We start from the raw sequence: 57,407 nt of genomic DNA on the forward strand, positions 1-57,407 counted from the left end.
GCCTTGAGCGTCTGGCAGGTGAAATATTTATAGGTTTTGGCTTGAAGCGAGCCCCTTCGAGGTATTAGCAGAGACGGCAGCTTTGTGCCGTTAGACGTAGCCCCGCTTAGCGGTCAAACACGACCCATAAGAGACATTCGTAGAGAGACTCTAATTGGTGTATAGCGTTTTTCTTGGGAAGAAGGTGCTTGATAGTATTGAATATTAGAATTATCTAATATAAAGTATCCGCAGTTGTGAAGTTCTAGCGATTAAGCGGTATATTGCTTGTACATTCGCAGAAACATTATTTGAAATCTTTATAAAGATGAGAAGGCGCTATGGTTAAGCAACAAGATTCGGATCTGCCCCTACAAATCAATTACCCAGAAAATGCCCCTAAAACTCCAAAGATGAGTTTTAAAATGAAATATTTAATCATTCTGATTCTCCCTTTATTTATGTTTTTAGGTGCTGTCTTAGGAATGTATTTCCAGCCACCAGGGCTTCAAAAATTTTACATTTTGACAGGCTTAGAGCCTGGTGCAGGATCTAAGTCACCAATTGCAATTCCTCCAGAAATCAACCTTCCTAAAGAAATGGAACTAACCTTACTTCCCAGTGATGTGGTTGGTTTAGCTAAAATCATACCTCAAGGTGATATTGCGATAGTTGCATCTCCATACGGTGCAGGTGATGCACGAGTTGCAAAAATTAATGTCTCGATTGGTGATGAAGTATCTAAGGATGATCCCTTAGCATATCTCGATAATAGAGATACTCTTGAAAGTGCAGTATTACTTGCTGAAGCTGGACTGGCTGTTCGGGAAGCTTCAGTTATACAAACTAAACACGCTGTTCAAGCCAGTAGAGATGAAGCTCAAGCGAGCTTAGATCTGGCTAGGGCTTCAGCTATAGATGCTCAAGCCAATTTTGAACGTACACAGGCATTAAAAGATAAAGGCTTAACAACCGCTGCCGCACTTGATTCTGCTAAATCTCGCCAGCTTGAAACACTGCAATCAGTCACTCGTGCGGAGGCCACATTGGCTAGATTTTCATCGATAGACATTGAAGAGCAACCTGATGTAGTGGTTGCAAAACGAAATTTTGAATCTGCAAAAGCTGAATTGGCACGAGCTAAACTAGATCTAAATCGTTCCGTTGTTCGAGCGCCTATAGAAGGTACCATTCTGGATATTCATGTAACTCCAGGTCAGCGCCCGCCTGTCGATGGGATAATGGAAATGGGGAACACGAGACAAATGATGGCTGAAGTTGAGATTTGGCAAGATCGTATTGTTGAGGTAAAGGTTGGACAGCCTGTGGAGCTGACTGCAAATTCTTTAAAAGAAAAATTACTAGGAACAGTCCAACAGATTGGTATAACTGTTGGACGACAGGGACTTATATCAGATGACGCTGCCGCCAACTCTGATGCCAGAGTGTTTACAGTGTTGGTTAAGCTTGACCAAGCATCTTCTAAAATAGCTTCCCGTTATACCAACCTTGAGGCTATAGCTCGTATTGATAGCGGAGCAAGTATTAGGTTGGATAAATGAGTAGCTTACTTCAGCGAATACTTGGTCGACTACCTGTAGGGTGGTTACAGCTAACTTATAAGCGTAGCCGATTTGCTTCAGCACTAGCTGGTGTGGCCTTCGCAAATGTTCTGGTGTTCGTCCAACTAGGCATTATGAATTCTGTGGAGATTGCCACATTAAGACCTTATGAGTTTTTTCAAGCGGACATTATGATTTCTGCTGTTGATGCAAATTCACTAACTGAAGGTGGAAATGTCGCTCGTCAATGGATGCTGAAAGCCTTATCAGATTCTGATGTAGTAGGCGCTACAGGATTGTTTGTCGGCAATGTTCCTTGGGATAGGCGAGAAAAATCAATTTCACTGACTACGTTTGGTGTTGACCCTCTTAAACCCGATTTTATTTCAGATGATGTTTCTAAAGATTTAAGGTTGCTTCAGATTCAAAATTCAGGAGTTTTGGATCGATTGGCGAGAGGGTTGTCTTCTGAAGAGGCAGCTGCAATCAGACCGCAAACACCACTTAATTTTGAAACTCTTAATAAAACACTTACGGCTATTGATACATTTTCAGGGGGTGGTGGATTTGGTGGTGATGGTTATATGTTTGTATCTGACCAGACGTTCCTATCCCTTTTTTCATCTCGGAGTTCGTCAGCGCCCGATCACATCTTACTGAAACTTCGCGCAGGAGCTGATACCGAAGTAGTTGTAGGTCGATTAAAAACTCTAATCTCAGATAAATCCCTCAGATTGCGTAGTTACTCAGAAGCCTCAAATGAGGATGTTCAATACCAGCAGACTCAGAAGCCTACAGGTCTGATCTTTGGCTTTGGTGTTTTGATAGGTGTGTTGGTTGGAATAGTGATTGTTTATCAGGTTCTATCCGCTGATGTTGCAGACCACTTGAGAGAGTATGCAACGTTTAAAGCGATGGGCTATGGTAATAAGTTCTTCCAAAGCATTATTGTTGAAGAGGCAGTAATTCTAGGTCTTTTTGGTTTTGTGCCAGGGTTAATTGTAGGGACTTTCATTTTAACTTTCATGGGGAAAATGACGAATCTACCATTGACCATGACGCCTCTAATGGCGGTATCAGTGTTTATTGGTACTGTAATTTTCTCAATTTTTTCTGGTTTGATCGCCACTAGGCGTCTAGCAGCTGCTGATCCAGCCGACTTATTTTAAGGGGAAATCATTGTGGATAAGCCAGTCGTTGCTGTTAAAGATCTGAACTTTTGGTTCGGGAGTGGTGAGGCAAGTAAGCAAGCTCTCTTTGATATTAATTTAGAGTTACCAAGGGGAAGCTTAACTGTATTGATGGGGCCATCAGGCTCAGGAAAAACAACGTTATTGACATTGATAGGTTGTTTGAGATCAATTCATGAGGGATCAATTAACTTACTTGATCAAGAGTTAAATGGAGCTTCCCATGAAAAACTAACTTCAATTCGTCAGCGTTTAGGTTTTATTTTTCAGGCTCATAACCTGCATGAAAGTTTAACAGCGATCCAAAATGTTGTTATGGGTGTTCAAGTTCGTTCGGGCGTGTCTGATGAATTAGCATACAAAGCCGCTGAACAAGCGTTACATTTGGTAGGTTTATCAAGTCGGTTACATTATCTCCCTGCCAATCTTTCAGGTGGACAAAAGCAAAGAGTGGCTGTGGCAAGAGCATTGGTAGGGAATCCTACATTGGTACTTGCAGACGAGCCTACTGCGGCATTGGATAAAGATAGCGCATCAGATGTGGTTGACCTTCTTAAGCGGCTTGGTGCAGCTAGAGGAACAACAACACTTCTAGTTACACACGATGATAGGATTTTGGATCGTGCAGATCGAATCCTTAAGTTAGAAGATGGAAAAATCGTAGATATAGTATGAGCTGATGCTATGTGCCGATAACCGAAGCCTAGCTGAGTAGTCAAAGACGACCCTTATCGGTCATCTTGAAATACTGATAAACTCTTAACGCCTTCCGTTATGAGAGAGTCCCGATGTCTTTTGTATCTCCAGTTGTGTTGAAAGGAGCGAACGTGCTCTTAGAACCGCTGTCACCAAATCATCTCGATGAATTAATTGATGCTGTTTCTGACGGGGAGCTATGGAAACTCTGGTTTACAACGATTCCAAGCCCAGACGGAATGGCAACCGAGATAGAAAGACGGTTAAAACTTCAGAACGAAGGATCAATGCTGCCGTTTGTCGTCCGTTTTATCGAAAATGGGAAGCTATGCGGTATGACAACTTTTATGAATATCGATGGGGCCAACAAAAGAATGGAAATCGGTTCGACTTGGTATTCTAAAAGCGTCCAGAGAACCAGCGTGAACACTGAGTGTAAGCTTTTGATGCTTACACATGCGTTTGAGCATCTGGAGTGCATAGCTGTGGAGTTTCGCACTCATTTTATGAATCAGAGATCCCGTAACGCGATCACCAGACTAGGCGCTAAGCAAGATGGAATTCTCAGGAATCATCAGCAGCTGGCAGATGGATCGTACAGAGACACAGTGGTTTACTCGATTATCGCTCAAGAGTGGTTAGCGGTGAAAAATCATTTGACCGGTAAACTCAAGCTCTAGAGGCGAACGGCGACTTTGTGCCTTTCGGAGAAGGAGTACGTTTCGGCAGAAACCGACCCTTTTGAGACCTTAAGTATTCTCTAATGCAACTACGTGCCGGATATTTCACTCAATGGCTTTGGGAGGATTACACTATGGTTTCCTTCTTGATGGATTCGCTGGGGTGGTTATATTGTATTTATGCAACGCGTAACTTCATTGCTGGCTTACGTTTAGTCTCTGCTGCATCGGCCATCGCATCAAGACTTGCTCTAGCCACGTTCATACGCGCGTTCCACCTCTGCGGGCGATTAAAATATCCGCATACGGCTGTTCAGATCTTTTTTTTTTTTATAATTTGTACTTCTTGCAGTTAAACGAGTTTCCGAGCAGAGGGTTATGGTGTACTTACGCTATACAGTGTTATTGCTGGTGATGATTCTGAGTGGTTGTGCTTCCACTGTTGTGATTCAAAACGAAGCACAAGAGCTTACGCTGTCTGAGTCGAGTTACTCATTAAAAGAGGTCTACGGTCAACGAGAAGATACCGGCGTCAGTATCATCCTCGCGTTTTCCGGAGGGGGTACAAGAGCGGCCGCGCTTTCGTACGGTGTACTCTTGGAGCTCCGCGATACTGTTTCCAGTGCGGGTAATGGCCAGCGTCAACTGCTCGATGATGTGAAAGTGATCAGCGCTGTATCGGGTGGCAGTTTTACGGCCGCTTACTATGGTCTTTACGGTAATCAGATCTTTACCGATTTCGAATCGAAGTTTCTATACCGTAACATCGAAAAAGAGATCACAGACCGGCTGCTGAGCATAAATCGCGTGCTTTCGCCTCAAAGTCGTGGCGAAACAGCCAGAAATGTCTATCGAGAGTTTGTGTTTGGTGATTCAACCTATGCCGATATGCGTCGCGTCAATGCACCGATGATCTTGATCAATGCGTCGGATCTTAGCACTGGCGCACGCGTCTCATTCGTTCAGGATTTCTTCAATCTGCTCTGCTCGAATTTGAATTCCATGCCTGTTGCAAATGCGGTTGCGGCATCGGCGGGTGTACCTGTTCTCTTTGAGCCTGTCGTTGTAGAGAATTACGATACCTGTGACATATCGCCGCTAGTCAAAACAATGGAGCGTGCAAAGGATAACGTCGATAACCAGGAGATCAGTCAGGCTCTATCCGGTATCGTAAAACTGGCACAAGACAAAGAACATTATCGTTATCTTCACCTCGTCGACGGTGGGATCACCGACAACCTTGGATTGAGGTCGTTATATGAAGTGGTTGAGCTTCATGGTGGTATAAAATCGTTTTTCAAAGAGATGGGCCGGCGCAGCGACTCTAAATCGGTTTTGATATCAGTGGATGCGTCGACTGATGCGACGTACGGCATTGGGTTGTCAGAAAAAGAGCCAAACCTTCAGCAGACGTTAAATGCGTTGACCGATATCCAATTGCATCGCTACAACGCCTCTACCATTGAGTTGATTCGAAAACTCTTTAAGTCGTGGAACGACGCGTTATCGACGCGCGATCATAGAGTCGATAGCTATTTTGTAACGGTGGCGTTAGCTGATATTGAAGATATGGAGGATCGGGCTTTCTTCAACCAGATTCCAACCAGCCTGAACCTGATGCCAGAGGAGGTCGATAGACTTATAAAAGCGGGCAGATCTCTTTTGCGAAACAACGCTGAGTTCCAACGATTGGTTAAATCCTTATAGGACGCGATTCTTTGTGATAGGAGCATCCTTTGGCCATCAGGTTTAAACCTTGTACCTATAAAGGGGGCTCAGCCTGTTCTGACTACATTTAAGAAAATGTTTGTTCTGTGTCGTTGAACGAAGTGCCCCAAGCGGAGCAGAACAGACCCAAGTGATCAAGTCTATATTTCTATATTAAACCTTGTTGAATGCAATCTATATTAGTCTCCAATAGAATTCTAGAGGAATTGCGTTTGTTTAGGGACTCTTTCAGTTTATGCATTATGATTGCAGTCGGTTTGGCGCCTATTATTGGTCTTTTGTTAAACGCATCTATCGTTGATTACTACGAAAAATACCTACTGTTATGTGTCGCTGTGACTGCATTTGCAACGGTGGATCAGCTCTATCTACTTCATCGAGATAGTCACAATGAACGCGATTAGATAGACTTGGGACGTCAATTTAACCGTTATCTATCAAGTTAGAACTGCTGCTTTGTGCCGGTAACAGCCTCTCATTGTTACTGGTACATACTCCAAAACTAGCCCTCCTGAATTACCTACACGACCATACACCTAGTTCTCACGTATTCCTCCAAGAACCTTTACATACAAACCTCTACACAGAACGTGTTTTGACGTACATGAACGTACAGATAAGTTCATGTTTGTGAGTTCTTGTAACTAGGCGCTTGGGTAGAGTTCGGACGGATAATCAAAAACCTGGTGATACTTAATCCGTCCGCTTTAAATTAAGGTTTGGCGGCTGTTCACGCCCCACAAGAGACACTGGGTTAGGAACGAAAAACGGCACAAAGCAGCCCTTAATTGTACTAGAATCAAATTAATAACGTTTCTAGGAAGTGATTATGGAATCAAAACGATGATAGACCTGCTTTACACAGCCATCAAAAAACTGCTCATGATGTTTTTACTTCAGCTTGTAGCTGTTTTGACTGTGCCTGTTTATGCGGAGGACAATCCAGCGCCTGACGATTTCGTCGGAGTGCACGCACTAGAAAAATTCTACGGGTATCCAGAAAAACTTCTGCCTGACACTTTATCCAATGTCATTGATCAACCAATCTACCGTGCTAAGTGGGACAGTTTGTTTGAAGGTGAGACGGGCGTAGAAACCTGGTTGGCTGAATACTTGGATAAGGGTGCAGAAGAAAATCCAGTTGAGCTCGTACGGGAAGGCGATTTCGAATTTGAAATTTACAGTCTGTGTGATCCTAACAACTGTCAGGGCAGCCAATTTCATTTTGTCGTCTCTAAAGCCTGCCCTAAGGCTTTCGGGTTGATGACTAGTTTCGACGAAGCCACCCGGCAGTTTGGCGTGAAGCTGAAGCTATATGATGGGGATAAGCCATTGTATATTCTGACTGAGTTGGCTTCGCACTGTTCTTGGGACCACTGGATCGACGAAGTAGGAAAACATGAAGGGCCTGACTATTTAACCGATGTCATCGATAAACCAGATTACCGGTTGAAGTGGAATAGTTTGTTTGAAGGCGAAGTAGAAGTAGAGCAGTGGTTGGCTGAATACGTGCACAACGGAGCTGTGGAGCATCCTGTTGAGCGCGTAGAGGAAGGCGGTTTCGTTTTTGAAATTTATAGTATATGTGAGCCTCACAACTGTTGGGGCAGCCACTTTTATTGGTTCGACTCCAAAACGTGCCCTCTTGCCCACGGAGTGATGACTAGTTTCAACGAAGTCACGCGTCAGTTTGGCGTGAAACTCAAGCTCTATGATGGGGATAAACCATTGTATGTTCTGACTCAGTTTGCTGACCTATGCAGAGCCAAACTTGAAGAAGATCTGGCTGATCAGGGTTCATAAAAAAGCTTCGCTGGGCCTGCAAAGTTAACGTGATCATTCAATGACACCTATGTGCCGAATACAGCCACTGAACTAGCCATCTCTCAATCGATGTTTGCCACTCCTAACGGAGTGGCATCATCTCTTATCCTTCGCGCTTATGGAGTGGCGTAGCTCCGTGTCGCTTCGCTAACTTCGCTACTGCTCCAGCGCTAAGCAACGAGATGAACAGTATTGACTGCTAGTTCTGAAGTTTAGTTTTGTTTTAATTTTTTATTATAGAAAAATGGAACGATTTTGCCTGGCAGGTCATGTTGGGCTGTTATCAAAACTAGGGGGTATACCCTGGGACATACCCGCTTACCATTACTCCCTAGTTCCTCTTCAGTGCCAATCATTACCGCCATATTTGGTATTACTTATATCTTTACTCTTATATAGGGGTTCACCACTTTTGGACGAGCTTGCTCAGCAAAAGATCAGACCAGACCAGACTAGCCATACGTAAAACCCCTCGCGTTTGGTGAGAGGGTTTTACTTACTTACACAACTTACTGATCACACATACCCCCCCCTAGTTGTATTTATCCAAGGGGCTCATTTCCCGAAGTCTGATTCTTGTGGGTGGAATCTAACAACTAGGGGATAAGCCCATGACTAAATTTACAAACCAAGAGCAGCAGGTCATCAATGCTGCGCTTAAGATCATCCAGAACAAGCTCAGCGAAGAGAATGGCCTGGCATTACCAGTAGAGATACAGAACTATCTGCGGATAAGACTGGCATGTGACAAAGACGAATGGCTATGCGCCATGTTCATGAATAACCAGTACAGGATGATCAGCTTCCAGAGGCTCTTTAGAGGCCCTGTGAGCGTATCTAGCATTATGCTGAGGATAATTGCTCGTAAGGCTCTAGAACTCAATGCTGGGGCTGTAGTGCTGTGTCAGAATCATTTAGAGGGTGACGTAGTACCTAGGGATGAAGATCGGGTGTTAACAGGCAAGGTTAGAGATGCACTGGCGTTGTTTGGCATACAACTGCTAGATCACATCTTCGTATCTAAGAAGGATTCGTACTCGCTGGCTGAGCATGAGTTGTTGTGATTGATGTGTTTTTGGTAGAGCGTAATTAAACAATTTGGGTTGTTTTGGTAGTACAAAAAGTGGTACAAAATAGTTGTTTGTTACGTAATATTGAGTAAAAAGTAAACCCCACTCGGAGCAAGACCAAATAGGGACCTGTTAGGCGTGGCCCACGCTAGGTCCGGGTAGGTCGCTGGAGGTTAGGAGTGATCCTAATCCTAGATGAATGACTGTCCACGACAGAACCCGGCTTATCGAAAGACTCACCCAATACCAAAAAGGCCGCTCTCAAATAGAGCGGCCTTTTTATTGGTCACTACCGCCTAATCTTTATATTTTTTATGGCACTCTATGCACTGGTTTCTAAGGCTGTGCAGTGTGTCTTGAAAACGCTTCAGATCGTTTGGAGTCTCTTCTGAAAGTTTCTCGGTGGTTGCAACAAACTCCGCCATCATCGATTGAAATTCAGAACCCTCGCTCCAGATCGATGCATTAGCATCACCCCAGGGGGCTTTAGGTTCAAACTGGGAAGCTAAGGGCTGTGTCGCTTTGACTAGATTGGCCGAATACTTCTTGATCAGCTCTGGCTGAAAAGAGATTCGCTCTTTGGCCATATCGTCCAGTGGTGAAAAATTACGCCGTACCTCCTTAAAGCTGTCAGTACGAAGCGAATGCCACTCTCTAAAATACTTCCCATCGGTCTCTTGGGTGTAGTGTTGGTAACCCAAAACGGATAAACCGATCATTGCCAGTAAACCGATCGTGATGATGGATATTTTTCTGTTCATGTCATTTGCCTGAATTGAGCTCTATTCATAGATTACAAATTTCGCTAGGGTAGCAACCCGTTTAGCTTTTGTGCCGTATACGATACCTCATGCGTAGCCGTTCAGGCAGATAATTTAACAATAGGTGTTAGGGTTTTGGTTAACGTTGGTTTTTTGGATGGTGGTGTAGGTCAGGAGATCTTTCAGCGTGCGGGCAAGCCACGTCACGCTCTCTGGTCTGTCGAAGTTATGATGAACCAGCCTGATATTGTTCGTCAGGTGCACTCGGATTATCTTAATGCTGGTGCGAGAACACTCTGTCTAAATACCTACACCGCGACCCCAACTCGTCTCAAGCGAGCGGGTGTCACTCATCCTATTGAGTCCATCTACAGCTTGGGCAGCAAAACGCTTGAATCCATTCGTGAATCCTCTGACACTCATTTTGATATTGCAGGTGTGTTGGCTCCGATTGAGGGGAGCTATTTACCCAATCCGCCACGCAGCTACCAAAGCCTGTTAGATGAGTTTCGATTGATCTGTGCGCTGCAGCCAGAGGTTGATCTGTTAATGATCGAAACGATGAGCAACTCCACTGAAGCGCGTGCTGCATGCCGGGCGGCACAAGAGACCGGTAAGCCTTTTACTCTTGGTATCCGTGTTGAACCCAATGGTCTGTTGAGATCAGGGGGGTCGATAGAAGATCTCTTAACCGCTGTGAAAGAGTTTGATCCCAATGGGTACTGGATCAACTGCTCTGCACCCGAGGAGGTGCCTGCAGCATTGAAACAGATCGCTGACCATCACAAACCCTTTGGTGCCTACGCTAATGGCTTCTCATCTGTTGAGCCCCTGGCTGCTGGTAACTCGGTCGCCGAGTTGATGGAGCGTAAAGATCTTACCCCGCATCAGTATGCCGAACTGGCGCTGGATTGGTTTGAAACGGGTGCTCGGTTAATCGGTGGTTGTTGCGCGATCTCTCCCAAGCACATGCAGCAGACGGCCGAGTTGCTCTCTCTTCAGGGTGCGCAGTTGGTGCCGGTCTCACAGATCCTGAAACCCTAATCGCTACTAAGCCACTAGGCGGTCGTTAGGTGTGCACCATCATGGTGCATAACTCTGCCCATTGACTGTGCATTTTTGGTGCGTACTCTCAATCTGTTTATATTTTATCCTATAAAAACAAAGGTTTATAATTTCTGGTACCCTGTTTGCAGTAGCTTCATAACGAATACTTAGATGAACTGTTATGAGTCGACTACTGCTCTCTACCGATCTGGATGGAACCCTTCTAGATCACTACACCTATAGTGCCGCGCCCGCGGACACACTCTTTCCGCTATTAAATCGGCTGAATATCCCTTGGATTTTCAATACCAGTAAAACAGCACCTGAGTTGATTGCGCTGCGAAGCCAGTTGGCCAACTCACACCCCTTCAGTGTCGAGAACGGTGGAGCTATTTATCTGCCCAAGGGGAGTCAGTTAGCAGCTGATTGGGAGATGCAAGAGCACCTCGGGTTTAACGTCATCAATCTTGGCCTGACACGCTCTGAAATTTTGTCACGAGTTGAGCCTTTCAGATCGCAGTTCAACTTCTATGGTCTGTCGGAGGTCTCTGCTGATGAGATGGCTGCTTTGACCGGGCTCTCGCTTGAACGGGCTCAGTTAGCTCTGGATAGGAACTTCAGCGAACCCCTGGTCTGGAGAGACTCTGAAGAGCAGCTTCAACGTTTTGCGCTATCTCTAGCGAAGGTGGGTATCCAAGTCGTTAAAGGGGGGCGTTTTGTCCACCTGCAAGGTGAAGTATCAAAAGCGCTCTCTCTTGCGTGGTTGATCGATCAGTATAAAACGCTTTGGAACAGTAGTGTCGAGAGTGTTGCGCTGGGTGATGGTGAGAACGATCGCGCGATGCTTGAGATGGCGGATATTGCCATACAGGTTCGATCTCCCGTTCATAGCTTTCCAGTTATTAATGCCTCAGGTGAGGTGATTCAAACAGATCTTTGCGGGCCAGAGGGTTGGTATCAAGCGGTTAAGGCCTTGATCACTGATCGATTCCCCGATGCATTTTAATTTAGGAGTATTTCATGGGCGATTTTTATCAAAACGGTATCATTACAACGCTGCATAATTTGTCAGATAGACCGGTTGAAGCGCTTGAATCAGAGTTGATGGAGTTCTCTAAGCAGCGGCCAATGGGGTTGATCCTACCCTGTCTCTACTCGGAGTTGGAGACCGAAGCGATGCCCAATATTCTTGAGCATCTAAAGCAGGTCCCCTACCTGTCACAGATCGTGATCGGTCTAGATAGGGCCGATGAACAGCAGTACCGTGATGCCTTAAAATTTTTCTCCGATCTTCCACAAAATACCAAAGTGCTCTGGAATGATGGCCCACGTCTGCGTGCCGTTGATGAGATTTTGCAAAGTCATCAGCTATCCCCCGATCAACCCGGTAAGGGGCGGAATGTTTGGTTCTGCATGGGTTATGTATTGGCATCGGGTGTTGCCGAGTCTGTGGCAATGCACGACTGTGATATTTTGACCTACGATCGTTCTCTGCTGGCGCGACTTATCTACCCGGTTGCCAACCCCAACTTCAACTACGAGTTCTGTAAGGGGTTCTATGCGCGGGTGGCTGACGGCAAGATTAATGGTCGTGTCAGTCGATTGTTGGTTACCCCGCTGTTAAGAGCACTGAAGAAAGTGTGTGGGCCTCTCGATTATCTGGAGTATCTAGACAGTTATCGCTACCCCTTGGCGGGCGAGTTTTCGTTCAGACGCGATGTGATGAATGATATTCGTATCCCATCCGATTGGGGTCTGGAGATTGGCGTATTAAGTGAGATGACTCGCAACTACTCCAACAACCGCCTCTGTCAGGTTGATATTGCCGACATCTACGATCATAAACATCAGGACATCTCGCTCGATAATGAGAATGCCGGACTCTCTAAAATGTCGATCGACATTACCAAAGCGGTGTTCAGAAAGTTGGCGACCAATGGCATTGTCTTTAATCAAGAGACCTTCCGAACCATTAAGGCAACCTACTTCCGGATTGCTCTCGATTTTGTGGAGACCTACCGCAATGACGCACTGATCAACGGTTTGAAGTTAGACGTTCACCATGAGGAGCAGGCTGTTGAGCTGTTCGCTCAAAACATTATGAAGGCGGGAACTCACTTCTTGGATCATCCAATGGAGACCCCCTTTGTACCAAGCTGGAACCGCGTGATCAGTGCCTGCCCAGATGTGCAGCAGATGATTTTAGATGCGGTCGAAGCGGATATGAGCGAATTTGGGGAGGGTTGATCATGACGACACTAAACCACACTCCGCTTGAGCAACGCGTAGCCGCACATCTAACGGCTCTCTACCCTGATAGGGATATTCACGAACTGACCCGGCAGTGTCTGGAAGTTATGCGGGTCTCAGTGGATACCCCCTCTCCTGAACCACATCGAAATATATGGGATCAGTCTGATGTCATGCTGATCACTTATGCTGACTCGCTTAGGAAAGAGGCTGAAGTGCCCCTTAAGACATTGAATGACTTTGTAAAGAGTCGTCTTTCAGAGAGCATCTCGGTGGTTCATCTGCTGCCATTCTTTCCATTCAGTTCCGATGATGGCTTCAGTGTTATGGACTACACCACGGTCAATCCCAGCTGTGGAGATTGGTCTGATATCCGTTCCATGACCCAATCTTTTAAGGTTATGGGTGACCTGGTCATTAATCACTGCTCAAGTCGCAGCCTCTGGTTTGAGAACTACAAAAAAGGGATCGATCCAGGGGCGGGTTACTTTTTTGAAGCCGAGCCTGAATGGGATCTGTCGCAGGTGGTTCGCCCCAGAACTTCGCCTCTTCTTAAAGAGGTACGTACTGTGAATGGCGAGAAGCACGTTTGGTGCACATTCAGTCATGATCAGGTCGATCTAGATTTTACTAATCCAGATCTGCTGCTAGAGATTCTCTCGATCATACATCTCTATCTGGAGCAGGGGATACGTTGGTTCCGCCTCGATGCGGTGGCTTTTTTGTGGAAGGTGCCTGGCACCAGCAGTATCAACTTGCCAGAGACTCATGAGGTGATACGGCTGCTACGACTGCTCATAGAGCACCACTCACCGGACGCCGTCATCATTACCGAGACCAATATTCCCAACTCGGAAAACCTCACCTACTTTGGTAACGCTAATGAAGCGCATCTGATTTATAACTTTTCCCTCCCTCCGTTACTGATTAATACCCTGGTGACAGGTGATTGCACTCATTTGAAGCAGTGGTTGATGACTATGCCTCCTGCCCAATATGGCACAACCTATCTCAACTTTATCGCGTCACATGATGGTGTTGGCTTGCGACCGACTGAAGGGCTGCTGAGCGAATGGGAGATCGACAACCTAATTGGCACCATGCAGAGGTTTGGTGGTCGAGTCAGTTGTCGAACGGACGCCGAAGGAAACTCCAAGCCTTATGAGATCAATATTAGCCTTTGGAATGCTATGGCTGGCACGCATCAGTCGGGTCCTGATGGGCTTCAGTTTGCACGCTTTATCTGTGCAGCAGCAGTAATGATGGCGCTCGAGGGTGTTCCGGCTTTCTACATTCATTCATTGTTAGCGACAGAAAATGATGTCGAACGCATCGAGCACACGGGTAGCTTTAGGTCGATCAATCGTCATGTGTGGGATGCTGATCGATTGGAACAACAGCTCTCTGCAGAGACCCATCACAAAAAGGTGTTCGAAGCGATGCAGGCTCTGCTGAAGGTTCGTCGCAAGCAGCCGGCCTTTCACCCCAACGCGACCATGTACACCTTGCACACAGGGGAATCGCTGTTTGCATTCTGGCGTCAAAGTATCAATCGCTCCCAGAGTATTTTTGCCGTCTATAACATCACCAATGAGCCGCAGACCTTTAATTTGTCGCAGTTGAACCTGGTGATCACCGATGAGTGGACAGATCTCGTTAGTGGAGAGGTGTTTGATGACCGGCTGGCACAAGTGACACTGCGCCCCTATCAATATCTTTGGTTGACCAATAAACCAGCCTAATTCTTTCAGTTATTTGGCACATCGCATAAGCTTGACCTATTAGGGGTTGAGTAGAGCGATGGTGCCAATGAAAGCCATAGTGTTTAGTGCTAGAAAAGATGAGAAGAGTTACCTGATCGACGCCTTTGAGGCTTCAGGTCATGAGGTGATGTTTGAAGAGGTACACCTTAATCGAAAAACTGCCGAGTTGGCGGCCGGTTTCGATGCTGTTGTCGTGTTCGTCAATGATCAGTTGGATGAGTCTTGTCTTGAGAGGCTGGCAGAGCTCAGCGTTAAAACAGTGGCGCTTCGTTGCGCGGGTTATAACAACGTCAATTTAGATGCTGCTAAACGGCTTGGTTTATCGGTTGTACGAGTGCCGGCCTATTCGCCATATGCGGTAGCCGAGCATGCTTTAACGCTTCTGATGACACTCAATCGACACGTTCACAAAGCCTACAATAGAGTGCGAGAGGGTAACTTTTTGCTGGATGGCTTGGTGGGGCGTGATATTCATCGCAAGACGGTTGGGGTAGTCGGCACCGGTAATATTGGTTCAGTCTTCTGCCAAATTATGAGGGGCTTTGACTGTCGTCTGTTAGCCTATGATCCTAATCCCTCTCAAGATCTAATCGAGCAGGGCGTTGAGTACGTAGAGCTTGATAGCTTGCTGGAACAATCAGATTTTATATCCTTGCACTGTCCGCTCACGGCTCAGACGCATCATCTGATTAGTGAGCGTGCATTGGCACTGATGAAACCTAAGGCTATGTTGATCAATACCTCTCGTGGAGGTCTGGTCGATACCAAGGCGGTTATCAATGCACTTAAACAGGGTGGGTTGTCGGGTCTAGCTATCGATGTTTATGAAGAGGAGGCGGATCTCTTCTTTGAAGATCAGTCTAATCGGGTCATTGCGGATGACGATCTGATGCGCTTGATGACCTTTCCCAATGTAATAGTAACCGGGCATCAGGCCTTTTTGACCGAAGAGGCATTAACTAACATTGCTCAGACAACGGCGAACAATCTAACCTGTCTGGAGCAAAAAGCCTCTTGTGAGAACCAGCTTGTTTAAAGGTAACCCATGATAAAAACCATTTTTCTTGATCGATCAACGCTTGGTCCGACGGTCTCAATAACCAAGCCAAGTTTTGAACATGATTGGATTGAGTACGATCGCACCGCTCAGTCTGAAGTGGTCGAGCGTCTGCGTGGCGCCCAGATTGCGATCTCTAATAAGGTGCCTATTCGTGCCGAGGCTTTTGAGCAACTGCCTGACTTGAAGTTGATTGCCGTTGCCGCGACAGGTTATGACGTGATTGATGTGGGAGCTGCTCGTGCCCATGGGGTCAGTGTAGTAAATGTCCGTGGCTATGCGACTAATACCGTCCCTGAGCATGTGTTAGCCCTTATGTTTGCACTGCGTCGTTCCATTGTTGGTTATCGCCAAGATGTTATTGATGGTGAGTGGCAGAGAGCTCAGCAGTTCTGCTTTTTTAACCACCCGATCAAAGACCTTGCTGGAACAACCATGGGAATCGTCGGTCGGGGTGCGTTGGGTAGTGCTCTAGGGCGTCTCTGCTCGGCACTCGGAATGAAGGTTCTCTATGCTGGACGTAAAGGTGAACAGAACCCGCCCGAAGGTTATATCCCCTTCGATCAATTTCTAGCTCAAAGTGATGTGATCTCACTTCACTGCCCGCTGACCCCGGAAACGCGCGGATTGATTGGTGCGGATGAGTTTGCGCAGATGTCTCGACAACCTATTCTGATCAATGCTGGTCGGGGTGGTTTGGTGGATGAACAGGCGTTAGTTGAAGCGATAAACAGTCAGCAGATTGCAGCAGCGGGCTTCGACTGCTTAACCTCTGAGCCAATCAACGACGACCACCCGTTTCACGCTATCCTCACCAGGCCAAATGTCATAGTGACACCTCATGTTGCCTGGGCAAGTGAAGAGGCGATGCAGACTTTATGGGATCAGTTGATCGGTCATATCGATAATTTTCACAAAGGTGAGCCAAGCAATTTGGTGAACTGATTCTCCTCTCTGGAAGATGTTCTCATGGCGGATGTCAGGCTGAAGGCCTGACACCGTCACTCCGTAGTTATTTTCTTGCACCGGCGACTGGCTTTAGCCTGTCACCCGCTCTCTTATTACGCGCGATATTTCTACTACCGCCCCGCTTTTACACCCCTAATAGATGAATTTATATCCACTTTTTTGAAGTTGCATTGCAGCTTGTGTGGGGCTATAGTGGCGTGGAGTGGTAAAAAGTGGGTTAAAGTGGGTCATAGTGGAGAAATGGTGGAGAAATGGTGGGGGAGCCGGCTCTTCGCGTGAGTGGCGATTTAAGTCGCAACTCAAGAGATTCACAGATAGGAGTGGTAACGAATGTTCCGTGGGGTCAACAAAATCAATTTGGATGCGAAGGGGCGCATGGCATTGCCTGCGCGCTATCGCGACCAAATTGCAGACTGCTGCGAGAACCAGTTAGTAGTTACCATCGATACAGAAACTCGCTGTCTACTTCTCTATCCGTTACCGGAGTGGGAAACCATTGAGAAGAAGATTGAGTCTCTACCAAGCTTTAACCCCGCGGCCCGCCGCATCCAGCGTCTGTTGATAGGTCATGCTACTGATCTTGAGCTGGATGCGAACGGCCGTTTTCTATTACCACAACCCCTTCGTGAATATGCGCAGATGGACAAGAAGTTGGTACTTCTTGGTCAGGGCCGCAAATTTGAGATCTGGAGCGAGGACCAGTGGTTAGACGCTCGAGATCAATACCTGGCTGAGACCGATGAGTCGAGTGCTCTGCCAGATGATCTTCAAACGCTTTCGCTTTAGGGGGTGGCTCAATGAGTGACTCTTTCAAGCACATCACAGTCCTTCTAAACGAAGCGGTCGACGCGCTGGTGCAAGATCCAGCTGGTATCTATGTCGATTGCACCTTTGGTCGTGGCGGCCACAGTGCGTTGGTGTTAGAGAGATTGAATGAAGAGGGTCGTTTAATTGCTATCGATAAAGACCCTGAAGCGATCGCTTTTGCTCATCAACGTTTTGCCGATGAGCCGCGTTTCTCAATTGAGCATGGCTCCTTCTCACAACTTCAATCCTTTATCGAAGCGCGTGGCTTAACGGGCAAGATTTCTGGCGTGTTGATGGATCTGGGTGTTAGCTCACCGCAGCTGGACGATCCCAAGCGTGGCTTCAGCTTCCAGAATGATGGTCCATTAGATATGCGGATGGATACAACGTCTGGCGAGAGTGCCGCGGACTGGATCAATCGTGCCTCTGAAAAAGAGATCGCCGATGTTCTATTTACCTATGGCGAAGAGAAGTTTGGTCGTCGCATGGCGGCGGCGGTTGTTCGTGAGCGAGAGATAGAGCCTATAACCACAACGGCTCGTTTGTCCTCGATCATTGCAGAAGCTAACCCTAAATGGGAGAAAGGCAAGAACCCAGCGACTCGTGCCTTTCAGGGGATTCGAATTCATATCAATAAAGAGCTTGAAGATGTTGAGCAGGTTCTTGATCAATCCCTAGAGGTGCTTGCTGTTGGTGGGCGTCTTGCAGTCATCAGTTTCCACTCGTTAGAAGATCGAATTGTTAAGCGCTTTATTCGTACTTATGTGAAAGGGGATGAGCATCTTCCTGCAGGTATACCGGTTACGCAGGATATGTTGAATCAACGGCTGAAGGCGATCGGTAAGGCGGTCAAAGCGGGTAAGGATGAGGTGTCTGATAATCCACGATCCCGAAGTGCGGTGATGAGAATAGCGGAGAAACTCAAATGATCCCATTCTCTATACCCTTCAAGGATAGGCTGGCCATAAAGCAGAAGCCTAAGCAACAAACTAAAGAGCTGCCCATGTTAGAACTTGGTCAGCTTTTTGCACCTCTGGTCTCTGGCTTTTTATTGATTGCTTTCATCTTTATCTCTGCCTTGGCGGTGATCTACACCGCTTACGACTACCGTCGTCTGTTCAATCAGCATCAGGTCCTGGTGCGTCAAAGTGACGAGCTGCGCATTGAGTGGGGGCAGCTGTTGCTAGAGCAGTCGGCTTGGGGTGCAAACAACCGAGTTGAAGTGTTGGCAGAGCAACGCTTAGGCATGAAGATGCCTAAAGCTAATGAGATTAGGCTGGCGATCGATGAGTAACGAAGAGGTGGTACAGACTCAAGCGGCAAAAGGCTGGCGGCTGTGGCTGGTCTTCATTGCACTCGTGCTTATCTCTGGTGTGATTGTCGCTAAGATGGTGTCGCTCTATACGGCGGAGCAGGCGTTTCTTCAGAAGCAGGGTGATGCTCGATCGCTTCGCACTCGCTTAACGCCTGCGCATCGCGGCTTGATTACCGATCGCCATGGTGACCCCTTGGCGGTCAGTGCACCGGTGGCGACCATTTGGGCTGACCCTAAAGAGACTGATCTACAAAATTCAAACTTGCCTCAGTTGGCTCGTCTGTTGAGTCTTAACCCGCAATCACTACTCAACTCGCTAAAAGAGAATCCATCACGTCGCTTCATGTACCTTAAACGACAGGTAACGCCTGAATTGGCAGAGCATGTGAATGATCTCAATATTCGTGGTATCCATGTCGATCAAACTTTCCGTCGTTTCTACCCGACCGGCGAAGTGTCAACTCACTTAGTTGGGTTCACAAATGTGGACGGAAAAGGGCAAGAGGGCTTTGAGTTGGCCTTTGATGAGATGCTGCATGGCGAACCTGGCCGAGCGCTGGTTCTCCAGGATCGCAAGGGACGCACCATCAAACACCTAAAATCTCTGCAGGAGGCAGATCCAGGTGAAGATTTAGCGCTCAGTATCGATCTGCGTTTACAGTATTTAGCCTACCGTGAGCTCAAAGACGCGGTTCAGACGCATAAGGCCGATTCGGCATCGGCAGTTATTCTTGATGCTCGTACTGGTGAGGTATTGGCCTTAGTTAATCAGCCCTCTTACAACCCGAACGATCGCCGAAATTTGAACCCTAACGGGCTGCGTAATCGTGCAGTTACCGATATTTTTGAACCGGGCTCAACCATGAAGCCGATCACGGTTGCCGCCGCCTTGATGAGTGGCGATTACCAGTTTGAGGATGTGATCGATACTTCGCCAGGTTATATCCGAGTTCGAGGTTCATCCATTCGTGATCACCGTAACTACGGTGAACTGGATATGACAGGCATCATCACCAAATCGAGTAACGTCGGTGTCGTTAAGCTGGCGCTATCGATGGAGACTGACGCGGTTCGTAACCTGATGTTTAACATGGGACTGGGTCAGCCCACCAATACCGGTTTCCCAGGTGAGCGTTCAGGCGTGCTGCCTTTCCTAAGTGAACGTCAAGAGGTAGAACGTGCGACCTTGTCCTACGGATATGGTCTATCGGTGACGCCGCTGCAGTTAGCTCAATCGTACATTCCCTTCGCGAATCAGGGCGTTAAATTACCCGTATCACTCTACAAATTGGACGAAAAACCTAAGGGTGAGCGTGTGATGCCAGCCGAGGTGGCTACCCAGGTGCTTGGCATGATGGAAACGGTTGTCACGCCAATTGGAACGGCTAAACAGGCCGCGGTGACCGGCTACCGTGTTGGGGGTAAAACGGGTACAGCTCACAAAGCCGTTGCTGGCGGTTACGCAGAAGATGCCTATGTCTCAGTATTTGCCGGCATCGCACCGATCAGTGATCCTCGAATTGTCATGGTGGTGATGGTCGATAACCCTAAAGGCCAAGAGTATTACGGTGGTGCGGTGGCTGCGCCCGTCTTTTCACGAGTGATGGGCGGTGTGCTGCGCTTAATGAATATCCCACCCGATAATTGGGAAGAGGCCAGTATGCAGGTGGCTTCAAAATGACCCAGTTATCACTGCAGTGGAATCTTAATGAACTCCTAATGCCATTTGGCCTAAGGAGCTCTGAGGTTTCTGTTACGCGACTATCGCAAGACAGTCGTGAAGATCAGTCCGGCTCACTGTTTGTGGCGCGTTCGGGTGCCAACTACAGTGCATGCGATTTCGCTGAGCAGGCCGTTACCAAAGGGGCTAAAGCGGTTCTGTTGCAGGGTACGGTAGCCGATGCATCACAATTAGCTGAAAAACTGAATGTTGAGGTGATTGCTTGGCAGCCTGAGATCTGCTCTTTGGCTCAGCTAGCGGATCGTTTTTACCGCTCACCCTCTCGTTCGATGACGCTGGTCGGTATTACCGGTACCAACGGTAAAACTTCCTGTGCTCACTTCCTTGTTCAACTGCTCTCACTATTGGGCCGTCGTGCCGCTATGTTGGGCACGATCGGTATTGGCTTTTTAGACGATCTTAAGGTCTCTAGTCATACCACGCTGGATCCGATAGCGTTGCAAAGAACTCTGGCAGAGTTGCTTAAAGCGGGCGCTGACAGCGTAGTGATGGAGGTGTCGAGCCACGCCATTGATCAGGGGCGAATCGATCAGCTAGCCTTTGATTTAGTGGCCTACACCAACCTGTCACGTGACCACCTGGACTACCACGGTTCGATGGAAGCTTATGCCGCCGCCAAAGCGAAGTTGTTTGACGCCTATGGGGCACCGCTGCAATTAATTAATGCCGATGATGAGTACGCGGTAACATTGTTAAATAAGCCAACCGACGCAAGTCGCTTAAGCTTCTCTACGACATCGAAATCAGCGGATGTCGCTTCGTACGATCCTAAGTTTAGTGCCAAAGGACTCTCATTTACGCTAGAGATGATGGATCAAACCATTAGGGTAGACGCACCACTGATGGGTAGCTTTAACCTCTCCAATCTGACCCTGGTGATCGGTGCAGCGGCGATGCTGGGTTATGACCTAAGTGATGTCGAGCGATCTGTCTCTAAAGTTCAGCCGGTGCCGGGTCGTATGGAAGTAGTCTCTAACGCAACCGAGCCTTGTGTCATCGTCGATTATGCCCACACGCCGGATGCGTTAGAGAAAGCGCTAACCGCCTGTCGAGAGCATTTGGCCGGTGGCGAATTGCTGACTCTGTTTGGCTGCGGCGGTGACCGTGATCGTGGAAAACGCCCAATGATGGCAGCCATTGCCGAGCAGTTGGCTGATCGGATTTGGGTGACCAGTGACAACCCTCGCACCGAAAACCCTCAAGCGATTATTGAGGAAGTGATGCAAGGTTTTGCTGGCGATAAGCCTGTCCTTGAAGTGATCGGTCGTGCCGATGCGATTGATCAGATTATTGCTCAGGCATCGGTTAACGACATCGTTTTGATCGCCGGTAAAGGTCACGAAGATTATCAAGAGATCAATGGCGAACGCCTGCCCTTCTCAGATCAAAAACAGGCTCTATCAGCATTGAGAGGAGGTGTCACACTATGATGCGCGACTACTCTCTGATAGAGCTTGCGGCCGAATTAAACGCTGAGCTTAAAGGTTCAGATACTAAGATTGAACGAGTGATTACTGACAGTCGCAAAGCCTGTTCGGGTGATCTCTTCGTCGCTCTAAAAGGAGAGCGATTTGATGCTCATGCGTTCGTTGAGCAAGTTAGCCAGCAAGGTGCATCGGCCGCTGTTGTCGATCATCCACTCGAGCTGCCTATTGCTCAGCTAGTCGTAGCCGATACCCGAATAGCATTGGGACAACTGGGTGCACTGAATCGTCAGCAATTTTCTGGTCAGCTGGTTGCTGTGACAGGAAGTGCCGGTAAAACCAGTGTTAAAGAGATGTTGGCAATGATGTTCTCCTCGCTGGCGCCCACTTTGGCTACTCAGGGCAATTTGAATAATGACATCGGTGCGCCTCTGACCCTGCTTGAGCTCTCACCCGAGCATCAGTTTGCAGTGATTGAATTGGGTGCTAGCGCAGTCGGTGAGATCGATTACACCGCTGCACTGACTCAGCCAAATATCGCCATTCTTAACAATGCAATGGAAGCCCATGTAGAGGGGTTCGGTAGCCTTGAGAGTATCGTTCAGGCTAAGTCAGAGATCTATGACGGCCTCGTTGAGAGTGGAGTCGGAATCGTCAATTTAGATGATCCGCATGCCCAGGTTTGGACAGATAAACTGGATCGTTTGAATAAGCGCTGGATCGGTTTTGGTTTGAACGAATCAGCAGAGTTATCCGCAACGAATCTGAGAGTGAATGACCACGGCTGCTTTGGATTTACTCTGACATATCAAGGCAATCAATACGCTGTTCAGCTCTCTGTTATGGGGCGTCACATGGTCTTCAATGCGCTTGCAGCCCTTGCTGCTTGGGTCGCTTCGGGTCAGCCCATTGCCAGCGCAATCAAACCGCTGCAAAACTACACAGGGTTCAAGGGGCGCCTGCAGGTTCATTCACTCAAGCCCTCTCTTGCATTGATTGATGACTCCTACAACGCTAGCCCTTCCGCCGTTAAAGCCGCCATCGATACTCTGATGACTCTGGATGGCGAGCACCTGCTTGTCCTCGGAGATATGGCCGAGTTGGGTGCTGACGCGGAGGCGCTTCATTCAGAGATCGGTCGTTATGCCAAGCAGCAGGGGGTTGATCGTCTGATGGCAACGGGTCCTCTGATGGCCAATGCGGTGTCAGCTTTCGGCGAAGGGGCGAGTCATTTCGCTTCGCGTGATGAATTGATTACTGAGTTAACACATAACCTGCCTAAAGAGGGTGCTCTGCTGGTTAAAGGTTCACGAAGTGCAGCGATGGATCGTGTCGTCGATGCACTAATAGAGATGGAAAAATAGTATGTTGGTCTACTTAGCAGATTACCTTTCTCAGTTTTATAGCGGCTTCAATGTCTTCAAGTACATTACGCTGCGCGGCATTATGGGTGTGTTAACGGCCCTCGCCATGGCGCTTTGGATGGGACCTCACCTGATTAGAAAGCTTCAGATAAAACAGATAGGACAGGCTGTTCGCAACGATGGGCCAGAGTCACACCTAAGCAAAGCTGGCACACCGACTATGGGCGGTGCGCTGATTATTCTAGCGATTATCACCAGTACCTTACTCTGGTCAGACTTAACGAACCCCTATGTTTGGGTGACGCTGTTTGTACTGGTGGTGTTTGGTGCTGTTGGCTGGGTGGATGACTGGCGCAAAGTCATTGAAAAAGACTCACGAGGTCTGCCTGCAAAGTGGAAATACCTGTGGCAATCTGTGGGCGGTGCCGCGGCCGCTGTGGCGCTCTTTTGGTTGGCCGAAACACCCGCTGAAACCGATCTCTTGATTCCGTTCTTCAAAGATACCGCGCTGTCACTGGGTCTGCTTTTTATACCCTTCGCCTATTTTGTCATTGTCGGAAGTTCCAACGCAGTCAACCTAACCGATGGTTTGGACGGCTTAGCCATTCTTCCGACGGTTATGGTGGCCGGTGCACTGGCGGTTTTTGCCTACCTGACGGGTCACGTTAAGTTTGCAGAGTACCTCAATATCCCTTACATCCCTGGCGCCGGTGAGTTGATCATTCTGCTCGGCGCCATTATTGGTGCCGGTTTAGGATTCCTCTGGTTTAACACCTACCCAGCGATGGTCTTTATGGGCGATGTAGGTGCACTCGCGCTAGGCGCTGTATTGGGTGTGGTCGCGGTTATTGTTCGCCAAGAGCTGGTACTTCTCATTATGGGCGGAATTTTTGTGCTGGAAACGGTCTCAGTCATTCTGCAAGTGGCGTCGTTCAAATTGACGGGGCGTCGCATCTTTAGAATGGCTCCAATCCATCACCACTTTGAGTTGAAGGGTTGGCCTGAGCCACGAGTCATCGTCCGTTTCTGGATCATCAGTTTTGTACTGGTGTTGATCGGCTTAGCCTCATTGAAAATACGATAGGAAATAACGTGTCACTGATTACCAGCGATAAGCGCAGAATCATTATTGGCCTAGGTCAAACTGGCCAGAGCATCGCACGCTTCTTTGCAAGTCGTGGTCTGCCGTTTGCCGCTTGTGATACACGTGAGACAGCTGCTGCAATTGATGCATTCCGTCATCAGTACCCTGAAGTTGAGCTACAAACCGGTCCACTCAATGGTGAATGGCTGAGTCAGGCAGATGAGCTAGTGATCAGTCCAGGTGTCGCAAAAGATCAGCCTGCGATTCAGGCAGCCATTGCATCGGGTGCTAAATTGATCGGTGATATTGATCTATTTGCACGCGAGGTAACGGCTCCGATCATTGCGATTACCGGTTCCAATGGTAAAAGTACCGTTACGACGCTAGTTTGGCAGATGGCCGTCGATGCCGGGTGTCGTGCAGAGATTGGCGGCAATATTGGTATTCCGGTTCTGGATCTATTAGCCAAGCCGGCTGCCGATCTCTATGTTTTAGAGCTCTCCAGTTTTCAGCTTGAAACCACGCATGATCTCAAAGCATCAGCAGCGACCGTATTGAACATGTCGGCTGATCATATGGATCGTTATGACGGTATGCAGGGGTATCATGCAGCGAAACACCGCATCTATCGCCACTGTCAGCAGGCGATTTTTAATCGTGAAGATGCTCTTTCAAGACCTCTAGTACCGAACAGCACTAAACAGACCTCCTTTGGTTTGGGAGCGCCCGACCTTAATCAGTATGGCCGATTGATGGTTGAGGGTAAGCCTTGGTTAGCAAAAGGTGCTGAGGCCCTTATGCCTGTTGCCGATATGAAGATGCGTGGCGAACACAATGAGTTGAATGCATTGGCGGCTCTGGCTCTGTGCGAATCTCAGGGGCTGGAACTATCGTCCCTTTTAAAGACCCTGTCTCAATTCCCGGGACTCGAACACCGCTGTCAGTGGATTGCAGAGCGAGAGGGTGTCAGCTGGTTCAACGACTCTAAAGGTACCAATCTTGGCGCTACACTGGCTGCCGTTGTGGGTCTTGGAGAGACGCAAGAACGCACACACTCATTAATCTTGATCGCGGGTGGACAAGCGAAAGGTCAGGATTTTTCGGGCCTAAAACTACCTAGCCAACGCTACTTAAAATCACTCATTCTGATTGGGGAAGATCGCCAACAGATGGCCGATGAGATCGGTTTTGAAGCAACCTGTTTTGCTGATTCATTGATGGACGCAGTGCGTTTGGCTGAGTCTCAAGCAGAGTCGGGTGATGCGGTTCTGTTATCCCCAGCTTGTGCAAGTTTCGATATGTTCACAGGGTTTGAAGATCGTGGTCATCAGTTTGTGGCGGCCGTGAGAGAGGTGTTGTCATGCGATTAACGCTTCCCCATTTTAGTAAGCTTTGGAATTTTAAATTGCCTGCGGAGCTGCGTGTTCCTCAGGGCACTTTACCTTTCGATCCACTGTTGATGATGAGTATGCTAGCACTGATGCTGACAGGCCTTGTCATGATCTCTTCAGCCTCTATGGATGTTGCAGCGGCTAAATTTGGTGGGCCATTCTTCTTCATTTTTAGGCACGGCCTATTTGTTGTGGCAGCGCTGTTAGTGGTTGCACTGCTGGTGAGAATTCCCATTACTGTTTGGGAGCGTTTCTCAGTCTGGCTGCTCTTCTTGGGACTGTTGTTGCTGTTGATTGTTTTAGTGCCTGGCATCGGCCGCGAGGTCAATGGTAGTCAGCGTTGGATAGGACTGGGTAGCTTCAATCTACAGGCCTCAGAGGTCGCTAAGGTCTGTATGGTGATGTTTATTGCGGGCTATCTGGTGCGCCGTCTACACGAGGTTCGATCGACTTGGAAAGGGGTTGTTAAACCTGCTATTCCACTGGCGTTCTACGTTTTTGCACTCTACCTAGAGCCGGATTACGGTGCCATCGTTGTTACAACTGCAACGGTTATGGGCATGATCTTCCTGGGTGGAATGCGACTGTTACAGTTAGTTACTGTTGTTGGCGTTGTCGGAGTGTTGGTCGGTGCGATGGCGTTGACTCAAACTTACCGTTTGAAACGTCTGCAGTCTTTCTCGGATCCTTGGGCGGATCCATACGGTGCTGGCTATCAGCTCTCTCAAGCGCAGATCGCTTTTGGTCGCGGAGAGTGGTTTGGAACCGGTCTTGGTAACAGCGTACAAAAACTCTTCTACCTACCCGAAGCCCATACAGACTTTGTCTATTCAGTTCTCGCGGAAGAGCTCGGTCTGATCGGTGCCATGGCGGTTGTTGTTCTCTATGTGGTTTTAATCGCTCGAATCTTCTTGATCGGTCGCCAGGCTGAGAAGCAGCAACGCTTTTTTATGAGCTACATCTCCTACGGTTTCGGCTTCATTCTTGCGGGTCAGGCGATGATCAATATCGGTGTGAACGTGGGCGCCTTGCCAACCAAAGGTCTGACACTGCCGCTGATGAGTTACGGTGGTTCATCACTGATTATCTGTGCGGCGATGATCGCCATCGTGCAGCGCGTCGATTATGAACTGAAACGTGAGCGCCTCGGTATGAAGCCCGTTGAGAGCCGTTGGAGTCGATTCTGGTCACGCTGGACACAGGAGGCCTCTCATGAGTCAGTCTAAACGCCTACTCATTATGGCCGGCGGTACCGGCGGGCATGTCTACCCAGCACTTGCCGTGGCTGATCTGTTGCGTGCTGAGGGTCACCAGGTGGAGTGGTTAGGTTCTGTTCGTGGCATTGAAAATCGAGTGGTCCCTGAAGCGGGCATTAGGTTGCATGCCATTAATGTCTCAGGCCTAAGAGGGAAAGGCAAACTGAGCCTTATTGCTGCGCCTTTCAAATTAATTAAGGCGCTATGGCAAGCCTGTAAGGTAGTAAAACAGGTTCAGCCAGATGCCGTTCTGGGTATGGGTGGTTTTGCGTCGGGGCCTGGAGCCCTGGCCGCTTGGCTACTCAATAAGCCTCTAGTGATTCATGAGCAAAATGCGGTCGCTGGATTGACCAATACACAGTCTCGTCGATTTGCTAAACGTGTACTCCAAGCCTTTCCCAACGCCTTTAAATCGGGCGCACAAGGTGAAGTGGTCGGCAATCCTATTCGTGGCCCTATCTTGGATGTTGCAGCACCTTCTGAACGGTTTGCAGGGCGAAGCGGGGCCATTAATTGCCTAGTAGTGGGGGGCAGTCTTGGGGCATTAGCGATCAACGACTTGGTACCTCAAGCTGTGGCTAGGTTGTCATCGCAAGAGCGTCCCAATCTGTGGCATCAATCTGGACCGACGCACATTGAACGTTGCCAACAGGCTTATGCAGATGCCGGTGTTGAAGCTGAGGTCGTGCCCTACATTGAATCCATGGATGAGGCTTATGCCTGGGCTGATCTGGTGATCTGCCGAGCGGGGGCATTAACCGTCTCTGAAATTGCGATAGCCGGTGTGCCTGCTCTGTTTATTCCCTTCCCTCATGCGGTTGATGACCATCAAACAGCAAACGCTCAGTATTTGGTTGACGCAAAGGGTGCAGACCTAATTGCACAAAAGAATTTAACAGCCGAGGGACTCTCTCTATGGCTGAAACAACATCAATCTCGAACCGATCTGTTGGCCATGGCTAACGCTTCGCGTTCTCAGGCGAAACCAGACGCAACCCGTCAGGTCGCTGATATCTGTTTGGAGGTGGCCCTATGAGCCCAAAAGCCGGACATCGTAAAGAGTATGAAGTGCCAGAGATGCGCCGTATTAACCGAATCCACTTTGTGGGCATCGGAGGTGTGGGTATGTGTGGCATCGCCGAAGTGTTATTGAACCAGGGTTATGCTATCTCCGGTTCTGATATCCGTGAGTCGGCAGTGACCAATCGACTTAAGTCACTCGGCGCGACCATTTTTATTGGCCATGCGGCTGAGAATGTCGAGGGGATAGATGTCCTAGTCACCTCAACAGCGGTCGATCAAACCAATCCAGAAGTTGCCCGCGCCAAAGAGCAGTTAATACCGGTTGTTCGTCGTGCTGAAATGTTGGCCGAGTTGATGCGCTACCGCCATGGGATTGCAGTGGCAGGCACACACGGTAAAACAACGACGACCAGTTTGGTTGCTTCTATTCTCGCAGAAGCGCAACAGTCACCCACCTTTGTGATCGGCGGTCGTCTAACCAGTGCAGGCACCAATGCTCAGCTTGGGCGCAGTCGTTACTTAGTCGCTGAAGCGGATGAGTCTGATGCCTCATTCCTGCACCTGCAGCCGATGGTGGCGATTGTCACCAACATCGATGCCGATCATATGGATACCTACGACGGTGACTTCGGCAAGTTGAAGCAGACCTTTATCCGTTTTCTGCAGAATCTCCCATTTTACGGACTGGCCGTTATGTGTATCGATGATCCCGTCGTGCGCGAATTGATGCCAGAGGTTGGGCGCCCCATGCTCAGTTATGGCTTCTCTGAAGATGCAGACTTCCAAGCTTATGACCTAGAGCAGAATGGACTGCAGAGCCGTTTTAAGGTGAGACGTCCAGGTGGACTAAGTGATCTTTCGGTCTGTCTAAATATGCCAGGACGCCACAACGTATTGAACGCACTCGCTGCAATTGCCGTTGCAACGGATGAAGAGATCGACGATGCGGCGATCTGTCGTGCATTGGAGAAGTTCGAAGGCGTCGGACGTCGGTTCCAAGTATTGGGTGAGCTGCCACTGGAGAGCGGAAGCGTGACACTGGTCGATGATTACGGTCATCACCCACGTGAGGTTCAAGCGGTGATCAGTGCGGTTGAAGAGGGCTGGCCGGGTCGTCGCTTAGTGATGGTCTATCAGCCTCACCGCTACACACGTACGCGTGATCTCTATGAAGATTTTGTTCAGGTGTTGCAACGTCCCGATCAGCTACTGCTGCTTGAGGTCTATGCAGCCGGTGAGGAGGCGATTCCAGGCGCGGACACACGTTCCCTCTGCCGTTCTCTGCGTCAACGTGGCAAAGAGCCCATTTTTGTTGAATCAAATGAGCACATAGCCGAGATGTTGAAAGAGGTTCTGCAACCGGGTGATCTGCTTCTGACTCAGGGTGCAGGGAACATCACAACGCTGGCTCACCAGCTACGTGAACACTGGGGTGAGGTCTAAGTCTGATGGCTGAATCGATTACTAAATACTCCAAACAAGAGCTGCAAAGCCTAGGTCGTGTCGCCGTTATCATGGGTGGCAATGCGTCAGAACGTCAGGTATCTCTGAACAGTGGTAATGCGGTATTAGCGGCGCTGCAGAGTGCCGGTGTCGATGCGTTCGCACTGGATTTGACAGGTAATGGACAGAACCCATTAACTCAATTAGTCGAAACCGAATTTGATCGCGCGTTTCTGATTGTCCACGGGCCTGGTGGAGAAGATGGCCAGCTACAAGGCGCTCTTGAACTGATTAATAAGCCTTACACCGGCAGCGGCGTCGCAGCCTCTGCGGTGGGAATGGATAAGATGCGCACCAAGCAGCTCTGGTTAGGTGCCGGTCTACCCACTCCAGCCTATGCGTCGCTTTGCCCAAGCAGTGACTTTGATCAGATCGTTGAGGATCTCGGACTGCCTCTGATGGTGAAACCCGCTAATGAGGGGTCGAGTATTGGCATGAGTCGTGTCAGCAGCGCTCAAGAGTTACGTGATGCTTATGCTGTGGCGGCTCAGTTTGATAGCCGAGTGATCGCCGAACAGTGGGTCAATGGTCCTGAGTTCACCGTCGCAATTCTAAATGGCCGTGCACTGCCCATTATTCGCCTTGTGACACCCCATGAGTTTTACGACTTCGATGCTAAGTACCAAGCGAATGACACTCAATACCTGTTTGATACCGGTTTGGATAACGAGCAGATCGAAGAGATGCAAGGTCTGGTTGAGCAGGCTTTCCATGTAGTCGGTTGTAGTGGTTGGGGGCGCGTGGATTTGATGATGGATCAAGCGGGTCAGTTTCAGTTGTTAGAGGTAAATACCACACCGGGTATGACCGATCACAGTCTGGTGCCTATGGCGGCAAAACAGGCCGGAATTAGTTTTAGTGAACTCTGTGTCGAAATTGTGATGGAGGCTCGATAGTCGTGGCCTTCAGCCTACCTTGGAAAAAAACGATCCCCACTCAAGTGGCTGAGATCGTTGAGACTCAACAGTCAGCTGCGCAAGAGGCGGAGATCCTCTTTGAGCGAGCTGATCGTTTGGTTGAGTCCGAGGTGGCAAATGAGTCGGATTGGATCTGGAAGCCGGTGTTGGTACTGACCATCTGCGGGATTTTGCTGTCACTGATATTCACAGCGGTTCGCGAGTATACCCAGTGGTTGAATCGTCCTGTAGAGACCGTTGTTGTCGATGGAGCAACCCGTCACATCGATAAAACTGTCATCGCGAATCAGGTAGCAGCGGGTATCAATGGACGCATTTTGGAGCTCGACCTTGGCGCCATTCAAGAGCGACTTGTTGAGGAGCCATGGATCAATGAAGTTGAGGTGCGCCGAGCTTGGCCACCGGCTTTACAAGTGAAGTTGATTGAAGAGGTTCCTGTTGCACGTTGGGGAAATCGAGGCTTATTGAATCACCAGGGTGACATCTTCTGGCCAGAGAGGGTCGATGCTTATCAAGCCCTGCCCGAGTTGTCAGGACCGTCCCACGAGACGGTTCGAATTATGCAGCAGTTTAGGGATCTAAACTCACTGTTTATTCGATCGGGTATTACCTTGGCTGGACTGGAGTTGGAGTCTCGAGGTGCTTGGACACTGCATCTCAATAATGGAATCAAAGTGGTCGCAGGTCGAGATGACCTGATGCCCAGACTAAGGCGCTTCATACAGGTCTATGAAACGCAGCTGGTTAAGCAGCAAGAGTCAATTGAAGAGGTTGATATCCGTTACACCAATGGTGTGGCGGTTAAATGGAAAAAGGGTTCAGGAACCAAGCGTTCCTAAAACAGGTTTTCACGACTCAATCAGCAGAATTTGAGCGAGGGTATTTAAATGCTTCATCTCTATTGGGGAATAGAGTTGAAAGGGGGAGAGAAGATGTTTCAGTTAATTGATCAGGCTGCAGAAGGCGCAAAGATCAAAGTGGTCGGCATCGGGGGTGGCGGCGGTAACGCGGTTGCTCATATGCGTACACAAGCCATGGATGGGGTTCAGTTTATCTGTGTGAATACTGATGCCCAGGCGTTGAGTGATATTACTTTGAGTGAGGCGCTGCACATTGGTCGCGAAACGACCAATGGTCTTGGCGCAGGTGCTAATCCAGAGGTTGGGCGTGCCGCGGCTCAAGAGAGTCGAGCTGCGATTGCTGAACAGTTGGCGGGTGCCGATATGGTGTTCATTACGGCCGGCATGGGCGGTGGTACAGGTACCGGGGCAGCGCCAGTGGTTGCCGAGGTTGCACGTGAATTGGGTGCGCTGACGGTTGCGGTCGTGACTAAGCCGTTTAAGTTTGAAGGCAAGAGCAGAATGCGCATTGCGGATCAGGGTATCTCTGAGCTTAAAGAGGCGGTTGACTCGTTGATTATAATTCCCAACGAGAAGTTGATGAGCGCGCTTGGTAGTAAGGTGACGTTGATCAAAGCCTTTGCGGAAGCCAATAATGTTCTTAAAGGGGCGGTCGAGGGCATCTCTGATCTGATCACTCGTCCTGGTATGATCAATGTCGACTTTGCCGATGTACGTACTGTGATGACAGAGATGGGCATGTCGATGATGGGCACTGGCAGAGCATTAGGTGATGAGCGTGCTCGAATTGCGACAGAGCAGGCGGTTCAAAGTCCTCTTTTAGAAGGGGTTGATCTTAAAGGGGCTAAGGGTGTCTTGGTCAATGTAGCGGCAGGCAAAGATCTAAGCCTGGGTGAGTTTTCGGAAGTGGGTGATCTGGTTGCAGAGTACGCCGCTGAAGATGCCACTATCGTGGTCGGCACGGTAGTCGATGAAACTCTGGGAGACGAGATTAAGGTTACGGTTGTAGCAACAGGGTTAAGTTCTACTCAGCAGAGCGTTATACCGGAACCTGTGTTGGTTGTTGAAAACAGAGAGCCTAAAGCGAAATTGGACATCAATACGTTCGAGCTTCCGGAGATTCTGAAGCGAACTAATCTTGAAGCTCTGCTGGATAAGCCGGAGCCTGAAGATCCCTACGCGGATCTCGATTACTTAGATGTTCCGACCTATCTTCGTCGCTGAACGGAACCTGAATATTTTTTGAGTAAACGCTAGGAAGCGGGGTGGCTTTCCTTTATGATGTGCTGTTAATACGTCATAACTGGATTGGTTGCCCCCGCGGATGATTAAACAGCGCACACTCAAAAACAGCATTAAAGCGACAGGTATCGGCCTGCATTCAGGTCAAAAAGTCTACCTGACCTTGCGCCCAGCCCCTGTTAATACGGGTATTATCTTCCGTCGTGTGGATCTTGATCCCGTGGTTGAAATCCCTGCTGTTGCGCACAATGTCTCTGACACCACGCTGTCTACCAACATCTCTATGGGCGGCGCTCGTGTCGCGACGATTGAGCACCTTCTATCTGCTCTGGCGGGACTTGGTATCGATAATGCCTACATCGAGTTGAGTGCTGAAGAAGTCCCTATTATGGATGGCAGTGCCGCTCCTTTTGTTTTCTTGGTTCAGTCTGCCGGTATTGAAGAGCAGAACGCGCCTAAACAGTTCATCCGTATCCTTAAAGAGGTTCAGGTTGAACACGAAGGTAAGATTGCTAAATTCCTTCCGTTCAATGGATTTAAAGTCGGCTTTCAGATTGAGTTCGATCACCCAGTATTTGAAAACCGTACTCAGCATGCTGCCCTCGATTTTTCGAGCACCTCCTTTGTTAAAGAGGTGGCACGTGCGCGTACTTTTGGTTTTATGCGTGATATCGAATACCTACGTTCTCAAAACTTGGCGTTGGGTGGCAGCTTTGATAACGCAATCGTTGTTGATGACTACCGTATCCTCAATGAAGATGGCCTTCGTTACGAAGATGAGTTCGTTAAGCACAAGATTCTTGATGCAGTCGGTGATCTCTACCTACTCGGTAAGAGCTTGATCGGTGAGTTCTACGGCGATAAATCAGGTCACTTCCTGAATAACCGTCTGCTTCGTACGCTTCTAGAAGATGAATCTGCATGGGAAGTGGTGACCTTCGAAACTGACGATCACAAAGCCCCCATTTCATATCAGCGTCCAGCAGCTGCTGTCTGATTGAACAAAACATGTTATAAAACAGGGCCGACTTAGATCGGCCCTATTTTTTTGCAAAATAGCTAAGGGTTTACTCAGTAAAAGGTTGTTTTTAGGCTGAGTGCCCCCATAAAAAACTTAATTAATAATGACTCACTAGTTGACCCAATCATGCTTACCTCTTTCCTCTCTAAAATTTTCGGCAGTAAAAACGATCGTGAACTTAAACGTATGGGCCGCATCGTTAAACAAATTAACGAACTAGAACCCGAGTTTGAATCACTCAGTGACGAGGGGATCAAAGAGAAAACGGCTCAATTTAGAGAGCGACTCGAACAGGGAGAGTCTCTAGATAAGCTCCTACCTGAAGCCTTTGCCAACTGTCGAGAAGCGTCAAAACGCGTGATGGGTATGCGCCACTTCGACGTTCAGTTGATCGGTGGTATGACACTGCATGATGGCAAAGTGGCTGAGATGCGCACCGGTGAAGGTAAAACTCTGGTCGCTACGCTTGCGGTCTATCTAAACGCAATCTCTGCCAAAGGTGTTCACGTCGTAACCGTCAACGACTATCTTGCAAGTCGTGATGCAGAGTGGATGCGTCCACTCTACGAAGCACTGGGTCTATCAGTGGGTGTTGTTGTGTCAGGTCAGGATGGTGAAACCAAACGCGCTGCCTATGCCTGTGATATTACCTACGGTACCAATAACGAATTTGGTTTTGACTACCTGCGCGACAACATGGCGTTCAATCTGACCGATAAGGTTCAGCGTGATTTCAACTTTGCCGTGGTCGATGAGGTGGACTCGATTCTGATCGATGAAGCACGTACCCCGTTGATCATCTCAGGTCCTGCTGAAGACAGTTCAGAAACCTACAAAGCGATCAACACACTGATTCCACATCTGACTCAATTTGAAGGTGAGATTGATGTCAAAGATGAGACGCAGGTGATCAATGAAGATTTCCACGTCGATGAGAAGAACCGTACCGTTGAGTTGACCGAAGCGGGTCATGAAAAAGTTGAAGGCATGTTGATCGAAGCGGGTCTTCTTGCGGAAGGCGATAGTCTCTATGCTCCGCAGAACCTAACCCTGCTGCACCATGTCCTAGCGGCACTTCGCGCACACCACCTGTTTGTTAAAGATCGTGACTACATCGTTCAGGGTGGTCAGGTTGTCATCGTCGATGAGCATACCGGTCGTATCATGGCGGGCCGTCGTTGGTCAGAAGGTCTTCACCAAGCTGTTGAAGCGAAAGAGGGTGTTGAGATCCAGATGGAGAGCCAAACCCTAGCGTCGACCACCTTCCAGAACTACTTCCGTCTCTACAACAAGCTATCGGGTATGACCGGTACAGCGGATACGGAAGCGTTCGAGCTACGTCAAATTTATGGTCTGGACGTAGTGGTAATACCTACTAACCGTCCGATTCAACGTATCGATTACAACGATCTGGTCTACTTGTCGATCGAGGATAAGTTCGAAGCGATCGTTAAAGAGGTTAAGCACTGCCAAGAGCAGCAACGCCCAATTCTAGTGGGTACTGCGTCAGTCAGCTCTTCTGAACTTCTTTCGCAGATGCTTGATAAAGCAGGCATCAAACATAACGTACTGAACGCCAAGCAACACGACCGAGAAGCGGGTGTCATCGCTGAAGCGGGTCGTCCAGGTGCAGTCACCATTGCAACCAATATGGCCGGTCGTGGTACCGATATCATGCTTGGCGGTAAGCTTGAAGTTGAACTTGTAGCCCTAGGTGAAAATGCTACAGAAGAGCAGATCGAAGCCGCTAAAGCGGATTGGTCTAAGCGTCATGAAGCGGTGCTTGAAGCGGGTGGTCTGCACATCATCGGTACTGAGCGTCACGAGTCTCGTCGTATCGATAACCAGTTGCGTGGTCGTGCTGGCCGCCAAGGTGATCCAGGTTCGTCACGTTTCTTCCTGTCACTTGAAGATGACTTGATGCGTATCTTCGCTTCCGATCGTGTTCGTAACATGATGAAAGCGCTAGGTATGGAGAAAGGTGAAGCGATTGAGCATAAGATGGTCTCCAATGCCATTGAGAAAGCTCAGCGCAAAGTGGAAGGCCGAAACTTCGATATTCGTAAGCAGCTTCTTGAGTATGATGATGTTGCTAACGACCAGCGTACCGTCATCTACGATCAGCGCAATGAGTTGATGTCGAGCGATGATATTTCTGAAACCATCGATGCGATCCGTGAAGAGGTGGTTAACGACACCATCAGCACCTTTATTCCACCTGAGTCACTCTCTGAACAGTGGGATATCCCGGGTCTGGAAGAGGAGATCAAAACACGCTTTGCCGTTGAGATGCCGATTCAGCAGTGGCTAGATGAGGACGATAACCTCTACGAAGAGACACTGCGCACACGCATTCTTGATCAGATCGTTGAAGTGTATCGCCAGAAAGAGGCGTTGGTCGGAACCGAATCCTTCCGTAATTTCGAGAAGCAAGTGATGCTTCAAGTGCTGGACCAGCTTTGGAAAGAGCACCTGCAGACGATGGATCTACTTCGTCGTGGCATCCACCTACGTGGTTATGCTCAGAAAAACCCGAAACAGGAGTACAAACGTGAGTCGTTTGAACTGTTCCAGGGGCTTCTAGAGAACATCAAAGCCGACGTTGTTCGTATCATCAGCCACGTTCAAGTGCGTGCTCCTGAAGATGTTGAAGAGATGGAGCGTCAGCGTCGTGAAGCGGCTGAGAAACAGGCCATGGACTTCAAACACGATGCTGCGACGGGAATGCAGGGTGAAGAGACTGATAGCGGTATTGAAGGCGAAGAACAACCAGCAACCTTCAAACGTGATGATCGTAAAGTAGGGCGTAACGAACCTTGTCCTTGTGGATCAGGCAAGAAATACAAAGCCTGTCACGGTAAGATCTCTTAAGCAAAATCGATCATTAAAGGCTGCTCATTGAGCGGCCTTTTTTGTGCGCGTTACTTTCGATCGGTTATTTTCTAGCCGTTATTTTGAAGGGTTAAGCAGAGAGAGTCGACAATCTCTCAATCTGTCTGCGACGCAACTCAGATCCTAGCTCGGCACCCGAGAATCCATCAGCCATCACCTGTTTTGGCTGAACAGCTGCGACTGACTCAACGGCTGTCGCTAAGTCAGCAGAGTTGAATCGGTTATCCTGCTGCAGTGCGTCGTGAATATGGATCAGAGGCTCAGCGGCGGTGGGTTGCTTGATCAATTTAAGATCGTTGATTAACTGAAGTTTTTGTTCGGCATCAGCTGTTGGGAAATTCGACAGAGTCGCTGAGTGTCTAGAGAAGGCAATCGCTAGCGATTTGAAACGGTTGGGGACTTTGAGTTTGAGCGCTAAGGCGTCAACCTCCTCGGTGCTCAGATTCGCAAGGTGGCACAACAGAGCAAATCGCTCCTCAGCCGCTTCAAGGAGTGGACTATCGACGCTATGCAAATCCTGCAACGCAATCCTGTCCAGTGGTGCCAGCAGGTAGTTGGCATGACTCTTTGCTAAGGTAGTTAAGAACTGACTGGGTGTCTTAGTATTTAGCGCTCGCTCAAACTCCTGCCAAACCCGCTCTGTGGTCAGATGGTCCAGCTCACCCGAGGCGCTCATACCCTGCATTAATGCTAGGGTCTCAGGTGCGACTTTGAAACCAAGGTGGGCAAAACGCGCATGGAAACGGGCCACACGAAGTACGCGGAGGGGATCCTCTAAAAAGGCGTCAGAGACGTGCCTGAGTAGGCGAGCATTTAGATCTTTTTGGCCGTTGAATGGGTCGGTAATGACGCCAGTATCACTCTTGGCCATCGCATTAATCGTCAGGTCTCTCCTGAGTAGATCCTCATCCAGGGTGACGCTTGGATCAGTATGGAAGGTGAACCCTTTGTAGCCGCGGCCACTTTTGCGTTCGGTTCTGGCTAAGGCATACTCTTCGTGCGTTTCAGGATGGAGGAAGACGGGAAAGTCACTGCCAACCGGCCTATAACCCGCTTCAAGCATCGCTTCTGGTGTGGCACCGACGACGACCCAATCTCGGTCTTTAACCTCAAGACCGAGTAGTTCGTCACGCACAGCACCACCCACCAGATAGATCTGCATGGTTAACCTTTTTCGCAGTGCTCAGGGAAGGCCAATACCCAGCGTTCAAAACCGCCATCAATGCTGTAGACCTCTTCAAAGCCACGCTCACAAAGGAAAGCGGCTACAGATTGGCTGCTCATACCGTGGTAACAGCAGACAAGAATGGGCGAATCGAATTCGTGGCTATCGATGAACTCTTGTAGGTTGTCATTGGTTAGATTAACAGCGCCTTTGATGTGATTGTTGGCAAAGCTCTGTCCATCACGAATGTCGGCTACAACGGCGCCTTTCTCAATGAGTTCTAGGGCATCTTTTGCAACGACGTGTTTAAATTGATTCATTTAGTATCCTTAGTCATTCTTAACGATTTAACTCTTGGCTTGAGATCGAGAAGATCGATCCATCCTCTAGTCTCAAAGCCGTTAACTCTCCGCCCCAAACACATCCGGTGTCGAGAGCGTAATGATTGGGTGCCACTCGCAGCCCTAATGCCGCCCAGTGACCGGTAATCTGTTTGTGAGAACTGACCTGTGTCGGTAGTTCAAACCAGGGGAGGAAACCCTCAGGCTGTTCGTCTAATCCACCGTTTGCGTCAAAGTCCAATTTACCAGAGGGTTTAATATAGCGCATGCGGGTGAAGTAGTTAGTGATCGTTCGCAATCGATCGAAGCCAATGATCTCATCTTTCCATTTGGCGGGTTTATTGCCATACATCTGTTCGAAATAGTGGACGGACAGGGTGCTGTTTAAGCAATCAGTCACCTCTTTCGCCAGTTGCTCAGCTTGTTCTAAGGACCAGATGTGGGGAATGCCTGCATGGGTCATCACATAGCCTAAGGCGTCGCAGCGTTGAATCAGTGGTTGTTGTATAAGCCAACTCAGTAACTCATTGCGATCTTGCGCCTGCATGATCGGTTTTAATGTTTTTCCTACCTTTCGATCGACACCTGAGGCAAGTGCTAACAGGTGCAGGTCATGATTGCCAAGAACAATGCGCGCGCGAGGTCCAAGTGATTTTATAAATCGCAAAACCTCTAAGGAGTCAGGACCTCGATTAACCAGATCGCCAGCAATCCATAGCTGGTCATCTTCACTGAATTGGAGTGAATCAAGTAGGGCGATCAGTGTTCGATAGCACCCTTGAATATCTCCGATGGCATAGGTCGACATTGCGTTGTTAAAACCGCTTAGTTAGGCTGAAAGGCCATAGCATATAGGAATTCTTCAGTGGACCCAAAAGGATGATTGATCACTCGTTTAGCGCAGTCTGCAATACGAGCACTAAACTGCTAATCCTAGGCTCACTGCCTGGTAAAAAATCGATCGCTGAGCAGCAGTACTATGCCCACCCTAGAAATGCGCTTTGGCCTATTCTGTGTGACTGGCTGCAGATGCCAAATTCAATGAGTTACGAACAGAAGTTGGCCGCAGCCTTGGAAGGTGGGATTGGGTTTTGGGACGTCGTTGCTGAAGCCGAACGGCCGGGATCACTGGATTCAGATATCAAGTCATCGACTGTTCACTACAATCCAATTGATCAACTCATCGAGAGCTTGCCCAAGTTGAAGTGCATTGTTTTAAATGGCGGGGCAGCGATGAGGCTATTCAAACGAGCTGGGTTTGATCAGTTTGCTAAAGCAAAGGGGATAGACTTTTTTCAGCTGCCGTCGACCAGTCCGGCGCATGCATCGATGACCTTAGATGAAAAAAGAGTTGCGTGGCACTCTGTGCTGATCGACACTCTGAAAGAGTAACGTACATCCATTCGATATTATTGGAGGTGTTTGTATGGCATTAGCTACATTTGCTGCAGGTTGTTTTTGGGGTGTTGAACTGCGATTTTCCGATTTGACGGGTGTGACCGGCACTCAAGTGGGTTACATGGGCGGTGCTCTCGATCAGCCGAGCTACCAGGATGTCTGTACTGGCCAGACGGGTCATGCCGAGGTGGTGCAGATCGAATTTGATGAACACCTTATCGCGTATGAAGCCCTTTTAGACTCTTTTTGGCAATGGCATGATCCCACCACGCTGAATCGACAGGGACCTGATGTTGGCACGCAATATCGTTCAGCGATCTTTTATCAAGATGATACGCAACGCATCTTAGCGGAGCAGTCAAAAGCGGTTCTTGGAACCAGTGGCGTGTTTGCGAACCCTATCGTGACTGAGATTGTGCCGGCTCAAACCTTCTGGCCTGCAGAAGAGTACCATCAACAATATCTTAAAAAACGAGGCGCCTCTGCATGTGGAATTTAGCCACATCCAACCAATCCGCTCTTAAGTTGATTATTGGTAACCACAACTACTCAAGCTGGTCACTGCGTGCTTGGTTTTTTATGAAGCGATCAGGCCTCTATTTTGATCTGGAACGTTTAGCCCTGTTTGAGTCGGACTTCCATGAAAAACTCTCCCAATACAGTGATGCAGGGCGTGTGCCGGTGCTGATCGATTCTGAGCTTCAGGTTTGGGATTCCCTAGCAATCTGTGAATACCTCAGTGAAGCGCATCTAGCAGGATTAGGTTGGCCAGAATCCCTGCAAGATCGTGCTAAAACGAGATCCATAGTCTCTGAGGTCCACTCTGGTTTTGCCAATCTAAGGCATGCGCTACCGATGAACTGCCGTGCACAGCGATCGATCAGTGTGTCTGAGACGGTGCGATCAGAGATTGAGCGTATTGATCAGATCTGGAGTGATCCTTGGTTCATTAATGCTCGCGAGAAGGGAGTCGACTTAGGTATACTAGATGCATTCTTTGCACCGATTGCTTCTCGTTTTCATACCTATCAGATCGAACTGACAGAGCCTGCCTCACAATACCGAGATTGGCTGCTGCAGACCCCAGAGTTGATGGAGTGGTATCAACTAGCCTCAGAAGAGACTGAGGTGATTGAAGACGAAGAGGTAGGTACACCTCTTTAACTCGATTGATGCCACGCGCGTCATTTGGAATGGTATGAACACCAAATCTCCCGTGAAGCCAGAGTTTTTGCTCTTGATGGCCGCTTTGCAATGTCTAATGGCGCTCTATGTCGATGCGATGTTGCCTGCCCTGCATGAAATTGGATCTGATCTTAACGCCCTCGACAACAACCGTTATCAGTTTGTTATTACTAGCGTTATGTTGGGTCTGGCTGTAGGGCAGTTTTTCTATGGCCCCCTTGCCGATGCCTGGGGTCGAAAGCCTGCGGTCTATCTTGGCTTTACACTGATGCTGATCGGCACCCTGATCTCTCTGTTTGCAGAGACCTTTGAGGTCATGTTGGTGGGACGAGTGTTACAGGGGTTAGGTGCAGCGGGTCCGCGTGTTGTTACCATGGCGATTGTGCGTGATAAATACGTTGGGCGCGACATGGCGCGTGTGATGTCACTGATCATGACCATCTTTATATTCAGTCCCGTTGTGGTCCCTATGCTGGGCCAACTGGTATTGCTTGTCGCCGATTGGCGAGCAGTGTTTGGCATGCTGTTGGTGCTGACAACGGCGGCCTGGATCTGGTTTTCTCTACGCCAAGAGGAGACGCTTAATCCAGAGCATCAATCGACTCTCTCCTTTAAACCAGTGATGAAGGCGATGCGTCAGGTTGTGACGACCCGCGAAGGGTTTATCTACACCTTTGCCGGCGGCTTGGTACATGGATCATTGATTGGCTTTTTGGTCTCCGTACAGGGGATACTTCAAGGCATCTACGATACTGGCGCACTCTTTCCGGTCTACTTTGCAATGATGGCGCTTGGGGTTGGGATATCCTCTTTCATGAACTCAAAGCTGGTCTACCGCTTTGAGCTCAGAAAGTTGGTCATCTTTGTCATGGCGTTATCGGGTCTAATTTCATTGCTAGAGGCGATCGTCATTGGTGCTTGGCAGCTGACGGTTCCTCTACAGGTGTTTATCCTGATGATGATTGTTACGACCTTCTTTTTTGGCTTGTTGTTCGGCAACCTCAACGCGTTGGCAATGGCGCCCTTCGGTAAAATCGCAGGTGTCGCTTCAGGCACTATTGGGGCCTTTACCATGTTGCTGGGTGTCTTGGTTGGCTCGCTGATCGGCATGCAGTTTGATGGCACTGTTCTGCCTCTACTGATCGGATTCGCGGTTACAACCCTATCAGGCTTAATGTTAGTGATTCTCTTTTCAAAACCCAGAGTGCAACGTGTTGAGGTGCCACACTGATCATGAGTGATCAAACATCAGCTCTGCTCTCACCCGGCCAGGAAGATCTCTGGTTTTTGCCCTTAGGGGGTTCAGGCGAGATCGGTATGAACATGAATCTTCTCGGTCACGCCGGTGACTGGATCATGATCGACTGTGGTGTCACCTTTGACGAGGTGGTTGATCCTGAATCGCACCGCACTGCAGCTGTAGTGTCAGCCGACCCCAAGTTCATCTCGCGTCAAAAAGAGAACCTTAAGGGAATTGTCATAACCCATGCCCATGAGGATCACTTGGGAGCTCTGCCGTTCCTCTGGCCACGCTTGAAAGCACCCGTATACGCTTCGCCTTTCGCGGCAGAGGTGCTAAGAAGAAAACTGGCACAGCATGGCTTAGATGGCCGAGTACCTATTCATGTGATCAACCAACGGGAGCGATTTACTCTCGGTAACTTCACCCTTGAATTTCTACCTATTACGCACTCGATTCCAGAAGCACAGTCTCTGCTTATTGAAACGGCTGTTGGTACGGTACTGCACACCGCCGACTGGAAAATCGATTATGACCCAGTCATTGGTGAGCCGTTCGATGAGTCACTCTATAAAGGGCTCTCTAAACTGAATATTCGTGCACTGCTTTGTGATTCGACCAATGCGCTGAAACCGGGAATGTCGAAATCAGAGTCGATCTGTTATCGCGGCATTTTGAAACAGCTGGAGTCGGTTCAAGGTCGAATTGTGGTCAGTTGCTTTAGCTCCAATTTGGCCCGCCTTGTCACAGTTGCCCGTGTAGCAGATGCTTTAGGTCGACGCTTTGCTCTGATTGGTCGTTCTCTAAAAAACATCTACTCCATCGCCAAAATGACCGGTTACTGGCCTGATGAGCTAGAACCCATTGATGAGTCTCATTTGGGTTATCTTCCAGCCGAAGAAGTGTTCGCGATTGCGACCGGTAGCCAGGGAGAAGAGCGTGCAGCACTGAATCGCTTAGCGCTAGACTCCTATCCTCATTTTTCAATGGAGGAGGGCGATCTGGTGTTGATGAGTTCGTTCCTTATTCCCGGAAATGAGCGGTTGGTAGAGCGGATGTTGGATCGTTTTAAAGCGCGCAAAGTTAAAGTGGTTGAATCGGCCACCAGCTCGACGCCGATTCATGCATCTGGCCACCCTTGTCAGGCTGAATTAGCCGATATGTACTCTTGGGTACAACCGATTATTGCGGTGCCATTGCATGGTGAGCCTGAGCACATCAAAGCGAATGCCGAGATTGCTCGTAAGTACTCCGTACCGGTTCAACTGATCGGTGAGAATGGCGATCTCTACGAGTTGGCGCCAGGTCATCGTATTCACTATGCCAAGGTGCCCGCCGGCCGTCTTGCTCTCGTTCAATAGCGGTCTGATTTTTGCAATGTGTCTGTTAGCTTTCAACTGGCGTCCTAACCACACTACCCCGTTACTCTTGGTAGCCAATCGAGATGAGTTCCATGACAGGCCAGCTCTGCCTATGCACTGGTGGCCTGTTCATCGAAGTGACTCTTCAGAGGTGTTGGCCGGCCAAGATTTAAAAGCCAAAGGAACTTGGTTGGGGTTCAATCGCTCTGGTCGATTCGCATTTTTGACGAACATTCGCCCTGGTTATATTGGCGTAGAGGGCGCTCGCAGTCGGGGTGAGATTCCACTGCTGTTCTTAAACTCAAACGAATCAATCCAGAAGATTGCTCAAGCGTTAAAAGAGAATAGAGATCAATATGCCGGCTTTAATTTGATTGTTGGTGAGCCTGGGGCGTTGTTTTGGATGAGTTCAAACAGTCCTGACCTTCAGCCAATAGAACCCGGAGTACATGCTCTGAGTAATGATGCACTTGATACTCCATGGCCTAAAGTGACACTGGCACGCCAACAGATCTCCGAACAGGGTGTGTTGCTAGAGACTCAACTGAACGGATCTGGTCTATTAATGGACCCTAACCTAGCGAATGACGCTGAACTTCCAGATACCGGTATCCCTGCCGATTGGGAGCGCTTACTCTCTTCTCAGTTGATTATCAGTGAAACCTACGGCACTCGATCTCGCTGCTTGTTCCGACTATCTGGTGGTCAGTATGATGTTGTTGATCAGCAGTTAGATAAAACCGGTGCTGTCGTGTCAGAACAGCCGTTTAGTTGGTTTGTCGGGGAGTAACAGATGTTTGGAATAGTGGATTTCTACACCTATCTTATTGGGACAATCATTATTATTTTGTTGCCCGGCCCCAACTCTATGTACGTCGCTTCGGTAGCAGGGCGCCGAGGCGCTCTCGCAGGGTTTCAAGGCGCGGCGGGTATTTTTGTAGGGGACCTGACGTTGATGACATTGTCAGTCGCCGGTGTGGCGAGCCTGATTCAAACCACCCCAATTCTCTTTACGCTGCTTAAATATGCCGGTGGACTCTATCTGATGTGGCTCGGTTTTGGTCTGCTAAGATCGCTTTTCACTAAACCTCAAAACAGTGATTCGGACATCGATTTGCCCAAGGACTCTAAACACCCGTTTAGAGTAGCGCTGACGATCAGCCTTCTTAACCCCAAGGCAATACTCTTTTTTGTCTCGTTCTTCATTCAATTTGTCGATCCAAGCTACGACAACCCCTGGCTCTCTTTCGCCATTTTGGGTCTGGTTGTTCAACTCTGTTCACAGATCTATCTTGCGGTGTTGATTCTTATGACGATCTATTTCAAGTCTCTTCTAGCAGAGGGGGGGAAACTTTCAGGCTTTGCGAAAGGGTTAGCGGGATCACTGTTTATGGGGTATGGTCTTAAACTAGCACTATCAACTAACTAGTGTTCAGTTTTTGTATTAATAACCCGATCCTTTGGTCCAGGTATGAAGCTTATATTGAAAATAGCTCTATTGTTAGCGTTAACACTACAGGCTCCCCGGATCGCTGCTTCTGATGACAAATTACTCTCTCAGCTGAGTCAACAAGAGCGTGACTATCTAGAGAATAAACAGACTATAAGGATGCCTACCTATAGCAATTGGCGCCCCTTTAACTATGTTGATGCGGGTCAGCCGAAAGGCTATCTAATTGACCTAACTCGACAAATTAGCCAAAAGCTGGGTTTAGAACTGCGCTTTGTTAATGGGTTTGAGTGGTCGCAGCATATGGAAAAATTAGCCGATGGACAGTTAGATGTTGTCGGTAATATGGTGCTGACTGAAGAGCGCCAACAGCGCTATCTTTTCAGTGAAAAGCAGACACTAGAACTGTTGACTGGGCTAGTCAGTTTAAAAGGGTACACGCGCTTTGCCGATCTAGATGGCCAGGTTGTTGGTATTCAGAAAGACTCTATTTTTGAGAGCTATTTTAAGAAGAATTATCCTCAGGTTCGCTATAAAGAGTACTTATCATTTGATGAGATGATGGTTGCTTTGTTGAACGGTAAGATTGATCTGTTCGTAGAGAACTATTCGATAGCCAACTATCTGATCAACGTTTCCCACATCTTTAATGAGGATCTGCAAGTTAGACTGCTAGAGTCTGAACCGGGACTGCAGTTAAATATGCACTTTGCGTTTAACCAGCAAGATAGAACGCTGAAAACCCTTTTTGATAAAGCCTACGACAGCTTCAGTCCTGATGAAATCAGGGCGCTACAAGAGCTGTGGAGCATGGTGCCAAACAGTGAATTGAGCCCTTTCACTAAAGAGAGCTTACAAAAGCTGCTCTATCTCTTTTTCGCCACACTGGGCATCATACTTCTGCTGCTTTACCGCTATCACCTTCTATCGAAACAGAGTTCAAAAATAGCGCTGATTAACAAACAGTTAGAGCAAGAGCGTTCTGAACTAGAACGTTTGAATGAAGCCTATACATACAAGGCAGAAGAGGCTGAAAGACTCTCACTGGTTAAAAGTGAGTTTTTGGCCAATATGAGTCATGAGATTAGAACACCTATGAATGCGGTGCTGACCTTGGCTCAAACCTTAGCGCGTGCTGAAAACGCCAATAAACCCGTACTCGAAAAAGCGAAAAAAATCCTAAGAGCGGGGCAGTCATTACAAAAGCTGATCGACGATATTCTGGATTTTTCTAAGATAGAGAGCGGTAAGCTCAAGCTGGTGACTACCGAATTCTATCTGGATGAACTGCTTGAAACCGTTGCTCTACTCATGTCCAGCTCAGTTAAAAGTAAGAACGTTCACCTGGCGATTACACCGAGCTATCAGGGTAACCTCAAAATATCAGGCGACCAGCAACGCCTGGAACAGATTTTGATCAATCTGATCAGTAACGCGATCAAGTTCACTTCGAGGGGCTCTGTTGAGTTGACGGTTAATGTGATCAATGCAGACTCTGTACCCCGTCTTCGCTTTGCGATTCGTGATACTGGCATCGGCATGAGTGATGAGGTTTTAGCTAAAATTCTAAGGCCTTTTGAGCAGGGCGATGGTTCGATAACGCGTAAATTTGGGGGGACTGGTCTAGGGCTTAGCATTACCCAGCAACTTCTCTCATTAATGGGAAGTGAGTTAAGTTTTGAGTCCCAGCAGTTCCGAGGCACGACCGTCTCCTTCGAATTGACTCTGCCTGTGAAGGTTATTGAACCTGATCCTATAACAGAGGCTAGAGTTCTTATTGCCTGTAAAAACCCCTTTACACGTAATTCACTTGTGGCTGTTGCCAAAACGATGGGTCTAGACCATGAAGTAGGACAGACGCAGAGTTATCTGATCTATCAACTCCTTTCAGCCATAAAAGCGGATCGCTCCTTTGACTCTGTCATTGTCGATGAAGAGATGTCCGGCAATAACCTGCAGCGTCTAGAAGCAGAGATCCAGAGTGAGTTACTGAGCAAGGGCGTTAATTGGTCTGGAAAACTGGTTACAGTTACCAGTCCTGTCAGTCATATTGAAGAGTATGAGAACAGCCCCTATGACTGTTTGATAGAACCTGTTACCAGTTCTACGTTAAAACGCATCATCAATTCTGATGCCCAGCCTGAGACAGAACATATTCCAAGTCAGCGACTTTTAAACCGAACACTGTTAGTGGTCGATGATAATCTTTTCAATCGTGATTCAGCTCGCGAGTTTCTTGAAGCGGAAGGGGCCTCAGTGATTCTTGCCAAGGATGGTAGTGAGGCGATCAAACTCTTAAGGGCGGCAGAGTTACCGATAGATTTGGTATTGATGGATGTGCAAATGCCAGTCATAGACGGTCTTGAGGCGACTCAAAGGATTCGTGCCCTGCGGCGGTTTGAAAATTTACCCATAATTGGTATGTCGGCAGGCGCCTATGCTGAGGATATTGAAAAGGCTTTAGAGTCCGGCATGAATAACTACATCACTAAACCGGTCGATATTGAGAAAGCCGTTGTCGCAATTGCAGAACTGATTGCGCCTGAAGCACTGAAGGAAAATGCGATCTCAACTAACACCAATCAATGCGATATAGATAGGCCTCAAAGCTACTTTGATATAGCACTGGCTAGAGATTATTGGAGCAGTGATGAAACGGCTAAAAAGTATGTTGCACAATTCATTGAAAAATACGCCCAAACTCTTGAGTCGTTGCAGCAAGAGTCCGATGAGCTAAATGTTGAGTTTATCCATAAAATGAAGGGCGCTAGCAGTATTTTGGGAATGCCACAGCTCACCGAAAATCTAATGCTTCTTGAAGCCCTTCTTCGTAATGGAAAAAAATTATCGGCTGAACAGGTCGCCACACTGGTGGCTGTTTGGGCAGAGACAAAGCGCGAAGCTTTGACAAGTTTGGAACCATAAATAACCGATGACCAAGCAAGAACAGGGTGTCTCTAAGGTCGTGACAACCAATCAGGCCGGTTTGCATGAGCGTCTCGATGAGATTGTATTGCGTAACTTAAATAACCCATTTCGCAAACCCATTGCCGACCATACTCAGGTCGCCTTTGATCAGGTGACCGATTGGCTCAAAGGTCGTTCCGGAGAGCTTATCTTGGACTCTTGCTGTGGTATTGGTGAAAGTTCACGTCATCTTGCCAATCGATACCCAGACGCCAATGTCATAGCCGTTGATCGTTCTGCTTATCGTCTTAGTAAGCACGAAAACTGCTTCACGGGTGAGCTTGATAACCTACTCTTTGTGCGAGCGGATTTAATCGACTTTTGGCGCCTGGCTGCAGCTTCAGAGTGGCGTCTAGCCAAGCATTTTATTCTCTACCCCAACCCTTATCCTAAATCAGCTCAGGTTCAGAGACGTTGGCATGCCAGTCCTGTATTCAGTGATCTATTGACCTTGGGTGGGGAGTTAACCGTTAGAAGCAACTGGAGACTCTACATCGAGGAGTTCGTCAGGGCACTGGCGTTGGCGGGTCATGAAACTAGCGTACAGTTATACAGCGCTGACCAACCGATGAGTGCATTTGAACGGAAATATTGGGAGAGTGGTCAGCAGAGCTGGCAGTGCGTAGCGCAGCTTTCAGAGTCTGGCTCAGCTTTAAAACCCTAAGATCCTAAGAGCCTCTTCATCCTGTATGCGCCTGTTGAACGCTTGAATCAGCCCCGCCTTGGCCGTTGACTCAGAGGCTGATGAAGCCGATTTAATGGACAGAGTTGTGGCATGCTCCACCTTAGATTGACCATCCAAAAAGCGAATTGATAAATCGGCTTTGGCAATGTGAATGCCATAGGCGCTACTGATTTCTTCAATGACCTGGCACTCGACGGTTATAACACCAGATGAGGAGTTGATCTCAAAACCGGCTTCTAGGATTAGACGCTCCAGTGAGCCTTTAAAGCTCATGCAGCTTTGTTCGGTTTTTAGCATTACCGGGTGGTTGGTTTGGTAATCTTTAATGGCAGATTCAGTGTCTGCAACCTGGTTGCTGTACTTTTCCCCAATCTCCGATTCCCCCAGCTGTTTCATAAGAGATATTAATGGCTGTTGAGCCTTTAGATCGGTTAGCTGTTGTCGAGCACTTGCCCAGTCAGAGAGAGTCTTGATTGGCTGTGCAGAGGAGGCGGTTAATCTGGGGTCTATTTCGTTTTTGAGGTTCTTAATTAAGGCCGTTTTTTTCAACGCTAGCAGGGTCGCGGTTCGTTGCGGTGCAATCACATCCTGTTTAAGGATCTCATATCCACCCAAAGGCAAACGCTCGGTTCTGCTTTGAATCGACGACTCCACCACTCGCTCAGTATATTCACGACTGTCTCTAACCGACGAAAGGCGCTGCTCTTGTGTGCTGGATAGTTGAACTAACAGTCTCTCGGCAAGATGAGCTAATGCAGCCTGCTCAGAGGCTTGTGCGCTGCCTCCCTCACCGACACCGTAAAATTGATCACCTGTGTTGACTAGCGGACTCATCAACCAATCAGGAGTCTTAGGTTCTGCGACAAGGATGACGGGTTCTCTGCTTGCACACCCAGTCGTTACAAAACTGGCCAACATTAGAAAAGCGAGAATGAATCTGCGGGTCATAGCTGGTTCTCTAAACGCGCCTGTTCACTCTTCTGACGTTCAACACGCAAAATGGCTTGGTTAATGATCTTGTTGGGCTCTTTTACCAACTGATCGGCTAACCGGTAGAGCTGCTCAGCTTGGCTAGTTTTACCGAGCTGCTCTTTAACAACGGCTAAATTGTAAGCCGCCACATAGCATTGATCACCTGTACTGGTTAGAAGCTCGGAGAAGAGCACTTCAGCTTTGTCGATGCGGTGATCCTCAACGTACTCGATACCATACTCCAAAAGGTCCTCTTGCTCGCTGCTGTAGTCGATCTCTGGATCATCGAGCAGTTGCACTATGACAGTTGCCTCATAGGGAGCTATGTAAGTCATGAACTGATCGGTGATCTCATCAGCTAGGTTGCTTAGGACACTCTCGGGTGTTGGAAGAGAGTAGGCGCTGTCACGACAAGCATCGTGACTCTCTTTTGCCGTGAAGCGTTCAGAGAGAATCAGGTCCCCGCGTTCAGTATCAACGAGTCGGATGGTAGCGTGCAGGTTGGAGTGCATCTCATCACAAGGGATGTAGCGCTCACGAGTTTTTTTGCACTTCTGATCGGCACACTCAACACGAGTAACGTAGTAGAGCGAGTAGTCGGTGGTCTGAATCTCCACCTCACCAGTAATCAGTCCTTTCGCACCGATCAGCTGACCGATCTCAACAGACGTCTGTTCATCGACTAGCCCAGAGTGTTGAAGTTTTTGCTCGTCTAAAATTGATTCAAGATCCTTACGGTTGACCACGGTAAAAAAGGTCTCACCTGCCACCCTATGGTTGGTGACTCGAGATTCAATGCTGTTCGCCACACCGGAGTAGTCATTCTCAAATGGAAGCACCGCAACGACTTTGGTGGCGGCAGCCCGATCACTGATGGCTGGATTGATCAGGGTAATCTTAGCGGTCGATGAGCAGGCCGTAAGAAATAAAGCGGTGACCGCTAGGCCAAGGCTTTTTAATTTACAGTTTGTTAAGTTCACGCTCGGCACTCTGTTGTTGCGCTTGAGGAGAGGGGTCTTGCATCACCTCGTTAGAGGAGCAAGCCGAAAGTGATAAAGCTATCAGTAGTAGAGTAAATAGAGGTTTCATCAACAACTCACTTATCTAGTTGATCAATCTGAGAGTCGATCGCGTTATTGATCGTCGCTTTTTCAACGCCCAGCAAAATGAAGATGACCTCTGTTTCAGGGTGCTGCCAGTAGCTCACTTGTTGTGAGTTATTAATTGTCAATTCGGAGGTTTGTCTTGCGACTTGAGTGACGACGCGTTCAGCCGTCATCTCATCGGCACCCGTTGAACGTTGATAGGAGTCTAGTTTGCTTTTAATCTGAGCCTCGACCTGTTGTGCGATATCAGCACGAGCATTAATGGCTGCCTCTTTACGAGAAAAATCATACCCTAGCTTGCTCAATGGAGCAGATCCTACGCCGACATAACGATCAGCCTCCATGTAGCCACCACAAGCCCAAATAGGTGCTTGTTCACCATGGATGACGCATTCGTCACCTTCGACTAGATCGGGTTTAGGCAGTTCACTGCTGCAGCCGGCAAGGGTTGTTAAAAGTGTCGCAGTCATCAGTAACTTGGTGCGTAGGTTCATGATCATTATCCATTAGAAATTACTCATATGATGGTCACATATTTCCATAGAAATGTCAGGGTTATTTTTAGATGAAAATTGACACTCAACGGATTAAAACTCACCCGTGTGATTACCCCTTTACGGACAGATCACGTAAAATAACCAAAATCACAAATCAGGGTCTGTCATGGATAACCGCAGAAAAATTCGCGCTGCCGTCTCTCTTCTCTCGTTCATTGGGATTGTTGCCCCATTTATGTTTTTAATGGGTGCCGAAAATACCGAAGAGGCCTTTAATGAAAATGCCAGTTGGGTGATTAAAAATACGCTGGTGTGGATTGTTGTGATGTCTCTGCTGTTGATCAAGAATCCTAAGTTTTTTGGCGACGAAACCCCCTTCGATATACTGCTTCGTTACGCTAAACGTCTGTTTAAATCGAACGCTTCTGACCGATAGTGAGCCGTTGATCAATGCTTAAACTGAACGCACTATCTCTCTCTAATCTTCGCGGTGATCTGCTCGGTGGTTTAACCGCTGCGGTGGTCTCACTCCCTTTGGCGCTCACATTTGGTGTCGCCTCTGGCGCTGGCGCAGAGGCGGGACTCTATGGTGCGATCCTAATCGGTCTCTTTACCGCGCTGTTTGGTGGAACCTCTACGCTGATCTCTGAGCCTACTGGGCCTATGACCGTGGTGATGACCGCTGTGATCAGCACTCTAGTGGCTGCGAACCCTGAAAATGGTCTGTCTATGGCGTTTACCGTGGTGATCATGGCAGGGATATTCCAGATCGTGTTTGGTTATCTCAGGTTGGGCAAATACATCACCCTGATGCCCTATGCGGTGGTTTCTGGCTTTATGTCAGGCATCGGATTCATACTGATTATTCTGCAGATAGCCCCTGCGTTAGGGCAATCTCCACCGGCGGGCGGGGTGGTTGGTACCGTAACTCATCTGCCAGAGTTGATCATGAACGTGCACTTCAGTGAGTTGTTGCTGTTCTTGGTGACACTGGGTGTGTTGTTTAAAACGCCTGAAAAATACAAAAAGTTCGTGCCGCCTCAGTTGATTGCACTGGTTCTTATTACTCTGGTCTCTGTGATCATCTTTAGCAGTGATGGAGTCCAACGCATTGGTGAGATCGATGTGTCACTGCCTTCAATGACCTTGCCCTATTTCACCTATGATCAGCTTCAGATTATGTTGGTCGATGCGATGGTGTTGGGCATGCTTGGTTGTATCGATTCAATGCTTACCTCGGTCGTGGCGGACAACCTGACCCGAACAGAGCATGACTCCAACAAAGAGCTGTTTGGACAGGGGTTAGGCAATATCATGTCTGGTCTGTTCGGTGGTCTACCAGGTGCCGGTGCCACTATGGGCACCGTGGTCAATATTCAGTCCGGAGGGCGAACACCACTCTCAGGTGTTATAAGGGTTCTAGCACTGGCAATAGCTGTGTTTGGAGCAGGTTCATTGATCGAAAATATCCCTTTAGCGGTGCTGGCTGGTATTGCGGTAAAAGTGGGTGTCGATATTCTGGACTGGTCGTTCATTAAACGGGTTCACCTAGTCTCTAAATACAGCACGATGATCATGTATGCCGTTCTACTACTAACGGTGTTTGTCGATCTGATCGTTGCGGTGGGTGTCGGTGTCTTTGTCGCGAACGTCATCATCATCCGTAAGTTATCCGATGTTGAGGCTGAGAAGGTTCGCTCTATGTCCGATGTCGATGATGAGATTCCTCTGACCCCTGAACAGCAGTCCCTGTTGAATGAGGCGAATGGCCGTATCCTACTGGTCTACCTTTCGGGAGCGATGATTTTTGGTGTCTCCAAAGCCTTAGCCCGTGAGCGAAAAGACATCGCTAAACACGATGCGGTTATTTTTGATCTCAGTGACGTCAGTTATTTAGATGACACCATGACGCTCTCCATTGAGAACGTCATACTCGAAGCCTTAGATCTTGGTAAAGAGGTGCGTCTAGTTATGGCACCGGGCGCTGAAAAAGATCGATTGATTCGCCTTGGCCTTGATCAGCGCCTCCCGGCTGATCGTATAACAGAATCAAGAACCGAGGCATTGAGGCAGTCACTTTCCAGTTTATAAGCTAAGCTGAAGCAAAAGAGATTTGGAGGTCTACTATGTTCAGTTTGATCTTTAAGACAGTTCGCCACCTGTTACTCAGGGTATTGCTTCCGCTCAGTCTGCTCTTTTCAGGCGCGGCCTCAGCTAAAACGGTTAAAGAGATCCTTGCACTTGAAGAAGCGCCACCAGGAGTTGTGTTTGAAATTTTGGCGCCTAATCCACAACAGTGGCAACGGATTCAACCTCGTTTGATGGGTGCCATAGACTCTTTGCGATCAGCTTTTCCAGATCTCGATATTGCGGTGGTTAGCCACGGCAATGAACAGTTCGCTCTGACCACTGAGAATGAGAGTAAGTTCCCACTTTTGCATCAAGGGGTTCGTGATCTAGGTGAATCTGGCGTGGATCTGCATGTGTGTGAAACCTTTGCGAGTTGGAGCAACGTCACAGCAGAGGCTTTTCCAGACTACGTAGACGTTGCCCCTTCCGGTCCCGCGCAGATCAACAACTACGTTGCGATGGGGTATCTGTTGGTGGATCAGTTCGCGTTTTAATTCGCTCTCTGATTTAACATCTCTTTAATCTCAGCCAGCTGTTTTTGAAGATCAGCGATGGTTGGCTCATTGGCCTCGATCGCTTCCTCTTTAAGGATGCGCTCATGCTCCTCATTCATCACATTGACGACAATACCGATCACCATGTTCAAGAAGGCGAAGGCCGTTAAGAATATAAAGGATAGATAGTAGATCCAGCTTAGACTGTAGACCGTCATCGTTTCGTACATGACATCGGTCCAATCCTCAAAGGTCATCACCCTAAAGAGCGTCAACATCGACACTGCGACATCACCCCAAAGGTCGGGGTTAATCGCAGCAAAGAGCGTCGCACCAATGGCAGCATAGACGTAGAAGATGATGAACATCAGCAGAAGGACGTACCCTAGCTGAGGCAGTGCTTTGATCAACGAGTTCAGCAGCATGCGAAGCTCTGGAATGATGCTGACCATTCGGAAGACGCGGAACACGCGAACTAGACGTGCGACCAGAGCGGTATCGGCCTGACTGACAGGGATCAGGCTGATCACAACCACTAAGGTGTCGAATAGGTTCCAGGGATCCTTAAAGAAGGTGCGCTTGTTCTCATCGGCAATGAAACGAACCGTGATCTCGACCAGAAAGAAGACGGTAACAGCGATATCCAGCCAACCAACAATCATCTCAGCGGTGTCAGAAAGGTCAAAGGTCTTGGCACCAATAAGGAGCGCCGAGCCAATAATCACCGCAATTACGGTGAGCTCGAAGAGTTTGTTAGAGCGGATTTTAACGAGTGTCGATAGTAAAGCGTTGCTGTTCATTGGCTTAGAAATTCACTACATAAAATGGACGCTGATAGTAATTGAAAATACTGGAGTTGTGGAGAGGGTAGCTCTTGAGCTCTGTGTGAAAATTAATGAAGATCTATGCTGTACCGTTTAAGCGTCTCGAAACTGATAATCTCAAGTGTTTTTGCATTAGTTGCGGATAGATTAACTCTCGGGGCGCACCCTGAAACCTCGGCTTCCTCCCATCGTTGAGCACATAGGCACCAAGAGTCGCCTGGCTTTAAACCGGGGAACTGATATTCAGGCCGGGCGGTAATGAGATCATTCCCTTTGCGAAGTGAGAAGAGCAGAAACTCCTCCGTCATCACAGCGCAGACCGTGTGGGTTCCGCGATCATATTCATCTGTGTTGCAACATCCGTCTCTGTAATAGCCAGTTAGCGGATCACTGCTACACGTTTCAAGTGGCGTGCCTAATACGTTTAACTGTTGGTTGTTCATCTGTTTTACCTTAATGATTTATCGACTAATCCTATATAGGCCACCATTGGGTGCGTCACTTAACACTAAAATTGAGCCATCATTGGCCTGTTCAACGTCTCTAACTCTTCCCATCTCATCATTGAATAATCTCTCCTCTGAAACGGGCAGATTGCTATCAGGATCTATGACGATTCGGTAGATGCTTGTGAACTTCAAAGCGCCAACCAAAAGATTGCCCTGCCATTCGGGAAACATCTCTTCGGTATAGAAGGTCATTCCCGATGGTGCAATGCTTGGATCCCAGACCCAGAGAGGATCGGTATATCCATCGGGTGATGAGTTAAGACCTATATCCCCACCTATGTACTCCTTACCGTAAGAGACGGTTGGCCAACCGTAGTAGTTATCTTGCTCAATGAGATTGATCTCATCACCACCGCGTGGACCATGTTCATGAGACCATAAAAGTCCTGTATTAGGCTGTAATGCAAGACCTTGTGGGTTTCGATGACCCATCGAGTAGATCTCAGGCAACCAATCTTGCTGAGTATTGGCTGGCTCCGGCTCAACAAGGTTCAGTCGAATAATTGATCCAGCATGATTGGAGGGGTTTTGAGCGTTGCTGCGATCACCACGGTCGCCTAAAGAGGCAAACAGGTAGTTGCCCTCTATGACTATCCGACAGCCGAAGTGTGCACCGGAGGGAGAGCGATGGTTGGAGACAAAAAAATCCTTGGGTGTTAAAAGCTGATACCCATCCAATTTGGCCGATGCAATCGCTAAGCCTGCACCACCTTCTAACGGTTTGCTGTAGCAAAGATGTACCCTATTTGATTGTTCATCATAGGCGACATCGAGAAGCCCGCCTTGCCTAAAACTTGCTACAAAAGGGGTGGGTAAAACAGCTCTTTGCTGCCCGGTTGTAAGGTTAATGCGCAAAAGGGCACCGGCTCTTGCTGTAACCAGGACCTCTTCATCGTTAAGGACAGCGATACCCCAAGGGTGAGAAATGTCTGAACCTATTTTTTCGATGGTGAAGGCGAGTGAAGCCTGGCTTAGTAGTAAGGCTGATAGGAGAGTGATGGCTTTCATTTCAGATACCGTTGGTTTTTATGTAGTTACGGTATTTGGGCTGGGGTGGATTGTGGTGAAGTGATCATCTTAACCGCGGAGCTATGAAGAGTGAGCCCGACGTGGTTTTTGGACAGATTTATGAAAACACCATCTATGTTTTCACCTTTTCGGGACTTGGTGCTCAATTCAAGGCCAGATTTGCGATTACACGTCCTGTGTAATCGTCCTTCGGACTGCCTTCGGCATCCCAAAATGCAATCCATGCATTTTGGTGAACTGACTGCGTCAGTGCTCTTATATTCGGCCCACCAACGAAAAAAGGGAAGTGCACTTTTAAGTACACTTCCCTTTTTTACGTTGGTAGCGGGGGCCAGATTTGAACTGACGACCTTCGGGTTATGAGCCCGACGAGCTACCGGGCTGCTCCACCCCGCATCAACGTGGGGCGTATTATACATAGGTTTAAGGTTGCTACAAGCCTGTTTCTAAATTATTACGAGATTCTTTCACTATTTTTTTAGTTTGGTACTCTTTGTAGCCTATTTTAAGGAGTATGGCGTTGCACGATTACTATTTAGGCTTACCTCAGTGGCAACATCCTGTTTGGGAGGGTGGCTGTTTGGCAGGGGGTGGAACTGCGCTACAACGTTATGCTCGTCAATTTTCATCGGTTGAGGGAAACACGACTTTTTATGGTTTGCCTAAACCGGATACGGTGAAGCGTTGGCGGGATGAGACGCCTGATGACTTTCGATTCTGTTTTAAGTTCCACCAAGATCTTTCTCATCGCAGTGCTTTAGAGGTGGCTAATCCTAAAGTGGCCGAGCAGTTTGAAGTGTTGGAGCCGCTGGCTCATAAAATCGGGCTGCTCAACTTGCAGCTACCAAAAAGCTTTAACAGTGAGGGGATTGAGTATATCCATCGATTTCTGTTGGCTCTACCTAAAGCCTTCAACTACTCGGTTGAAGTTCGTCACCCTGAGTTCTTTGCGAAAGGGGATGAGGAGAGGGCGTTTAATCAGATGCTGCTGGAGACAGGCGTCAATCGTGTGATGTTCGACACCCGTCCCATTTTTGCAGTAACCGCCATGGACTCAGCTACCTTAGATGCTCAGCAGAAGAAGCCAAAGGTGCCGTTGCATGTCCTTGCAACTGGTCAGCATCCGCAGGTTCGTTTCATCTCGACCATGCAGTGGCAGGAGTCTGATCGCTATTTAGATCAGTGGGTCACTAAGGTGTTGCAGTGGATCGATGAGGGGAGAGTGCCTTATCTCTTCTTTCATACGCCAGATTGTGCTGAAGCACCGGAACTGGCTGCGCGTTTTGTCGATAAGTTGAAAGAGGCAAAACCCTCTGTGCAGGGGGCAACGCCTGAGTTGCTCGCGTCGGAACAGAGCTCTCTATTTTAGAGAGTCCGTTCTCCTAGTGTAACGCGTGAGTTTGTGCCAGTGTGAAGGGGGCAATGGTCGCTTGAAAGGTCTCATTTTCGTCGGTGATCATGTCGTAGTGACCCTGCATGGCACCCACCTCAGTCGCTAAGACCGTGCCGCTGGTGTAGCTGTAGCTTTTGCCCGGTTCAATGGTGGGCTGTTCACCGACAACTCCTTCCCCTAATACCTCTTGTGTCTTCTCATTACCATCGGTAATCAGCCAGCGGCGGCTCAGTAGCTGGATAGGC

55 protein-coding genes and 1 tRNA gene (1 of these 56 running past the window's edge) are annotated in these 57,407 nt (G+C 48.5%); 43 read left to right on the forward strand and 13 right to left on the reverse strand.

Annotated elements, in window-relative coordinates; all coding sequences use genetic code 11:
• The first annotated feature begins 320 nt into the window (after positions 1-320).
• From XMD564_RS07545 to XMD564_RS07580, 8 genes are all read left to right on the forward strand, one after another.
• Positions 321-1,541 carry an HlyD family efflux transporter periplasmic adaptor subunit gene (locus XMD564_RS07545; protein ID WP_173506013.1) on the forward strand — a complete coding sequence of 407 codons (1,221 nt, stop codon included), beginning with the start codon at positions 321-323 and terminating at the stop codon, positions 1,539-1,541.
• The gene (locus XMD564_RS07550) at positions 1,538-2,710 is read left to right on the forward strand and encodes an FtsX-like permease family protein (RefSeq protein ID WP_173506014.1); all 1,173 of its coding nucleotides are present in this window, start codon (positions 1,538-1,540) and stop codon (positions 2,708-2,710) included. Before XMD564_RS07545 ends, XMD564_RS07550 begins: the two co-directional genes overlap by 4 nt.
• Before the next feature lie 12 nt (positions 2,711-2,722).
• Entirely contained in the window at positions 2,723-3,406 is a 684-nt protein-coding gene (locus tag XMD564_RS07555; RefSeq protein ID WP_173484693.1) for an ATP-binding cassette domain-containing protein, read from the forward strand.
• Between the two features lie 113 nt (positions 3,407-3,519).
• Positions 3,520-4,107, forward strand: a complete 588-nt coding sequence (locus XMD564_RS07560; protein WP_173506015.1) for a GNAT family N-acetyltransferase — start codon at positions 3,520-3,522, stop codon at positions 4,105-4,107.
• A gap of 378 nt (positions 4,108-4,485) precedes the next feature.
• Positions 4,486-5,814 carry a patatin-like phospholipase family protein gene (locus XMD564_RS07565; protein WP_173506016.1) on the forward strand — a complete coding sequence of 443 codons (1,329 nt, stop codon included), beginning with the start codon at positions 4,486-4,488 and terminating at the stop codon, positions 5,812-5,814.
• 263 nt (positions 5,815-6,077) lie between these two features.
• Positions 6,078-6,239, forward strand: coding sequence for a hypothetical protein (locus tag XMD564_RS07570; RefSeq protein WP_173506017.1), 162 nt, complete (start codon positions 6,078-6,080; stop codon positions 6,237-6,239).
• A gap of 439 nt (positions 6,240-6,678) precedes the next feature.
• The gene (locus tag XMD564_RS07575) at positions 6,679-7,638 is read left to right on the forward strand and encodes an Ivy family c-type lysozyme inhibitor (protein ID WP_173508086.1); all 960 of its coding nucleotides are present in this window, start codon (positions 6,679-6,681) and stop codon (positions 7,636-7,638) included.
• A 632-nt stretch (positions 7,639-8,270) separates the two neighbouring features.
• A complete protein-coding gene (locus XMD564_RS07580; RefSeq protein ID WP_173508087.1) occupies positions 8,271-8,723 on the forward strand; it encodes a JAB domain-containing protein in 453 nt (150 codons plus the stop codon).
• Positions 8,724-9,025: 302 nt separating this feature from the next.
• Here the strand turns inward: XMD564_RS07580 and XMD564_RS07585 are convergent, their stop codons facing one another.
• Positions 9,026-9,490, reverse strand: coding sequence for a cytochrome c (locus XMD564_RS07585; RefSeq protein ID WP_173488701.1), 465 nt, complete (start codon positions 9,488-9,490; stop codon positions 9,026-9,028).
• Positions 9,491-9,625: 135 nt separating this feature from the next.
• Here XMD564_RS07585 and XMD564_RS07590 point away from each other — a divergent pair, with 135 nt between their 5' ends.
• The 22 genes from XMD564_RS07590 to secA all read left to right on the forward strand — a co-directional run bounded on the left by XMD564_RS07590 (position 9,626) and on the right by secA (position 36,395).
• Entirely contained in the window at positions 9,626-10,534 is a 909-nt protein-coding gene (locus tag XMD564_RS07590; RefSeq protein ID WP_173508088.1) for a homocysteine S-methyltransferase family protein, read from the forward strand.
• 184 nt (positions 10,535-10,718) lie between these two features.
• On the forward strand, positions 10,719-11,543 hold the full coding sequence (locus XMD564_RS07595; RefSeq protein WP_173481287.1) for a mannosyl-3-phosphoglycerate phosphatase: 825 nt from the start codon (positions 10,719-10,721) through the stop codon (positions 11,541-11,543).
• A 14-nt stretch (positions 11,544-11,557) separates the two neighbouring features.
• Positions 11,558-12,784, forward strand: a complete 1,227-nt coding sequence (locus tag XMD564_RS07600; protein ID WP_173481286.1) for a glycosyl transferase — start codon at positions 11,558-11,560, stop codon at positions 12,782-12,784.
• A 2-nt stretch (positions 12,785-12,786) separates the two neighbouring features.
• A complete protein-coding gene (locus tag XMD564_RS07605; RefSeq protein WP_173508089.1) occupies positions 12,787-14,529 on the forward strand; it encodes an alpha-amylase family glycosyl hydrolase in 1,743 nt (580 codons plus the stop codon).
• Between the two features lie 79 nt (positions 14,530-14,608).
• Entirely contained in the window at positions 14,609-15,586 is a 978-nt protein-coding gene (locus XMD564_RS07610) for a 2-hydroxyacid dehydrogenase (protein WP_371740261.1), read from the forward strand.
• A 9-nt stretch (positions 15,587-15,595) separates the two neighbouring features.
• Complete coding sequence (locus XMD564_RS07615) at positions 15,596-16,552, forward strand: D-2-hydroxyacid dehydrogenase (protein WP_173508091.1); 957 nt, start codon at positions 15,596-15,598, stop codon at positions 16,550-16,552.
• A gap of 354 nt (positions 16,553-16,906) precedes the next feature.
• The gene (gene mraZ, locus XMD564_RS07620; protein WP_173494853.1) at positions 16,907-17,362 is read left to right on the forward strand and encodes a division/cell wall cluster transcriptional repressor MraZ; all 456 of its coding nucleotides are present in this window, start codon (positions 16,907-16,909) and stop codon (positions 17,360-17,362) included.
• A gap of 11 nt (positions 17,363-17,373) precedes the next feature.
• A complete protein-coding gene (rsmH, locus tag XMD564_RS07625; protein ID WP_173508092.1) occupies positions 17,374-18,312 on the forward strand; it encodes a 16S rRNA (cytosine(1402)-N(4))-methyltransferase RsmH in 939 nt (312 codons plus the stop codon).
• Positions 18,313-18,386: 74 nt separating this feature from the next.
• Positions 18,387-18,677, forward strand: coding sequence for a cell division protein FtsL (gene ftsL / locus XMD564_RS07630; RefSeq protein ID WP_173481281.1), 291 nt, complete (start codon positions 18,387-18,389; stop codon positions 18,675-18,677).
• Positions 18,670-20,379: a penicillin-binding protein 2 gene (locus XMD564_RS07635; protein WP_173508093.1), complete on the forward strand. Its 1,710-nt coding sequence runs from the start codon at positions 18,670-18,672 to the stop codon at positions 20,377-20,379. Before ftsL ends, XMD564_RS07635 begins: the two co-directional genes overlap by 8 nt.
• On the forward strand, positions 20,376-21,869 hold the full coding sequence (locus tag XMD564_RS07640) for a UDP-N-acetylmuramoyl-L-alanyl-D-glutamate--2,6-diaminopimelate ligase (protein WP_254445607.1): 1,494 nt from the start codon (positions 20,376-20,378) through the stop codon (positions 21,867-21,869). Before XMD564_RS07635 ends, XMD564_RS07640 begins: the two co-directional genes overlap by 4 nt.
• Positions 21,866-23,227, forward strand: coding sequence for a UDP-N-acetylmuramoyl-tripeptide--D-alanyl-D-alanine ligase (gene murF, locus XMD564_RS07645; RefSeq protein ID WP_173508094.1), 1,362 nt, complete (start codon positions 21,866-21,868; stop codon positions 23,225-23,227). Before XMD564_RS07640 ends, murF begins: the two co-directional genes overlap by 4 nt.
• A gap of 1 nt (position 23,228) precedes the next feature.
• Positions 23,229-24,311: a phospho-N-acetylmuramoyl-pentapeptide-transferase gene (gene mraY / locus XMD564_RS07650; RefSeq protein ID WP_173481278.1), complete on the forward strand. Its 1,083-nt coding sequence runs from the start codon at positions 23,229-23,231 to the stop codon at positions 24,309-24,311.
• A gap of 8 nt (positions 24,312-24,319) precedes the next feature.
• Positions 24,320-25,681, forward strand: coding sequence for a UDP-N-acetylmuramoyl-L-alanine--D-glutamate ligase (gene murD / locus XMD564_RS07655; protein ID WP_173508095.1), 1,362 nt, complete (start codon positions 24,320-24,322; stop codon positions 25,679-25,681).
• 89 nt (positions 25,682-25,770) lie between these two features.
• Positions 25,771-26,928 carry a putative lipid II flippase FtsW gene (ftsW, locus tag XMD564_RS07660; protein ID WP_371740266.1) on the forward strand — a complete coding sequence of 386 codons (1,158 nt, stop codon included), beginning with the start codon at positions 25,771-25,773 and terminating at the stop codon, positions 26,926-26,928.
• Complete coding sequence (murG, locus tag XMD564_RS07665; RefSeq protein ID WP_173508096.1) at positions 26,915-27,994, forward strand: undecaprenyldiphospho-muramoylpentapeptide beta-N-acetylglucosaminyltransferase; 1,080 nt, start codon at positions 26,915-26,917, stop codon at positions 27,992-27,994. Before ftsW ends, murG begins: the two co-directional genes overlap by 14 nt.
• A complete protein-coding gene (gene murC / locus XMD564_RS07670; RefSeq protein WP_173488693.1) occupies positions 27,991-29,424 on the forward strand; it encodes a UDP-N-acetylmuramate--L-alanine ligase in 1,434 nt (477 codons plus the stop codon). The genes murG and murC overlap by 4 nt, the downstream gene beginning before the upstream one ends.
• Positions 29,425-29,429: 5 nt before the next feature.
• A complete protein-coding gene (locus tag XMD564_RS07675; RefSeq protein ID WP_173484340.1) occupies positions 29,430-30,380 on the forward strand; it encodes a D-alanine--D-alanine ligase in 951 nt (316 codons plus the stop codon).
• 2 nt (positions 30,381-30,382) lie between these two features.
• Complete coding sequence (locus XMD564_RS07680; protein WP_371731526.1) at positions 30,383-31,240, forward strand: cell division protein FtsQ/DivIB; 858 nt, start codon at positions 30,383-30,385, stop codon at positions 31,238-31,240.
• 93 nt (positions 31,241-31,333) lie between these two features.
• On the forward strand, positions 31,334-32,485 hold the full coding sequence (ftsZ, locus tag XMD564_RS07685; RefSeq protein ID WP_173483061.1) for a cell division protein FtsZ: 1,152 nt from the start codon (positions 31,334-31,336) through the stop codon (positions 32,483-32,485).
• A gap of 100 nt (positions 32,486-32,585) precedes the next feature.
• Positions 32,586-33,500 carry a UDP-3-O-acyl-N-acetylglucosamine deacetylase gene (lpxC, locus tag XMD564_RS07690; protein WP_173481271.1) on the forward strand — a complete coding sequence of 305 codons (915 nt, stop codon included), beginning with the start codon at positions 32,586-32,588 and terminating at the stop codon, positions 33,498-33,500.
• A 150-nt stretch (positions 33,501-33,650) separates the two neighbouring features.
• Positions 33,651-36,395: a preprotein translocase subunit SecA gene (secA, locus tag XMD564_RS07695; protein ID WP_173494858.1), complete on the forward strand. Its 2,745-nt coding sequence runs from the start codon at positions 33,651-33,653 to the stop codon at positions 36,393-36,395.
• Positions 36,396-36,486: 91 nt separating this feature from the next.
• Here the strand turns inward: secA and XMD564_RS07700 are convergent, their stop codons facing one another.
• From XMD564_RS07700 to XMD564_RS07710, 3 genes are read right to left on the reverse strand one after another with little or no spacing between them, the layout of a single operon-like run.
• Positions 36,487-37,578 (reverse strand): hypothetical protein, encoded by a 1,092-nt coding sequence (locus XMD564_RS07700; RefSeq protein WP_173481269.1) that lies wholly within the window; start codon positions 37,576-37,578, stop codon positions 36,487-36,489.
• Between the two features lie 2 nt (positions 37,579-37,580).
• Positions 37,581-37,901, reverse strand: a complete 321-nt coding sequence (gene glpE, locus XMD564_RS07705; protein ID WP_173508097.1) for a thiosulfate sulfurtransferase GlpE — start codon at positions 37,899-37,901, stop codon at positions 37,581-37,583.
• 19 nt (positions 37,902-37,920) lie between these two features.
• Positions 37,921-38,730 (reverse strand): symmetrical bis(5'-nucleosyl)-tetraphosphatase, encoded by an 810-nt coding sequence (locus XMD564_RS07710; protein ID WP_173481267.1) that lies wholly within the window; start codon positions 38,728-38,730, stop codon positions 37,921-37,923.
• Positions 38,731-38,801: 71 nt separating this feature from the next.
• Between XMD564_RS07710 and XMD564_RS07715 the strand changes: the two genes are divergently transcribed.
• From XMD564_RS07715 to XMD564_RS07755, 9 genes are all read left to right on the forward strand, one after another.
• Positions 38,802-39,314: a DNA-deoxyinosine glycosylase gene (locus XMD564_RS07715; RefSeq protein ID WP_173483060.1), complete on the forward strand. Its 513-nt coding sequence runs from the start codon at positions 38,802-38,804 to the stop codon at positions 39,312-39,314.
• 34 nt (positions 39,315-39,348) lie between these two features.
• A complete protein-coding gene (gene msrA / locus XMD564_RS07720) occupies positions 39,349-39,819 on the forward strand; it encodes a peptide-methionine (S)-S-oxide reductase MsrA (protein ID WP_173481265.1) in 471 nt (156 codons plus the stop codon).
• Positions 39,807-40,484, forward strand: a complete 678-nt coding sequence (locus XMD564_RS07725; protein ID WP_173481264.1) for a glutathione S-transferase — start codon at positions 39,807-39,809, stop codon at positions 40,482-40,484. The genes msrA and XMD564_RS07725 overlap by 13 nt, the downstream gene beginning before the upstream one ends.
• A 34-nt stretch (positions 40,485-40,518) precedes the next feature.
• On the forward strand, positions 40,519-41,736 hold the full coding sequence (locus XMD564_RS07730; protein WP_173484344.1) for a multidrug effflux MFS transporter: 1,218 nt from the start codon (positions 40,519-40,521) through the stop codon (positions 41,734-41,736).
• A gap of 2 nt (positions 41,737-41,738) precedes the next feature.
• Positions 41,739-43,106: a ribonuclease J gene (locus tag XMD564_RS07735; RefSeq protein WP_173481262.1), complete on the forward strand. Its 1,368-nt coding sequence runs from the start codon at positions 41,739-41,741 to the stop codon at positions 43,104-43,106.
• A gap of 16 nt (positions 43,107-43,122) precedes the next feature.
• Positions 43,123-43,896: an NRDE family protein gene (locus XMD564_RS07740; RefSeq protein WP_173481261.1), complete on the forward strand. Its 774-nt coding sequence runs from the start codon at positions 43,123-43,125 to the stop codon at positions 43,894-43,896.
• Positions 43,897-43,899: 3 nt separating this feature from the next.
• Positions 43,900-44,535: a leucine efflux protein LeuE gene (gene leuE / locus XMD564_RS07745; protein ID WP_173508098.1), complete on the forward strand. Its 636-nt coding sequence runs from the start codon at positions 43,900-43,902 to the stop codon at positions 44,533-44,535.
• A 180-nt stretch (positions 44,536-44,715) separates the two neighbouring features.
• Positions 44,716-47,481 carry an ATP-binding protein gene (locus XMD564_RS07750; protein WP_173508099.1) on the forward strand — a complete coding sequence of 922 codons (2,766 nt, stop codon included), beginning with the start codon at positions 44,716-44,718 and terminating at the stop codon, positions 47,479-47,481.
• Between the two features lie 7 nt (positions 47,482-47,488).
• Complete coding sequence (locus XMD564_RS07755; protein WP_173481258.1) at positions 47,489-48,187, forward strand: tRNA (guanosine(46)-N(7))-methyltransferase TrmB; 699 nt, start codon at positions 47,489-47,491, stop codon at positions 48,185-48,187.
• On the opposite strand, the gene XMD564_RS07760 is transcribed toward XMD564_RS07755, so the two are convergent.
• Genes XMD564_RS07760 through XMD564_RS07770 form a run of 4 tightly spaced genes read right to left on the reverse strand, consistent with a single transcriptional unit; the run spans position 48,176 to position 50,780 of the window.
• Positions 48,176-49,156 carry an LPP20 family lipoprotein gene (locus XMD564_RS07760; protein ID WP_173481257.1) on the reverse strand — a complete coding sequence of 327 codons (981 nt, stop codon included), beginning with the start codon at positions 49,154-49,156 and terminating at the stop codon, positions 48,176-48,178. The two genes, XMD564_RS07755 and XMD564_RS07760, sit on opposite strands and share 12 nt — an antisense overlap.
• Positions 49,153-50,160, reverse strand: coding sequence for a CsgG/HfaB family protein (locus tag XMD564_RS07765; RefSeq protein WP_173481256.1), 1,008 nt, complete (start codon positions 50,158-50,160; stop codon positions 49,153-49,155). Before XMD564_RS07765 ends, XMD564_RS07760 begins: the two co-directional genes overlap by 4 nt.
• The gene (locus XMD564_RS11500; protein ID WP_256368157.1) at positions 50,141-50,269 is read right to left on the reverse strand and encodes a hypothetical protein; all 129 of its coding nucleotides are present in this window, start codon (positions 50,267-50,269) and stop codon (positions 50,141-50,143) included. Before XMD564_RS11500 ends, XMD564_RS07765 begins: the two co-directional genes overlap by 20 nt.
• Before the next feature lie 7 nt (positions 50,270-50,276).
• Positions 50,277-50,780 carry an LPP20 family lipoprotein gene (locus tag XMD564_RS07770; protein WP_173508100.1) on the reverse strand — a complete coding sequence of 168 codons (504 nt, stop codon included), beginning with the start codon at positions 50,778-50,780 and terminating at the stop codon, positions 50,277-50,279.
• A gap of 169 nt (positions 50,781-50,949) precedes the next feature.
• Between XMD564_RS07770 and XMD564_RS07775 the strand changes: the two genes are divergently transcribed.
• From XMD564_RS07775 to XMD564_RS07785, 3 genes are read left to right on the forward strand one after another with little or no spacing between them, the layout of a single operon-like run.
• Positions 50,950-51,219, forward strand: a complete 270-nt coding sequence (locus XMD564_RS07775; RefSeq protein ID WP_173483054.1) for a hypothetical protein — start codon at positions 50,950-50,952, stop codon at positions 51,217-51,219.
• A 14-nt stretch (positions 51,220-51,233) separates the two neighbouring features.
• Complete coding sequence (locus tag XMD564_RS07780; protein WP_173494868.1) at positions 51,234-52,874, forward strand: SulP family inorganic anion transporter; 1,641 nt, start codon at positions 51,234-51,236, stop codon at positions 52,872-52,874.
• A gap of 35 nt (positions 52,875-52,909) precedes the next feature.
• Positions 52,910-53,407 carry a DsrE family protein gene (locus tag XMD564_RS07785; RefSeq protein ID WP_173488691.1) on the forward strand — a complete coding sequence of 166 codons (498 nt, stop codon included), beginning with the start codon at positions 52,910-52,912 and terminating at the stop codon, positions 53,405-53,407.
• Here XMD564_RS07785 and XMD564_RS07790 read toward each other — a convergent pair.
• From XMD564_RS07790 to XMD564_RS07805, 4 genes are all read right to left on the reverse strand, one after another.
• Positions 53,404-54,207 (reverse strand): ion transporter, encoded by an 804-nt coding sequence (locus XMD564_RS07790; protein ID WP_173481251.1) that lies wholly within the window; start codon positions 54,205-54,207, stop codon positions 53,404-53,406. The genes XMD564_RS07785 and XMD564_RS07790 overlap by 4 nt on opposite strands.
• 92 nt (positions 54,208-54,299) lie before the next feature.
• On the reverse strand, positions 54,300-54,674 hold the full coding sequence (locus tag XMD564_RS07795; RefSeq protein WP_173481250.1) for a DUF2237 family protein: 375 nt from the start codon (positions 54,672-54,674) through the stop codon (positions 54,300-54,302).
• Positions 54,675-54,692: 18 nt separating this feature from the next.
• Complete coding sequence (locus XMD564_RS07800; protein ID WP_173508101.1) at positions 54,693-55,748, reverse strand: PQQ-dependent sugar dehydrogenase; 1,056 nt, start codon at positions 55,746-55,748, stop codon at positions 54,693-54,695.
• A gap of 340 nt (positions 55,749-56,088) precedes the next feature.
• Positions 56,089-56,165, reverse strand: a tRNA-Met gene (locus tag XMD564_RS07805).
• Positions 56,166-56,289: 124 nt separating this feature from the next.
• On the opposite strand from XMD564_RS07805, the gene XMD564_RS07810 reads away from it, so the two are divergent.
• Complete coding sequence (locus XMD564_RS07810) at positions 56,290-57,138, forward strand: DUF72 domain-containing protein (protein WP_254443124.1); 849 nt, start codon at positions 56,290-56,292, stop codon at positions 57,136-57,138.
• 13 nt (positions 57,139-57,151) lie between these two features.
• Here XMD564_RS07810 and apaG read toward each other — a convergent pair whose 3' ends face one another.
• Positions 57,152-57,407, reverse strand: the 3' portion of a protein-coding gene (apaG, locus tag XMD564_RS07815; protein ID WP_173481247.1) for a Co2+/Mg2+ efflux protein ApaG. The gene runs 131 nt beyond the window's last position; only the last 256 of its 387 coding nucleotides appear in the window; its start codon lies beyond the right edge, outside the window; the stop codon is at positions 57,152-57,154.

This window comes from Marinobacterium sp. xm-d-564 (genome assembly GCF_013283345.1).
Taxonomy (GTDB): Bacteria; Pseudomonadota; Gammaproteobacteria; order Pseudomonadales; family Balneatricaceae; genus Marinobacterium_E.

Excerpts from the sequence above, each read along its gene's own strand:
- XMD564_RS07545 (WP_173506013.1), top strand. The coding sequence starts at position 321 with ATGGTTAAGCAACAAGATTCGGATCTGCCCCTACAAATCAATTACCCA.
- XMD564_RS07550 (WP_173506014.1), top strand. The coding sequence starts at position 1,538 with ATGAGTAGCTTACTTCAGCGAATACTTGGTCGACTACCTGTAGGGTGG.
- XMD564_RS07560 (WP_173506015.1), top strand. The coding sequence starts at position 3,520 with ATGTCTTTTGTATCTCCAGTTGTGTTGAAAGGAGCGAACGTGCTCTTA.
- XMD564_RS07565 (WP_173506016.1), top strand. The coding sequence starts at position 4,486 with ATGGTGTACTTACGCTATACAGTGTTATTGCTGGTGATGATTCTGAGT.
- XMD564_RS07570 (WP_173506017.1), top strand. The coding sequence starts at position 6,078 with ATGATTGCAGTCGGTTTGGCGCCTATTATTGGTCTTTTGTTAAACGCA.
- XMD564_RS07575 (WP_173508086.1), top strand. The coding sequence starts at position 6,679 with ATGATAGACCTGCTTTACACAGCCATCAAAAAACTGCTCATGATGTTT.
- XMD564_RS07580 (WP_173508087.1), top strand. The coding sequence starts at position 8,271 with ATGACTAAATTTACAAACCAAGAGCAGCAGGTCATCAATGCTGCGCTT.
- XMD564_RS07585 (WP_173488701.1), bottom strand. The coding sequence starts at position 9,490 with ATGAACAGAAAAATATCCATCATCACGATCGGTTTACTGGCAATGATC.
- XMD564_RS07595 (WP_173481287.1), top strand. The coding sequence starts at position 10,719 with ATGAGTCGACTACTGCTCTCTACCGATCTGGATGGAACCCTTCTAGAT.
- XMD564_RS07600 (WP_173481286.1), top strand. The coding sequence starts at position 11,558 with ATGGGCGATTTTTATCAAAACGGTATCATTACAACGCTGCATAATTTG.
- XMD564_RS07605 (WP_173508089.1), top strand. The coding sequence starts at position 12,787 with ATGACGACACTAAACCACACTCCGCTTGAGCAACGCGTAGCCGCACAT.
- XMD564_RS07615 (WP_173508091.1), top strand. The coding sequence starts at position 15,596 with ATGATAAAAACCATTTTTCTTGATCGATCAACGCTTGGTCCGACGGTC.
- mraZ (WP_173494853.1), top strand. The coding sequence starts at position 16,907 with ATGTTCCGTGGGGTCAACAAAATCAATTTGGATGCGAAGGGGCGCATG.
- rsmH (WP_173508092.1), top strand. The coding sequence starts at position 17,374 with ATGAGTGACTCTTTCAAGCACATCACAGTCCTTCTAAACGAAGCGGTC.
- ftsL (WP_173481281.1), top strand. The coding sequence starts at position 18,387 with ATGTTAGAACTTGGTCAGCTTTTTGCACCTCTGGTCTCTGGCTTTTTA.
- XMD564_RS07635 (WP_173508093.1), top strand. The coding sequence starts at position 18,670 with ATGAGTAACGAAGAGGTGGTACAGACTCAAGCGGCAAAAGGCTGGCGG.
- XMD564_RS07640 (WP_254445607.1), top strand. The coding sequence starts at position 20,376 with ATGACCCAGTTATCACTGCAGTGGAATCTTAATGAACTCCTAATGCCA.
- murF (WP_173508094.1), top strand. The coding sequence starts at position 21,866 with ATGATGCGCGACTACTCTCTGATAGAGCTTGCGGCCGAATTAAACGCT.
- mraY (WP_173481278.1), top strand. The coding sequence starts at position 23,229 with ATGTTGGTCTACTTAGCAGATTACCTTTCTCAGTTTTATAGCGGCTTC.
- ftsW (WP_371740266.1), top strand. The coding sequence starts at position 25,771 with ATGATGAGTATGCTAGCACTGATGCTGACAGGCCTTGTCATGATCTCT.
- murG (WP_173508096.1), top strand. The coding sequence starts at position 26,915 with ATGAGTCAGTCTAAACGCCTACTCATTATGGCCGGCGGTACCGGCGGG.
- murC (WP_173488693.1), top strand. The coding sequence starts at position 27,991 with ATGAGCCCAAAAGCCGGACATCGTAAAGAGTATGAAGTGCCAGAGATG.
- XMD564_RS07675 (WP_173484340.1), top strand. The coding sequence starts at position 29,430 with ATGGCTGAATCGATTACTAAATACTCCAAACAAGAGCTGCAAAGCCTA.
- ftsZ (WP_173483061.1), top strand. The coding sequence starts at position 31,334 with ATGTTTCAGTTAATTGATCAGGCTGCAGAAGGCGCAAAGATCAAAGTG.
- lpxC (WP_173481271.1), top strand. The coding sequence starts at position 32,586 with ATGATTAAACAGCGCACACTCAAAAACAGCATTAAAGCGACAGGTATC.
- secA (WP_173494858.1), top strand. The coding sequence starts at position 33,651 with ATGCTTACCTCTTTCCTCTCTAAAATTTTCGGCAGTAAAAACGATCGT.
- XMD564_RS07700 (WP_173481269.1), bottom strand. The coding sequence starts at position 37,578 with ATGCAGATCTATCTGGTGGGTGGTGCTGTGCGTGACGAACTACTCGGT.
- glpE (WP_173508097.1), bottom strand. The coding sequence starts at position 37,901 with ATGAATCAATTTAAACACGTCGTTGCAAAAGATGCCCTAGAACTCATT.
- XMD564_RS07710 (WP_173481267.1), bottom strand. The coding sequence starts at position 38,730 with ATGTCGACCTATGCCATCGGAGATATTCAAGGGTGCTATCGAACACTG.
- XMD564_RS07715 (WP_173483060.1), top strand. The coding sequence starts at position 38,802 with ATGATTGATCACTCGTTTAGCGCAGTCTGCAATACGAGCACTAAACTG.
- msrA (WP_173481265.1), top strand. The coding sequence starts at position 39,349 with ATGGCATTAGCTACATTTGCTGCAGGTTGTTTTTGGGGTGTTGAACTG.
- XMD564_RS07725 (WP_173481264.1), top strand. The coding sequence starts at position 39,807 with ATGTGGAATTTAGCCACATCCAACCAATCCGCTCTTAAGTTGATTATT.
- XMD564_RS07730 (WP_173484344.1), top strand. The coding sequence starts at position 40,519 with ATGAACACCAAATCTCCCGTGAAGCCAGAGTTTTTGCTCTTGATGGCC.
- XMD564_RS07735 (WP_173481262.1), top strand. The coding sequence starts at position 41,739 with ATGAGTGATCAAACATCAGCTCTGCTCTCACCCGGCCAGGAAGATCTC.
- XMD564_RS07740 (WP_173481261.1), top strand. The coding sequence starts at position 43,123 with ATGTGTCTGTTAGCTTTCAACTGGCGTCCTAACCACACTACCCCGTTA.
- leuE (WP_173508098.1), top strand. The coding sequence starts at position 43,900 with ATGTTTGGAATAGTGGATTTCTACACCTATCTTATTGGGACAATCATT.
- XMD564_RS07750 (WP_173508099.1), top strand. The coding sequence starts at position 44,716 with ATGCCTACCTATAGCAATTGGCGCCCCTTTAACTATGTTGATGCGGGT.
- XMD564_RS07755 (WP_173481258.1), top strand. The coding sequence starts at position 47,489 with ATGACCAAGCAAGAACAGGGTGTCTCTAAGGTCGTGACAACCAATCAG.
- XMD564_RS07760 (WP_173481257.1), bottom strand. The coding sequence starts at position 49,156 with ATGACCCGCAGATTCATTCTCGCTTTTCTAATGTTGGCCAGTTTTGTA.
- XMD564_RS11500 (WP_256368157.1), bottom strand. The coding sequence starts at position 50,269 with ATGAAACCTCTATTTACTCTACTACTGATAGCTTTATCACTTTCGGCT.
- XMD564_RS07770 (WP_173508100.1), bottom strand. The coding sequence starts at position 50,780 with ATGAACCTACGCACCAAGTTACTGATGACTGCGACACTTTTAACAACC.
- XMD564_RS07775 (WP_173483054.1), top strand. The coding sequence starts at position 50,950 with ATGGATAACCGCAGAAAAATTCGCGCTGCCGTCTCTCTTCTCTCGTTC.
- XMD564_RS07780 (WP_173494868.1), top strand. The coding sequence starts at position 51,234 with ATGCTTAAACTGAACGCACTATCTCTCTCTAATCTTCGCGGTGATCTG.
- XMD564_RS07785 (WP_173488691.1), top strand. The coding sequence starts at position 52,910 with ATGTTCAGTTTGATCTTTAAGACAGTTCGCCACCTGTTACTCAGGGTA.
- XMD564_RS07790 (WP_173481251.1), bottom strand. The coding sequence starts at position 54,207 with ATGAACAGCAACGCTTTACTATCGACACTCGTTAAAATCCGCTCTAAC.
- XMD564_RS07795 (WP_173481250.1), bottom strand. The coding sequence starts at position 54,674 with ATGAACAACCAACAGTTAAACGTATTAGGCACGCCACTTGAAACGTGT.
- XMD564_RS07800 (WP_173508101.1), bottom strand. The coding sequence starts at position 55,748 with ATGAAAGCCATCACTCTCCTATCAGCCTTACTACTAAGCCAGGCTTCA.